Origin of the sequence: Massilia sp. ST3 (genome assembly GCF_018119405.1) — a bacterium.
Taxonomy (GTDB): Bacteria; Pseudomonadota; Gammaproteobacteria; order Burkholderiales; family Burkholderiaceae_D; genus Telluria.
The window spans coordinates 55,682-98,890 of the sequence record NZ_JAGPWC010000008.1 but is presented as its reverse complement, the minus strand read 5'-3'; the positions used below and the strand labels follow the sequence as shown (position 1 = coordinate 98,890).

33 protein-coding genes and 2 pseudogenes (1 of these 35 running past the window's edge) are annotated in these 43,209 nt (G+C 68.5%); 20 read left to right on the top strand and 15 right to left on the bottom strand.

Features of this window, described 5'->3' with window-relative positions; all coding sequences use genetic code 11:
- Positions 1-278, bottom strand: a pseudogene (locus tag KBW98_RS04585) (formylglycine-generating enzyme family protein); the annotation flags it as partial.
- 120 nt (positions 279-398) lie between these two features.
- On the opposite strand from KBW98_RS04585, the gene KBW98_RS04580 reads away from it, so the two are divergent.
- From KBW98_RS04580 to KBW98_RS04555, 6 genes are read left to right on the top strand one after another with little or no spacing between them, the layout of a single operon-like run.
- Positions 399-860 (top strand): DUF4399 domain-containing protein, encoded by a 462-nt coding sequence (locus tag KBW98_RS04580; RefSeq protein ID WP_373888901.1) that lies wholly within the window; start codon positions 399-401, stop codon positions 858-860.
- A gap of 48 nt (positions 861-908) precedes the next feature.
- Positions 909-1,346, top strand: a complete 438-nt coding sequence (locus tag KBW98_RS04575) for a DUF4399 domain-containing protein (protein WP_211518943.1) — start codon at positions 909-911, stop codon at positions 1,344-1,346.
- A gap of 30 nt (positions 1,347-1,376) precedes the next feature.
- Entirely contained in the window at positions 1,377-3,320 is a 1,944-nt protein-coding gene (locus tag KBW98_RS04570; RefSeq protein WP_229428978.1) for an HD domain-containing phosphohydrolase, read from the top strand.
- Between the two features lie 16 nt (positions 3,321-3,336).
- The gene (locus tag KBW98_RS04565; protein WP_211518942.1) at positions 3,337-4,758 is read left to right on the top strand and encodes an efflux transporter outer membrane subunit; all 1,422 of its coding nucleotides are present in this window, start codon (positions 3,337-3,339) and stop codon (positions 4,756-4,758) included.
- 24 nt (positions 4,759-4,782) lie between these two features.
- Positions 4,783-6,363 carry an FHA domain-containing protein gene (locus tag KBW98_RS04560; RefSeq protein WP_211518941.1) on the top strand — a complete coding sequence of 527 codons (1,581 nt, stop codon included), beginning with the start codon at positions 4,783-4,785 and terminating at the stop codon, positions 6,361-6,363.
- Complete coding sequence (locus KBW98_RS04555; protein WP_211518940.1) at positions 6,360-7,730, top strand: HlyD family efflux transporter periplasmic adaptor subunit; 1,371 nt, start codon at positions 6,360-6,362, stop codon at positions 7,728-7,730. The genes KBW98_RS04560 and KBW98_RS04555 overlap by 4 nt, the downstream gene beginning before the upstream one ends.
- Before the next feature lie 22 nt (positions 7,731-7,752).
- On the opposite strand, the gene KBW98_RS23865 is transcribed toward KBW98_RS04555, so the two are convergent.
- Together KBW98_RS23865 and KBW98_RS24190 are read right to left on the bottom strand one after the other, a co-directional pair.
- Positions 7,753-8,034 (bottom strand): hypothetical protein, encoded by a 282-nt coding sequence (locus KBW98_RS23865; protein ID WP_229428977.1) that lies wholly within the window; start codon positions 8,032-8,034, stop codon positions 7,753-7,755.
- Positions 8,035-8,126: 92 nt separating this feature from the next.
- Positions 8,127-8,228: pseudogene (locus KBW98_RS24190) on the bottom strand (NAD-dependent epimerase/dehydratase family protein); the annotation flags it as partial.
- A 160-nt stretch (positions 8,229-8,388) separates the two neighbouring features.
- On the opposite strand from KBW98_RS24190, the gene KBW98_RS04545 reads away from it, so the two are divergent.
- Entirely contained in the window at positions 8,389-9,705 is a 1,317-nt protein-coding gene (locus tag KBW98_RS04545) for an MFS transporter (protein ID WP_211518938.1), read from the top strand.
- A 19-nt stretch (positions 9,706-9,724) separates the two neighbouring features.
- Here the strand turns inward: KBW98_RS04545 and KBW98_RS04540 are convergent, their stop codons facing one another.
- Positions 9,725-9,985: a hypothetical protein gene (locus KBW98_RS04540; RefSeq protein ID WP_211518937.1), complete on the bottom strand. Its 261-nt coding sequence runs from the start codon at positions 9,983-9,985 to the stop codon at positions 9,725-9,727.
- A 147-nt stretch (positions 9,986-10,132) separates the two neighbouring features.
- Between KBW98_RS04540 and KBW98_RS04535 the strand changes: the two genes are divergently transcribed.
- Both KBW98_RS04535 and KBW98_RS04530 read left to right on the top strand, forming a co-directional pair.
- Positions 10,133-10,558: a DoxX family protein gene (locus KBW98_RS04535; RefSeq protein WP_211518936.1), complete on the top strand. Its 426-nt coding sequence runs from the start codon at positions 10,133-10,135 to the stop codon at positions 10,556-10,558.
- A gap of 168 nt (positions 10,559-10,726) precedes the next feature.
- Positions 10,727-12,370, top strand: a complete 1,644-nt coding sequence (locus KBW98_RS04530; RefSeq protein ID WP_211518935.1) for a sensor domain-containing diguanylate cyclase — start codon at positions 10,727-10,729, stop codon at positions 12,368-12,370.
- 27 nt (positions 12,371-12,397) lie between these two features.
- On the opposite strand, the gene KBW98_RS04525 is transcribed toward KBW98_RS04530, so the two are convergent.
- Together KBW98_RS04525 and KBW98_RS04520 are read right to left on the bottom strand one after the other, a co-directional pair.
- The gene (locus KBW98_RS04525; RefSeq protein ID WP_211518934.1) at positions 12,398-13,033 is read right to left on the bottom strand and encodes a 4'-phosphopantetheinyl transferase; all 636 of its coding nucleotides are present in this window, start codon (positions 13,031-13,033) and stop codon (positions 12,398-12,400) included.
- A 216-nt stretch (positions 13,034-13,249) separates the two neighbouring features.
- Positions 13,250-13,903, bottom strand: a complete 654-nt coding sequence (locus tag KBW98_RS04520) for a trimeric intracellular cation channel family protein (RefSeq protein ID WP_229428976.1) — start codon at positions 13,901-13,903, stop codon at positions 13,250-13,252.
- Between the two features lie 246 nt (positions 13,904-14,149).
- On the opposite strand from KBW98_RS04520, the gene KBW98_RS04515 reads away from it, so the two are divergent.
- Positions 14,150-15,376, top strand: a complete 1,227-nt coding sequence (locus tag KBW98_RS04515) for a hypothetical protein (RefSeq protein WP_211518933.1) — start codon at positions 14,150-14,152, stop codon at positions 15,374-15,376.
- Here KBW98_RS04515 and KBW98_RS24185 read toward each other — a convergent pair.
- Entirely contained in the window at positions 15,330-16,001 is a 672-nt protein-coding gene (locus KBW98_RS24185; protein WP_211518932.1) for a response regulator transcription factor, read from the bottom strand. The genes KBW98_RS04515 and KBW98_RS24185 overlap by 47 nt on opposite strands.
- A 259-nt stretch (positions 16,002-16,260) precedes the next feature.
- Here KBW98_RS24185 and KBW98_RS23855 point away from each other — a divergent pair, with 259 nt between their 5' ends.
- Together KBW98_RS23855 and KBW98_RS04500 are read left to right on the top strand one after the other, a co-directional pair.
- The gene (locus KBW98_RS23855) at positions 16,261-19,350 is read left to right on the top strand and encodes a hypothetical protein (protein WP_229428975.1); all 3,090 of its coding nucleotides are present in this window, start codon (positions 16,261-16,263) and stop codon (positions 19,348-19,350) included.
- A gap of 226 nt (positions 19,351-19,576) precedes the next feature.
- Positions 19,577-21,763, top strand: a complete 2,187-nt coding sequence (locus KBW98_RS04500; protein ID WP_229428974.1) for a glycoside hydrolase family 3 C-terminal domain-containing protein — start codon at positions 19,577-19,579, stop codon at positions 21,761-21,763.
- A 15-nt stretch (positions 21,764-21,778) separates the two neighbouring features.
- Here KBW98_RS04500 and KBW98_RS04495 read toward each other — a convergent pair whose 3' ends face one another.
- Entirely contained in the window at positions 21,779-22,807 is a 1,029-nt protein-coding gene (locus KBW98_RS04495; protein ID WP_211518931.1) for a sugar kinase, read from the bottom strand.
- A 113-nt stretch (positions 22,808-22,920) separates the two neighbouring features.
- Between KBW98_RS04495 and KBW98_RS04490 the strand changes: the two genes are divergently transcribed.
- The gene (locus KBW98_RS04490; protein ID WP_211518930.1) at positions 22,921-23,853 is read left to right on the top strand and encodes an NAD(P)-dependent oxidoreductase; all 933 of its coding nucleotides are present in this window, start codon (positions 22,921-22,923) and stop codon (positions 23,851-23,853) included.
- 246 nt (positions 23,854-24,099) lie between these two features.
- Here the strand turns inward: KBW98_RS04490 and KBW98_RS04485 are convergent, their stop codons facing one another.
- Positions 24,100-25,212, bottom strand: a complete 1,113-nt coding sequence (locus KBW98_RS04485; RefSeq protein WP_229428973.1) for an alpha/beta hydrolase — start codon at positions 25,210-25,212, stop codon at positions 24,100-24,102.
- Between the two features lie 155 nt (positions 25,213-25,367).
- On the opposite strand from KBW98_RS04485, the gene KBW98_RS04480 reads away from it, so the two are divergent.
- The gene (locus KBW98_RS04480; protein ID WP_211518929.1) at positions 25,368-25,733 is read left to right on the top strand and encodes a DUF2784 domain-containing protein; all 366 of its coding nucleotides are present in this window, start codon (positions 25,368-25,370) and stop codon (positions 25,731-25,733) included.
- Here KBW98_RS04480 and KBW98_RS04475 read toward each other — a convergent pair.
- The 4 genes from KBW98_RS04475 to KBW98_RS04460 all read right to left on the bottom strand — a co-directional run bounded on the left by KBW98_RS04475 (position 25,684) and on the right by KBW98_RS04460 (position 31,262).
- Positions 25,684-26,679, bottom strand: coding sequence for an MBL fold metallo-hydrolase (locus KBW98_RS04475; protein ID WP_211518928.1), 996 nt, complete (start codon positions 26,677-26,679; stop codon positions 25,684-25,686). The genes KBW98_RS04480 and KBW98_RS04475 overlap by 50 nt on opposite strands.
- A 154-nt stretch (positions 26,680-26,833) precedes the next feature.
- On the bottom strand, positions 26,834-29,251 hold the full coding sequence (locus KBW98_RS04470) for an ABC transporter permease (protein ID WP_211518927.1): 2,418 nt from the start codon (positions 29,249-29,251) through the stop codon (positions 26,834-26,836).
- Positions 29,252-29,261: 10 nt separating this feature from the next.
- The gene (locus KBW98_RS04465) at positions 29,262-29,942 is read right to left on the bottom strand and encodes an ABC transporter ATP-binding protein (RefSeq protein WP_211518926.1); all 681 of its coding nucleotides are present in this window, start codon (positions 29,940-29,942) and stop codon (positions 29,262-29,264) included.
- 36 nt (positions 29,943-29,978) lie between these two features.
- The gene (locus KBW98_RS04460; RefSeq protein WP_229428972.1) at positions 29,979-31,262 is read right to left on the bottom strand and encodes an efflux RND transporter periplasmic adaptor subunit; all 1,284 of its coding nucleotides are present in this window, start codon (positions 31,260-31,262) and stop codon (positions 29,979-29,981) included.
- 211 nt (positions 31,263-31,473) lie between these two features.
- Here KBW98_RS04460 and KBW98_RS04455 point away from each other — a divergent pair, with 211 nt between their 5' ends.
- Complete coding sequence (locus tag KBW98_RS04455; RefSeq protein WP_211518925.1) at positions 31,474-32,814, top strand: sigma-54 dependent transcriptional regulator; 1,341 nt, start codon at positions 31,474-31,476, stop codon at positions 32,812-32,814.
- A complete protein-coding gene (locus KBW98_RS04450) occupies positions 32,804-34,033 on the top strand; it encodes a PAS domain-containing sensor histidine kinase (RefSeq protein WP_211518924.1) in 1,230 nt (409 codons plus the stop codon). The genes KBW98_RS04455 and KBW98_RS04450 overlap by 11 nt, the downstream gene beginning before the upstream one ends.
- Here the strand turns inward: KBW98_RS04450 and zwf are convergent, their stop codons facing one another.
- Entirely contained in the window at positions 34,034-35,500 is a 1,467-nt protein-coding gene (gene zwf / locus KBW98_RS04445) for a glucose-6-phosphate dehydrogenase (RefSeq protein ID WP_211518923.1), read from the bottom strand. It abuts the gene before it with no gap.
- A gap of 393 nt (positions 35,501-35,893) precedes the next feature.
- On the opposite strand from zwf, the gene KBW98_RS04440 reads away from it, so the two are divergent.
- From KBW98_RS04440 to KBW98_RS04425, 4 genes are all read left to right on the top strand, one after another.
- The gene (locus KBW98_RS04440) at positions 35,894-37,321 is read left to right on the top strand and encodes a glycoside hydrolase family 30 beta sandwich domain-containing protein (RefSeq protein WP_211518922.1); all 1,428 of its coding nucleotides are present in this window, start codon (positions 35,894-35,896) and stop codon (positions 37,319-37,321) included.
- A gap of 263 nt (positions 37,322-37,584) precedes the next feature.
- Positions 37,585-40,296, top strand: a complete 2,712-nt coding sequence (locus tag KBW98_RS04435; protein ID WP_211518921.1) for a TonB-dependent receptor — start codon at positions 37,585-37,587, stop codon at positions 40,294-40,296.
- 11 nt (positions 40,297-40,307) lie between these two features.
- The gene (locus KBW98_RS04430; RefSeq protein ID WP_229428971.1) at positions 40,308-41,753 is read left to right on the top strand and encodes a glycoside hydrolase family 30 beta sandwich domain-containing protein; all 1,446 of its coding nucleotides are present in this window, start codon (positions 40,308-40,310) and stop codon (positions 41,751-41,753) included.
- 31 nt (positions 41,754-41,784) lie between these two features.
- Positions 41,785-42,864, top strand: coding sequence for a LacI family DNA-binding transcriptional regulator (locus KBW98_RS04425; RefSeq protein ID WP_211518920.1), 1,080 nt, complete (start codon positions 41,785-41,787; stop codon positions 42,862-42,864).
- Here KBW98_RS04425 and KBW98_RS04420 read toward each other — a convergent pair.
- Positions 42,752-43,209: the 3' portion of a hypothetical protein gene (locus KBW98_RS04420; RefSeq protein WP_211518919.1), read on the bottom strand. It continues 277 nt past the right edge of the window; the window shows 458 of its 735 coding nt (coding positions 278-735); its start codon lies beyond the right edge, outside the window — the gene reads right to left on this strand; its stop codon occupies positions 42,752-42,754. The genes KBW98_RS04425 and KBW98_RS04420 overlap by 113 nt on opposite strands.

Below are 43,209 nucleotides of genomic sequence, written 5' to 3'. Positions count from 1 at the left end.
GACGGCGTTCCCGTGCCCTGGCCCGCGCGCAGCCGCGCGATCCTGGCCTGGGCCAGCGCGGCGAAGCGGCCCTTGGGGTAGGCCTTCAGGTAGGCCTCGTAGTCGCTGACGTGGGGGCTGTCCTTGATCGATTCCCAGAAGGCCAGCTCGAACTGCTCGGCGCTGTTCTTGGGAACCACACCCGCGAGCTGGAGGTCATGCCCGCGGTCCTGCGCGCTTGCGGCGCCCGCGAAGACCGGGCCTGCCAGTACGCACACCATCGAAAGTTTGTGCCACATGAGCGGCTCCTTTTTTCTCGCTGGGCGAGTGAGGAATTACCTTGCGATCTGAGTGAGAGTGTGCCAGATTTAAGAGTATAGATGCACACCTCAGTCTTCATTTGGCGGGAGGTCTCAATGATGCGCTCCATCCGCATTCTTCCGGCGCTGTGCGCGGCATGCCTGCTGCCGGGTGCGGCGCTGGCCCAGCAGGCCCAGCCCGCGAAGCCCGCCCAGGCATCGCAGCCCGCCGCGGCGCCCGCCAATGCCCAGGTGTACTTCATCTGGCCCCAGGACGGCATGGTGATCGAGGGCGGCAAGTTCTGGGTCAGGATGGGGCTGCGCAACATGGGTGTCGCGCCCAAGGGCACGGCGGTCGCCCACACCGGGCACCACCACCTGCTGATCGACACCGAACTGCCGCCGATGACCGAGGCGATCCCCAACGACCGCAACCACCTGCACTTCGGCGCGGGCGAAACCGAGGCGCGGGTCGAGCTGCCGCCAGGTAAGCACACCCTGCAGCTGCTGCTGGGAGACAAGGACCACGTGCCGCACAAGCCGCCGGTCCAATCGAAGAAGATCACCATCACGGTGCGCTAGGCCCCTTGCCGGGCGCGAAGGTCCATCACAAGAACAACGGAGACAAGCATGCGCAAACTGTTCGCCGCCGCCACCTTCGTGGCCGGGCTCGCCGGTTTCGCCCCGCTCGGCGCGCCGCCGGCGGCAGCCGCCGACGCGCCCGCCAACGCCTACTGCTACATCGGCTGGCCGCGCGACGGCGAGGTCCTTGCCGCCGGCAAACCCTTCCGCGTCTGGTTCGGGCTGCGCCACATGGGGGTGGCGCCGAAAGGCGTCGCCTTCGGCAATACAGGGCACCACCACCTCTTGATCGATACGGAACTTCCGCCTGCCGGACAGGTCATTCCATCGGACCGCAACCATTTGCATTTCGGCGCCGGCGAGACCGAAACCATGATCGAGCTGCCTCCCGGGAAGCACACGCTGCAGCTGCTGATGGGGGACGAAAACCACGTGCCCCACAAGCCGCCCGTGCATTCCAGGAAGATCACGATCACCGTCCGGTGAGCCAGGCCGGCCGTGCGCGGGGAATCTTCCATGGAACCGAACGCCACTTTCTCCGCCGCCACAGGACCCGTCAGCGCCTATATCGAATGGCTGGGCACGGAATCGGCCAAGCCCGCCGTGTTCCCCCTGCATGACGAAGCCGTGCTCGGACGCGGGCCGCAGGACGCCCTGGCCGACGACAAGAACGTCTGTATCCCGGAGCAGACCATCAGCCGCCGCCATGCGCGCATCCGGCGCCGCGGCGCCACCTATTTCATCGAAGACCTGCACTCGCGCAACGGCACCTTCGTCGATGGCGAGCGCCTGGCGCCCGGCAACTGGCACGCCTTGCGCGACGGCGAGGAACTCGCCCTGGCTTCGGCGCAACTGGTGTTCCACTCGCTGATGCTGCCGGAGCGCGGCAGCGCGCCGACGGTCATCACGCGCTCGGTCGATGCGACCCGCTTCGCGCCGGTGGTCGACACGCAGAACGCCGCCCGCAGCGAACTCGAGAACACGGTGCACCGGCTGCATGCGATGGCCCAGGTCAGTATCGCGCTCGGCGCGGTCACCGACCAGGACACCCTGATCGAGAAGATCATGAACCTGATCTTCGACCTGTTCCCCCTGGCCGAGCGCGCATTCATCATGCTGCGCGGGACGGAGCGCGATCCGCCGCGGCCGGTGGCGGCGCGGCGCCGCGGCGGCGCCGTCGAAGACCCGGCCCAGGTGCGCATCTCGCACACCATCGTCGACGAGGTGCTGGTGCGCAAGCGCGCCATCCTGTCGGTCGACACCCTGGCCGACCGCCATTTCGCGGCCCAGGAGTCGATCGTGGCCCAGGCCATTCTGAGCGTCATGTGCGTGCCGCTGATCCTGGGCGAGGAAGTGCTCGGCCTGATCCAGGTCGACACCTCGTCCGATCCCTATGCCTTCCAGGACGCCGATCTCGAGATCCTGAGCGGCGTGTGCGCGGAAACCGCGGTGGCCCTGAAGAATTTCCAGCTGTATTCGGACATCAAGGGCTTGCTCGACGGCTTCGTGTGCGCCTCGGTACAGGCGATCGAGGAGCGCGACCCGGTCACGGCGGGCCATTCGTTCCGGGTTGCCGGCTATGCCGAAGGGCTGGCGATGGCGATCGAGCACGCCGGCGACAGCAGCCTGCGCGCGGCCGCCTTCACCCCGGCCCAGCTGCGCGAGATCCGCTACGCCGCGCTGCTGCACGACTTCGGCAAGGTGGGCGTGCGCGAGCACGTGCTGCGCAAGGAAAAGAAGCTGCATCATGCCGACATGCGCCTCCTCGAGCAGCGTTTCCAGTACGCGCGCGCCTGCCTGGAACGGCACGCCTGGCGCAGCCTGGCCGAACGCCACCTGCACGGGGAACTCAGCATGACCGAATTCCGCCGCGAGCGCGACCGCATCGAGGCCGAACTGCGCGACGAGGGCGCTCGCCTGGACGAATTCCTCGAGCTGATCGTGCGCGCCAACGAGCCCTCGGTTTCGCATGCCGAGCCGCCGGCCGAGCTGGACGCCATCCGCTGCCATGCCTGTCCCGGCACCGACGACCCCGGTTTCCGCCTGCTCAGCGACGAGGAGTTCGCCGCGCTGAACATCGGCAAGGGCTGCCTGACGCCGGACGAACGGCGCCAGATCGAGGCCCATGTGGCCGATTCGTATTCCTTCCTGATCCTGATTCCCTGGACCCGCGAGCTGGCCGGGGTGCCGGCGATCGCCCACGGCCATCACGAGAAGCTGGACGGTTCCGGCTATCCAATGGGCCTGCGCGGCGGCCAGATCAGCCTGCAGACGCGGATCCTGACGATCAGCGACATCTACGACGCCCTGACGGCGCGCGACCGTCCCTACAAGCAGGCGGTACCGCCCGAGCGGGCGCTCGACCTGATGGCCGAGGAATGCCGCGCCGGCCACCTGGACGACCGCCTGTTCCAGGTATTCGTGGAATCGAAGGGCTGGGAAGCGCGCGCGCACGCTTAAGGGGCCGGAGGTCGACATGAACGCTGCAGCATATTCCAGGATCGGACGCCGGGCGCTGGCGGGGGCCATGCTCGCGCTGCTTTCCGGCTGCCCCGATGTCAGCATGAAGCCCTACCAGCGTCCGGAAACCCCGGTCAAGGCCGAGTGGTCGAGCCAGGCGGGACTGCCGGTGGCGCCCAGCGAAATGATCGCGCCGGACTGGTGGAAGCAGTTCCGCGATCCCTACCTCGACGGGCTGGTGGAGCGCGCCCTGGGCGCCAACTTCGACCTCAAGATCCTGGCCGCGCGCATTCGCGTGGCCGGCGCCGAGATCGACGAGGCGCGCGCCGGGGCCTTGCCGACCCTGGACGCCGGCGCCGGCGCCAGTTTCGAGAAGAGCACCGGCCAGAAATTCAGCAAGCAGTTCAACCTGGGCACCCAGGTGAACTGGGAGATCGATGTCTGGGGCAAGGTGGCGAAAGGGGTGGAAGCCCAGACCGCCGAGTTCAAGGCCACCGAGGCCGACTGGCGCGCGGGCTACCTGAGCCTGGTGTCCGAGGTGTCGACGACCTATTTCCAGATCATGCAGTTCGACGAGCAGGGCGCCCAGCAGCAGCGCACCCTGGAAAAAAACAAGGAAATCCTCGCCACCTACGAGGCCATGATGCAGCAGGGCCTGGTGCCGCAGACCAGGGTGATGCAGCAGCGCGCCGAGATCAACCGCATGAGCAAGGACTTGATCGAACTCAAACGCCTGAGGGCGCTGGCCGCGAACGCGCTGGCGACCCTGCTCGGCACGCCGGCCGGCCAGCTGCAGGTGCCGCCCGGCGCACTCCAGCAGCGCGTGCAGCTGCCGACGGTGCCCGAGGGCCTGCCGTCCCAGCTCCTCAAGCGCCGCCCGGACATCGTGGCCGCCGAATACCGGGTGCTGGTCGCCTACGACCTGGTGGGCCAGGCCAAGCTGGCCCAGCTGCCCTCGATCAGCCTGACGGGGCGCGGCGGCACCTCGAGTTTCGCGCTCGGCTCGCTGCTCAAGTCCTTCACCTTCGGCCTGCTCCCCAGCATCAATTTCCCGATCTTCGATCCGAGCGTGAAGGCGCGCCTGAAAACCAGCGAGGCGCGCACCGAGGTCGCCGAGCAGCAGTACCGCAGCGTGGTGATGGCCGCCTTCGAGGAGGTCGAGAACGCGCTGGTCAACCTCGACGCCCACCGCCGCCAGCGTGTCGAACTGCAGCAGCAGTCCGAGCAGCTGGGCACGGTCGCCACCCAGGTCGAGGCCCAGCTCAAGGAGGGCATGGTCTCGCAGCTCGAGGTGTTCGAGGCCCAGCGCAGCCTGCTCGCGGCCCAGCTGGCGCTGCTGGCCAACCACCAGCAGATCCTGTCCGATACGGTGACCCTGTACAAGGCCCTGGGCGGCGGCTGGCCGGCGGTGGAGGTGCGCAATGCGGCGCGCGAATGAGCGCCACGCCGGACAAGGCGCCGCGTGCAATGCGACGGGGAGGGCGCCGCCATGGCTGCCGAGGTGATGGCCGCGCCCATGCGCCGCGCACCCGGCGCCGCGTCGATGATCGTGCTCGAGCCGGTCTCGCATCCGGAGCTCGCCCCGATCCGGATCGACGACACCCTGTTCGCGATCGGCCGCAACGAGGCGCCTTTCGACACCTATCCCGCCGAGCTTGCCGGGGACCTGTCGCGCCGCCACGCCCGCATTTTCTGCGAGCACGGCGCCGTCTACCTGGCCGACCTGGGCAGCAAGAACGGCACCACGGTCAACGGCGCCGCTGTGCGGCAGTCGATCATGGCCCTGCGCAGCGGCGACCTGGTCGGCTTCGGCAAGCGCCTCAGCTACCGGGTGGAGCTGGAACGGGCGGCGCAGCAACCTGCGCGCGCGCGCCTGGCCAGCCTGACGCTCCAGCCCGAGGGGGGAGAGGGCTTGCAGCCCATCGTCGTGAGCCAGTTTCCCTTCCTGGTCAGCAAGGCCGACGAGACCTTCGCGCGCTACCGCGACGCCAGCGCGACCCAGGTGAACTACCTGTCGCGGCGCCACGCCCATCTCTTCCTCAAGGGCGGCGCGCTGTATGTCGAGGACCTGGGCAGCACCAACGGCACCTTTGTCAACGGCGCCAGGCTCGACGAGCATGCGCGGGCCCTGCAGGACGGCGATGTGCTCGCCTTCGGCGGCCGCCATTTCGTCTACCGGGTTGCACTGCAATGGGAGCCGCTGGAGGTCGACCCCACCGTGACCCGCATCGGCGTGGTGACGGCGGCGGCGCCGCTGGCGGATGCCGACCGGACCACCTTCGTGGGCGCCGCCGATTCTTTCCTCGAGATCTTTTGCATCGACCCCGGCCCCGGCCAGGACGAGACGCCGGAGGCCGCCGCCGCCTCCGATGCCGCACAGGAATCCGCGCCGGCCGGCGCCGGCGGCAAGTTCGGTCTGATGGCGGCCGGGCTGTACAAGGCCTTTGGCGGCAAGCGCCAGATCGAGGCGCGCCAGCTGCGCACCTGGGGCCTTGCCGCCGTCGGCCTGCTCGTGGTCCTGGTCTGGGCCCTGCGCAGCCTGGGCGGGCCGGAACGCGAGATCGAGGGTCTGCTGGCCGAGGGCGCCTACGCACAGGCCGCGACCGTGGCGGGCGCCGCGCTGGCGCGCGACCCGGGCAATGAGCGGCTGGCGTCGCTTGGCGCGGAAGCCCAGCTCAAGGCCGGGCTGCCCGCCTGGATGAATGCGTTGAAGGCGGGACGCTACCGGGACGCGTCGGCCAAGGTCGAGGCCATGCGGCGCCAGGGCGGCAACAACCCCGAACTGGCGCCTCTCCTGGCTGAGCTCGACTGGATCGCCGGCCTCAAAGCCTTCGTGGCCGCCAGGGGCGGGGCCCAGGCCGCCGTGCGCGACCCCGCCGACGGCGCGACGGTTGAAAGGGTGCTCAAGCAGTGGGAAGAGCAGAACGAGGCGCACCAGCGCGCCTTCGCCACGATCTCCGCCCACGTGCCGGCCTACCGCGACGCCTACGCCGATGCGCTCAGCGACCTGCGCAAGCTTTCCCTGGTTCGGGGCCAGCCATGAAGCCCCAGACCCTCACGCCATTGTCCGAAGCGCTGGAAGACCATAGCGCCGAAGGCATCGGTATCCTGACTTCCGATCCGTGGCGCTACACCCAGGCGCTGGTGTATTCCATGCTCGGCCTGGTGCTGACCGCACTGCTGTGGTCCTTCTTCGGCCACGCCGACGTGTTGGTGACGGCGAACGGCACCCTGGCGCCGGCCTCCGAGGTGCGGCGCCTGTACGCACCCATCGATGGGGAACTGAGCAATATCTACATCGCCGAGGGGCAGCCGGTGAACAAGGGCGACGTCGTGGCCCGGATCTACGCGCGCGGCGCGATCGAGGCGGCGCGCAATGCCCTCGAGGCGCGCCTGAAGCTGGAGGACGCCGAGCGCGAATGGCAGGAGTTCCCCGAGAAGAAAGCCCTCATGGAAAGACGCGCCGCCGCGCTGAAGGAAGCGGTGGCGCTCGAGGAACGCCAGCACCAGCGTCGCATCGGCGAGGGCAGCAGCAGCCTGTCGCTGGGACAGCAGGCGCAGTTGCAGGAAGCGCGCACCAACTTCGAGGATGCGCAACGCGCGCGCGACGCCGCCAAGGACGAAGCCGACAAGTATGCCCGCCTGTTCGCCTTGCCGGGCGGCGGCGGGGTGTCGCAGTTGCAGGTCGAGAGCAAGAAGAACGCGCTGCAGGCCGCGGAAAACGCCGTGCGGGTGGCGCAGTCGCGCATCAGCGAGCTGCGCGCGCGCCAGAGCCTGGAATCGAGCCAGGCCAGGACCGAGCTCGAGACCAGCGGCCAGGAAGTGACCAAGCTGCGCCTGCAGTCCGAGGCGGCCGACCGCGAGGTGGCCAATGCCGAGGACAAGATGCGGCTGCAGGTGCAGACGGCGCGCCTGGTGGCCGACGCCGCGGCGCGCATCCAGTTCGAGAACATCGACAAGGAGAACTTCCTGCGCATCGTCGCCCCGGTGGACGGCGTGATTACGGAGGTGACCTCGACCCAGCCCGGCGACAAGATCCAGGCCAACGCGCCCCTGGGCGGCATCGCCCCCAAGAACGCCAAGCCCGTCCTCAAGATCGAGATCGCCGAGCACGACCGCGCCTTCGTGCGCGAAGGCCAGGCGGTCCAGCTCAAGTTCAACGCCTTCCCCTACCAGCGCTACGGCGTGACGCGCGGCACCCTGCAGTTCATCTCGCCGGCGACCCGGCCCTCGGCGCAGACCAAGCAGCCGGTCTATGAAGGGCGCGTGACCCTCGAGCAGGATCATTACAAGGTCGGCGAGACCCGCTATCCGCTGCGCTACGGGATGACGGCAGTGGCCGAGATCGTGGTGCGCGAGCGGCGCCTGATCGACCTGGCGCTGGACCCGTTCCGGAACATCGGCGGCTGAGGGCGGCCAGCCGGCCCTCCAATCAGGGAAGCAGGCGCTCGGCGCGCAGCCGGGCGAACAGGTCGAAGAAGGACGCGTCGGTGGCCTGGTAGGCGGAGAAGCCCAGGCGACGGCTGTTCGCCATGTCCGTCATCACCTCCAGCGGCCGCCCGAGGTCGAAGTCGGTGTGCCAGGCCGAAGCCAGGCGGTCGAGGTCGGGTTCCGCCAGGCCATGGCGCTCGGCGATCGCGCGCCAGAGCGCGTGGTCGTGCGCCATCGCCTGCTCGAGGGGCTGGATCTGCCCGTTGAAACCGGCGGCCTGCACGCCGAACCATTCCGCCAGCTTCGGCCAAGGCCGGCCGGGTCGAGCAGGTCGGCCGCCACGTGCCGCACCGCGGGCAGGTCGCTGGGCGGGCGGCGCGACAGGCCGACGACCTCCCAGCCATTGGCGAGCAGCTCGCGCGCCACATGGTTGCCGCCGATGCCGGTAATGCCGGCGATCAATGCTGTCCGCTTCATGGGCTTCTCCTCTGGCCAGGGAAGACCATTCTACGTTGAGCGCCAAAGAGCCTGCGCACCTCGGCGGACCGGTTTTTGTGCCGCTGTGTTTTCCACTGCACTGTTCCCGCCAGCTAATCCCTGCACACTGGGATCAGAGTGAATTTTTGGGGAAAACACGATGTCGAGCGCAGCCACGACAGTGGAAGAAGCCATCCGGCTGGCCGGTGTGGGCAAATTCCAGTACCGCCTGTTCGTGATTTTCGGGCTGGTCTGGATGGCGGACGCCATGCAGGTGCTGTCGATCGGCTTCAGCGCGCCCTCGATCGCCAGGACGTTCGATCTGGCGCTGCCCCAGGCGCTGCAGACGGGCACCGCCTTCTTTATCGGCATGCTGCTTGGCGCCTTCGGCTTCGGGCGCCTGGCGGACCGGATCGGGCGCCGGCCGGTGCTGATGGCGGCCGTGGTGGTCGACGCCTGCTTCGGCGTCGCCTCGGCCTTCGCACAGGATTTCGGCTGGCTGCTGGCGCTGCGCTTCCTGACCGGCGTCGGCGTCGGCGGCACCTTGCCGGTCGATTACACCATGATGGCCGAGTTCCTGCCCAGCGACCGGCGCGGGCGCTGGCTGGTGCTGCTCGAATCCTTCTGGGCGGTCGGCACCATCCTGCTGGCGGTGCTGGCCCTGGCCGCCGTGGAATGGGGCGACGGCGCCTGGCGTGTAATCCTGTTCGTCACCGGCTTGCCGGCCCTGATTGGCGTGGTGCTGCGCTTCTACGTGCCGGAGTCGCCGCTCTACCTGCACCGGCGCGGCAAGTCGGAAGCGGCGCGCGCCGTGCTGCAGCGCGTCGCCGCGGTCAATGGAAGCCAGGTAACGATCCCGCCGCTGCGGCCCGAGGTGCCGGTGCGGCAGGGCCTGGCGGCGCTGTTCTCGCCCGCGCTGCGGCGCCGCAGCCTGTCGCTGTTCCTGGCCTGGGGATTGATCTCGATTTCCTACTATGGCGTGTTCGTCTACCTGCCGGTGAAGTTCGGCGCCGAAGGTTTCGGCTTCATGCGCGGGCAGGAATTCCTGATCCTGCTGGCGCTGGTCCAGCTGCCGGGCTTTGCGCTGTCGGCCTACGGGGTGGAGCGCTGGGGACGCAAGCCGACCCTGGTCGGCTTCCTGCTGCTGAGCGCGGCGGGCTGCATGCTGTACAGCGGCGGCAGCACGGCGCCGCTGGTGGTGGGGTCGACGCTCCTGATGAGCTTTGCACTGCTGGGCACCTGGGGCGCCCTGTACGCCTTCACGCCCGAGGTGTATCCGACCGCGCTGCGCGCCAGCGGCATGGGCGTGGCCGGGGCCGTGGCGCGCTTCGGCGGCCTGTTCGCGCCGGCCATCGTGGCGCCGGTGATGGCCACGCATTTCACGCTGGCGCTGGCGATGCTGGCGGCTTTCCTGCTGGCCGGCGCCGCGGCGATCGCCGGCGTCGGCGTGGAGTCGCGCAATCGCGCCCTGGAGTAAGCGCGCGGCCTACGGCCGGTCAGCGCAGCCAGGTCCGCAGCACCTCGGCGCTCCTGTCCATGCCGGTCTTGAGGCGCCGCTCGGCATGCGCCGAGCACTGCTCCAGGCTGCCGTTGCCTTGCTCCGCGGCCTTGGCGGCCAAGGCCTTGGCCGCGACCCCGAAGGCCGTGATCGCCTCGTCCCAGCTCAGGCCGGACGCTAGCGCGTGTTCGACGACGTGGGCGGCAAGGGCGCCAAGCTTGTCGATGCGGGGATCGGTCGTAATTCCTAGTTTCAACATTTTTCCTCCTGGCGCGACGCTGCATGCATGGACCTCGTTTGTAGCACGGCCGGCCGGCACGTTCCGTTCGCCAGGCGGCGTAGCCGGAGCAGCGAATGCCTGTAAGATACTGAACAGTGAATCACATGCTCGCGCAGGGAGAACGGTATGGCGGAAGCGAAGGGGAAGGGTAACGCACGCGAGGATGCGGGCAAGCTGGTGCTGCGGGTGGCGCTGGGACTGCTGATCCTGCTGCACGGGATTGCCAAGCTGCGCGGCGGTGTCGGATTCATTTCCGGAATGCTGGCCCAGCAGGGATTGCCGGGCGCGCTGGCCTATGGCGTCTACGTGGGAGAGGTGCTGGCGCCGCTGCTGATCCTGGCGGGCGTGTGGACGCGGCTGGCAGCGGCCGTCGTTGCGGTCAACATGGTGGTGGCGGTGGCCCTGGTCCACATGGGCGAGCTGTGGTCGCTATCCAAGACCGGCGGCTGGGAACTGGAACTCCAGGGGATGTTCCTGGCGGCCAGCGTGGCCTTGGCCCTGCTCGGCGCGGGGCGCTACAGCGTGGGCGGGGCGCGCGGACGCTTCAATTGAGGCGCCGCATAGCCGGCCCGCCCAGACTGCGGCGGGCCACGGTATTCAACATGCATCATTGCATTACGGTAAAATATATTTCGTGCAATAAAATAAAGCCGCATGCTTTCCCTGTCCGGCATACTACAGGGCCTCGATTCCTCGCCGGATAGTCTTACCCGAACCAGATTGAAGATCCTTTCCACACTCGCCTCCCTGCGTGGCCGTCTCACCTTCATCCTCATCATGCTGGTGCTGTCGGCATGTGCGCTGGTGGCCGGCATCGCCTTGTCGGTGGTGGAGCAGGAGGGCCGCGCCAGCATCGGCGCCCAGCAGTTCTCGCTGCTGTCCGCGGCCGCCGAGCACCTTGCGGCCGACATCGACAACAAGCAGATCCTGCTGGGCATGCTGGCCGAGAGCATGGCCGGCGCCGACAAGCCGGACGGGGCCCGCATGCAAGGCATGCTGGAAAGGCACGGCGCCCTGCGCACGGAATTCGACAGCATCATCGTGCTCGACCGCGCAGGCAGGCTGGCTGCCGGTGTACTGAGAGAGGGCAGGCCGGTCTTCGGCGACCAGCGCTTCGACGACCGGCACTACTTCAAGGCCACGCTCGCGCAGCGCAAGAGCATCGTCTCGGAGCCCGTGATCAGCAAGGTGTCGGGCAAGCCGCTGATCCTGATCACCGCGCCGGTGCTCGGCGCCGGCGGCGAGGTCCTGTACGTCCTGGGCGGCAGCATCCGTCTCGACCACTCCAGCTTCTTCGCCAAGATCCGCAACCTGAATCCGGGCGACAGCGGCTACCTGTTCGCGCTGACCGCGGACGGCATGATCCTGCACCATCCGAATACCACGCGCCTCCTGCGCAATGTCCGCAGCGAGGCCGGCGCCCCGGTGCCGTCGACGCTCAAGGCCCTGGGCGGCTGGGAAGGCTGGACCCTGGGCAGCTCCAAGAACGGCACCCGCGCCGTCCTGACCTACAAGCGCATGCGCGGCACCGGCTGGATCCTGGGTTCGGTCTATCCGTCCGCGGAGGCTTTCCGCGGCATCCACATCGCGCGCGAGACCGCCTGGGTCGACGCCGCCGTGGTGGCGCTGCTCGTCGGACTGGCCGGCTGGTACCTGCTGCGCCTGGTCCTCAATCCGCTGCACCTCCTGCGCCAGGCGGTAGAAGAGGTGGAGCTGGGCCAGCGCGACATCGACGCCTTCGATCTCAAGCGCAGCGACGAAATCGGCGCGCTGTCGCGCGCCTTCCATTCGCTCTCGCTCAAGCGCCGCGCCGCCGAGGCCCAGCTGGCCCGCATGGCGCTGACCGACGCCCTGACGGGCTTGCGCAACCGGCGCAGCCTGGACGAGGCGCTGCGCGCGGCCTACGAGCGGGTCAAGCGCACCCGCGGCACCCTGTCGGTGGCCTTCCTCGACATCGACCATTTCAAGCGCATCAACGACACCTGGGGCCACGAGGCGGGCGATATGGTGCTGCAGGAGTTCGCGCGCAGGCTGCTGAAGTCGGTGCGCGCCACCGACGCCGTGTTCCGGCTGGCGGGCGACGAATTCGTGATCATCTTCGAGTTCGCGGACCCGGCCCATGGCCTGGACGTTGCGGCCGCCAAGGTGGTGCAGGCGATGCAGGCGCCGTTCGAGATCGGCGGGCGGTCGCTGTCCGCGACCACCTCGATGGGGGTGGCGGCTGCCCATTGGAGCGAAGCCGATCCCAAGCGGATCATGCTCGCCGCCGACGAAGCCTTGTACGCGGCCAAGCGGGCGGGCCGGAACCGCTACCATCTCGCCTCGCCGGACGTCCTCGTGCCGGAGCCTGCCGCACGGCGCTGAGCGGTGATGGCGGGTGCGTGGCGCGGACTACCGGGCAAAGGCGGTCAGGACCGCACCATCCGCGAGCAGGCGAAGATGCGCGCGTCCCTTGGCCCCGCTGCCATACTCGGGGCACAGGTCCTCGGCGACAGCGAAATCGATGTGTCCGCGCTCCGGATCGATGGCGAGGATGCGCATCGCTTCGAAGCCGAAGAAACGGCGCACGGCGCCGTGCAATCCCTTGTAGAAACTTTCCTTGGCCGAAAAGGCCAGCGCCACGAGCGTCTCCTGGTCGATCGACGGAGCGCCGGCGGCGAGCGCTTCCAGCTCTTGCCGTGCAAGCGCGGTAGCGATCACGCTGGCCCGGGCATCAGGCGGAAGCGGCATCTCGATGTCGATGCCGAGGCCGCGCCGGCGCGTTGCAGGCACAACGGCGGCGCACCAGGGAGCGGCATGCGTGATGCTGCCGATGACGCCGGGCGGCCACACCGGCTCGCGCTGCATGCCGGTTTTCACCATCTCGGCGCCCAGGCCATGCGGTTCGAGAGCCAGCCGTGCGGCGAGGCGCCCAAAAAAATATTCCGCCTGCCGCTTCGGCACGCTGCGCGCGATATGCACGGGCAGGTGCAGCCCTGCCGCTGCAAAGGCGCTGGGATCGAAACGCTGGGGCGCGTACTCGACCATCGGAAGAACCTGATCGAGGCCGTCGATCGTTCAGTGGAGAAGCTCGAGGCGCTGCAGGCCGAACTGGCCGAGGGAGTGGGGCAACACGATGAAATCGGAAAAAGTGGCTATTTTGCCGAAGATCGCGTCGCCGCAAACACAATTTTTCTGCCGGACACGATGACAAGCCTGCATGAAGGATCCGCCCAGGTGGGAGTGCCGACGGCGCGGGCGCCGTTAGCGTTCCTGGTTGCCGGCGCCGTCGTTGCCGTCCTGCGCATCGGGCGTGCGCGCGGTCGGCAGGTGCCAGCCGTAGCGGATCGCGGCCAGGCGCAGGCCGAAGCACAGCGCCGCGCCGGCGCAGGCGGCCGGGGTGGTTGGCAATTGGAGCGCGTCGCCGATCACCACGACGCTGGCGCCGGCGAGGGCGGCAACGGCATAGATATCGGAGCGGAACACGGCGGGCACGTTCGACAGGAGCACGTCGCGCGCGACGCCGCCGCCGATGCCGGTCAACATGCCGAGCAGCGCCGCCATCACCGGCTCGAGGCCGAACACCAGCGCCTTCTGGGCGCCGGCCACGCAGAATAGCGCCAGCCCGGCGGCGTCGAACAGCGAGACCGCATTGCGCATGCGGTTGATGACCGGGTACCAGAAGAAGATCAGGACCCCGGCCAGCATCGACACCGCCAGGTAGCGCCAGTCGCTGATCGCCGCCGGCGGCGTGGCCCCGATCAGGACGTCGCGCACGATGCCGCCCGAGTTCGCGGCCACGAAGGACAGCACCAGCACGCCGAAGATGTCGAGCCGGCGCCGCGCTCCGGCGGTGGCGCCGCTCAGGGCGAAGACGAAGGTGCCGACCAGGTCGAGGGTGAGGACCAGGGTTTTCATGGCGGCGCCCATGTCAAGGGAGAGTACTGCGAACACGTTTGCTTGCCTTATCAAGTGGGGATCGACGGTCGGGCGCGAGGGCGCGGGCGGCCGGTCGCATGCGGGCCAGGATCGCCGGCCTGGGATGCACCGCGGACCGGCCAAGCTGCGATAGTATCGTGCCGACGCGGGAATTGGAAAGGGCGCCGGCGGCGCCCGCCTCTTTCCCGCACCGGAGCGAGTCGACTGCCACCAGTGGAGCGGACCATGGGCCTACCCGGATTCAAGCGGCGCCGCGAGCGTCCGCCGGCATTTCCTGTCTTCCCATTCGACAAAGACCTGCTTGCTCTCAGCACAGGCATCTCCAGCGTGCTCGCGGTCAGTTACCTGTGGGTTTACCTGGGCTATATCGGCCGCCCGGACCTTCTGCTCCCTTCCCTGGGCAACGCGGGCGCGCTGCTGGTGCTGTTCGCGATGTCGATGTTCTACTTTCCGCTGATGGCCTTGCTGGTGGCGCTGCCGGCGATCCTGATGGTCACGGCTGATCGATGGGCGCGGCGCCTGGATCCGGGCGGGCGCATCACGCCGCCCTGGCTTGCCGCGGGCGCGTTGTCGGCGCTCGGTGTGAGCGCCGCGCTGCATCTGGTACACAAGGGACTGGCCGATCCACCCGCCTATTGGCGCGGCGCCTGGCTGGAACTCCTGGCCCCGGCGCCGTTCCTGGTCTGGTTCGGCCTGCGCAGGCTGGGCGGCGCAGGCGCCTGCCAGGCCGGGCGCCCGTCAACGGCATGGTTCAGGGCGGGCATGGCCGGACTGCTCGCCTGGCTGCTCGCGCTGGCGCTCGGTGTTCCCGCCAGCCAGGCCTTGAAGGGCGACGAGCCGCCCGCCCTCAGGCTCGCGCGTGCGCTTGCACTGGCGGCGTGCGCGCTGGTCGCCGGCTTGCTGTTCATGCGCTGGCGCCGTGTAGAACTGTCCCGTGCAAGGATGATCACGCGTCTGACGCTGGTCAGTGCGCTGCTGGTCGTGGCAAGCCTCTGCCTGTCTCCGCGCCTGTTCGAGCGGACGATGAAAAAGGTCGCGTACTCGACGGGCATGCGCGACAAGAGCGTAGGCCTGTTCCTGGTCAATGCGCCGTTTCCGGCTTCTTCCTTCGATGCCAATTGGGGAGCCTGCGCCACGCAGGAGGAGGGCAAGGTCCTGGTGTGGGGCCGCAAGATGTTCGCGTTCGGCGACACGCTCTTGATCTGCCCCGGCAATTATGAAGGGCCGACGTCGAAAGCGATGCGGCGCTGCGCGGCGGAGGAATGCATGGCGCTGTCGGCGAAGGATGCGGCCCGATGGATCGCGCCGCGGCCAGGCGTGTGTCCGCCCATGCCGGTCCTGCCCGACAAGGTCGACGGATGCCGCGATTACAGGGTTGCAGGCCCCGGCGCGGCGCCGGCGCCGTTCAGTGCAAGGCAGGTTGCGGCGCCAGGACCGCGGGCTGGACGCTGATGCCCAGGCGCGCCGCCGCCATCGCGGCCTCGGTGCGGTTCTGCACGCCGAGCATCCTGAATGCCGCGGACAAATGCGCCTTGACCGTGCCTTCGGCCATGTGGAGCTCGCGTGCAATGACCTTGTTGGCCTTTCCCTGCACCGCCTGGAGCAGTACTGCCAGCTGGCGCTGCGACAGTCCGCCCGGATCGCGCGCAGGCGGCGGGGGCGCGGCATCGCCATCCGGCAGCTCCAGCAGCACCCCGGGAGGAAGATAGATTCCTCCCGCCAGCACCAGGCGCAAGGCCGCCACCAGCACCGAGGGGCTGCTCGACATGGGCAGGTAGCCAGCGGCGCCCGCAGCGAATGCCCGCTTGATGACGCGATAGTCGTCGTCGCCCGGCAGCACCACCACCGCCGAAGGGCGGAAGGCGTTGCGCACCATGGCGAAGTCGGCTTCCCAGTCCAGGCCGCCGGCGGCGTGCAGGTCCATCAGGACGAGATCCATGTGCGAGCTGGAGGCGCAGGCGAGGGCCGTTGCGCAATGCGACGCCTCGATGAAGTCGATGCCCGGCGCCAGGTCGGCCAGCAAGAGCTTGAGTCCCTGCCGGAACAGTTGGCGATTGTCGATCAGTAAGATTCGCACAGGTCCCCCTGATGCGTGAGGTGAGCCAAGCCAAATGGCCTAGGCATTGGTCTAGATTAGCACATTGTTAATGCTCAAGGAATGACCGATCGCTTAACCAAGAGTTGGATTTTCGCGACACCGTACTGTTTCTATACTCTCTACACGAACGGGATCGGGCAGACCCACGGCGAAAACGCATTCTGCCCGCTGAAGTCTGCGAGGCCGGGCGAGCGCGACAAGGAGACCTGGAACGGCAGGCGAACTGGGGAGAGGGAACATGGATTCCGAAATAGGCTTGTCCGTCGGCCTCGAGGCGAACCTGAGACGCAAGCTCCAGAACCTGAACTACGACTGCAGCAAGGGACTCGCGTCGGCGTGCGCGTTGTTCATGAAAGACCATGAGCTGAAGGACACGGGCGAGCTCTGGGCCAAGCTGACGGAGCTGGGCGGCGTGATGTTCAGCGAGGCCTTCCAGTACGAGCTCGATGCGTTCGACGGCCTGGACCCGAAGGGGCCGCGGGAAGCCGAGCTCGCTAGCGTGAACGCGCGTGCCCACGACAGCCGGCTGGCCGGACTCGCGTTCTCGGGAGGCGGAATCCGCAGCGCGACCTTCAACCTGGGCGTGCTGCAGGCCTTGGCCGAGATGAAGCTGCTGCGCGGTTTCGATTACCTCTCCACCGTGTCGGGCGGCGGCTATATCGGCGGCTGGCTGACGAAATGGATCAGCGAGTGCCGCGGCGAGGTCCGGGCAGTCGAGGACGGACTGGTCGCGGCCAAGGTGGCGGAGTGTCCGCGGACCGAACCATGGCCTGTCCAGTTCCTGCGGCGCTACAGCAACTACCTGACGCCACGTGTGGGCCTGTTCAGCGCGGATACCTGGACCCTGATCTGCACCTACGCGCGCAACACCTCGCTGAACATGGCGATGCTGTTCGCCATCCTTGGGGCGGTGTTCCTGTTGCCGCGCTTCGCCATGCTCGGCGTCGAACAATCGGACCTGGCGCGTAGTGGCCAATGGTGGACCATCGCGGCGATCGCGCTGTTCCTGTGGAGCGTGTTCAGGATCGCCTTGAGCATCTCGCGCAAGGGCAGGCATCCCCTCGACGGCCCGCTGGCGGAACACCAGGGCGTCGTGCTGCGCTATATCTGCCTGCCGCTCGTCCTGGCCGGGTTCGCCGGCAGCGTGGCCGCCTGGGCCAACCGGAGAACGCTGGCGGGGTACTGGGACGCCCTATGGGATCCCCTCAGCAACCTGCCTTTCCTGGTGATTCCCGGCGCCTGCTACTTCGGCGCCTGGGCGCTGGGCTGGAGCGCCGCGCAACTCCTGAACCGCCCCGCCCAAATCATGGAGAACCCGTTCGGCTTCCTGCGCAGTACCGCGATACAGGGTATCGGCCACGCGCTGAGCGCGGCGGTCGCGCTGGCCGTGGGCAGCGTCCTGCTGCTGAAAGGGGCATCGCTGATCGAGGCGAATGCGTGGGGACCGCTGGATTCCGTGCAGCGCGTGAGCTTCGGCATGCCCTTGATGATGGCGCTGTTTGGCTTGACGATCACGCTGATGATCGGCCTGGTCGGCCGCATGTATGGGGACCAGAGCCGGGAGTGGTGGGCCCGCCAGGGCGGGTGGACAGTGATCCTTGCGGTGTCCTGGCTCGCCGTGTTCGCCAGTGCCTTCTATTTGCCGCCCTTGCTCGACTGGGCGTGGCATGCATGGCTGAAGACGACCGCAACCGGCACCGTGCTGACGAGTATCGCCATGCTCGTCGGCCTGAAGTCCGGCAGCGACAAGGACACCGGCAAGGAAGGCAGCGCACGCTGGAAGGAGCTGGTCGCGCAAGCCGCACCCTACGCCTTCACCTTGTTGACGATCGCTGCGTTGACGACGGTACTGCAGTGGCTGGTCGCGCCCGAGCCGGTGATTCCGAAAGGGAGCGAAAAGAACCTGGCGGCCTATTTCGAGGCCTATGCGGCGGCAAGCGAGAGCACCTCGCTGCTGATCCCGGGAGCCCAGCCCGAAACGCCGCCGTTTGGCCTGGCCGCGCTGTGGGCCGGCCTGGTGGCTGTCGCCGCGGTCCTGAACTGGCGGGTGGACGTCAACAAGTTCTCGCTCTACATGATGTATCGCCTGCGGCTGGTGCGGGCTTATTTCGGCGCATCATCCGGCGCGCGCGAACCCCATCCCTTCACGGGCTTCGATCCCTGCGACGACCCGTCCCTTGCCGCCATGCGCATGAAAACGGATGCCGACGGCGTTCCAACCGCCGAAGTGCAGCGTCCATTCCACCTGATCAATGCGGCCGTCAATATCGTCGGCGGCAAGGAACTGGCCTGGCAGACCCGCAAAGCCGGCAATTTCTGTTTCTCGCCGGCGTACTGCGGCTTCGAATTGCCCCAGCTGCCTGCCGACGGCCGGCGCCAGGCCTCCCCACGCGGGGCATTCCGCCAGACCGCCGATTACGCCTCCAAGGCCGGACCGTTCAAGGACGAAGACAGCGGCGTGAAGCTCGGCATGGCGATTGCCGTGTCCGGCGCCGCGGCGAGTCCGAACATGGGCTATCACAGCTCGCCACCCCTCAGCTTCCTGATGACCCTGTTCAATTTGCGCCTGGGCCGGTGGTCGCCCAATCCCGTCCGCGAGAAGGTGTGGAAGCAGGCGTCGCCGCACTCCGGTATGGCAAGCATCCTGCTCGAGCTGCTCGGCCTGACCGACACCAGCGCCGACTTCCTCTACCTGTCGGACGGCGGGCATTTCGAGAATCTCGGCATCTACGAGCTGGTGAGGCGGCGCTGCCATCTCATCGTGGTGGTGGACGCCAGCTGCGACCGGGAGAATGCCTTTGGGGATCTCGGCAATGCGGTTCGCAAGTGCCTGACGGACTTCAATATCCCGATCGAGCTGGACGCCGGGCGGATCAAGCCGCTCAGCGCGACCACCACCCAGGGCGTCACTGCCGTCACCGGCACGATTCGCTACAGCCAGGCCGACGGCAACAAGGTGTGCGATGGGGTGCTGCTGTACATTAAACCGACCTTGATCGGCGGCGAAAACGCCGACGTCCTCAACTACAGCAAGATGCATCCCGAATTTCCCCACCAGAGCACCGGCGACCAGTGGTTCGACGAGGACCAGTTCGAAAGCTACCGGACTCTCGGCTACCGCGCGGTGCGCAGCGCGCTGCGCGGGATTGCGGACGATCCGAGCCGCATCCGCACCGTAGCTACCGATCCGGTGCGCGAGGGAAAAGAGCGCATCGAGGCGATCTCCCGCCTGCTGCTGCGCCGCAAGGAGCAGCGGTCGGATAACGTGACGCCGCTACGCCGGCACAACGCACGCACGCATTCCGTATGGCGCGAGAAACACGCCTGAGCCTGGTGCGCGGGGGGCGGCGCCGGAGCCCGATGCCCTGCGCCGCCGCCGATTGCGGCGCCAGGACTTGTTTTCGCGGCGGGACTACCTGTCGGGTCCAGGACGGCACAGCAATCCGGCGCGGCCGCAGAATGGTACCTAAATGTTATAGCAAACATATAAAAGTTAGCGTTATCATCCATAGCCGCCTGCTGTCGCGTTGGCGGTCCATTGGAGGAGATAACGCATGCAGAACAAGAGAACAATTTCAGGAATGGGCGCGCTCGCACTATGCGCCGTACTTGGAGGCAGCAATGCGTCCGGCGCCACCTACTCATTCCAGGATCCGGCGCAGCCGGTCGAGGCGCGCATTGCCAATATGCTGTCCCTGATGACGGCGGACGAGAAGATCGAGGCGCTGTCGACCAACTCGGGTGTGCCGCGCCTGGGCATTCCGAACTTCGGCAGCACCGAGGGCATCCACGGCATCGTGCGCCGGGGCGACGCCAAGAAAGGCCGCCAGGCCATCACCACCACCCAGTTCCCCCAGCCGCCCGGCATGGGCGCGAGCTGGAACCCGGAGCTGGTGCGCCGGGCAGCCCAGGTGCAGTCGGTCGAGGCGCGCTACATCACCCAGAGCGCGGCCTACGGCCAGCCGATGCTGATGCAATGGGGGCCGCAAGCCGACCTGGCGCGCGATCCGCGCTGGGGCCGCAGCGAAGAGGTGTACAGCGAAGACCCCTACCTGGCGGGCAGCATGGCGGCCGCCTTTACCCGCGGCCTGCAGGGCGAGCATCCGCGCTACTGGCGCGGAGCGGCCCTGCTCAAGCACTTCCTGGCCAACAGCAACGAGAACGGGCGCGCGAATTCGTCCTCGGACTTCGACGAGCGCCTGTTCTGGGAATACTATGCCGTCCCGTTCCGCATGAGCTTCGAGGAAGCGGGCGCGCGCGGCGTGATGGCGGCCTACAACGCCTGGAACGGCACGCCGATGCACCTGCATCCGGTGCTCAGGGACACCGTGATCGGCAAGTGGGGCGTGGACGTGGTGTCGAGCGATGGCGGCGCCGTCGGCAACCTGGTCAAGTGGTACAAGATTTTCCCAAGCCAGAAGGAAGCCGCGGTGGCGGTCCTGAAAAGCGGCATCAACCAGTACCTGGACACCTACAAGGACGAACTGCGCGCCGCACTCAAGGACGGGACGGTCGCCGAGTCCGAGCTCGACGAGGCGCTGGCGCGCAAGTTCCGCGTGACGATTCGCCTTGGCCTGGTCGATCCTCCAGAGGGCAATCCCTATGCCGCGATCAAGGACGGGCCGGCGCCCTGGCTGGGCGAGGACCACCAGGCGGTGTCGCTGCGCATGGCGCTCGAATCCATCGTCCTGATGAAGAACGCGCAGCGCACCTTGCCGCTGGCCAAAGGGCGCATCAAGCGCATCGCGGTGATCGGGCCGCACGCCGACAGCGTGCATTGGGACTGGTATGGCGGCATCCCGCCGCACAAGGTGACGGCGCTGGACGGCATCCGGGCCGCCCTCGGGCCAGGCGTCACAGTGCACCATGCCGCCGACAACACGGGCGGGGCGGCGGCCAAGGCCGCGCGCGAATCGGACGTGGCCGTGGTCTTCGTCGGCAACGACCCGACCTGCGGCCCGAACATGGCGACCGACTGGACCGACAACGGCACCAAGCCCTGTGCCGATCCGGGCGACGGCCGTGAAGGGCGCGACCGCGAAACCCTGGCGCTGGCCCAGGAGGAACTGGTGAAGCAGGTGCTGGCCGCGAACCCGCGCACCGTGATGGTCCTGATGTCGAGCTTCCCCTACACGATCAACTGGTCGAAGCAGCACGTCCCGGCGATCCTGCAAATGGCGCATTCCTCGCAGGACCAGGGCACGGCGCTGGCGAAGGTGCTGTTCGGCGACTACAACCCCGGCGGCAAGCTGGTCGCCACCTGGCCGGCGTCGATGGCGCAGCTGCCGCCGATGATGGACTACGACATCCGCAAGGGCCGCACCTACCTGTACGCCAGGGACAAGCCGCTGTTCGCCTTCGGCCATGGCCTGAGCTACACCAGCTTCCGGTACACGAAGCTGCGCGTGGAAGCGGACAGCCTGAAGCCGGACGGCGCGGTGGGCGTGGACGTGGAGGTCGCCAATACCGGCAAGCTGGCTGGCGACAGCGTGGTGCAGCTGTATGCCTCGTGGCCGGAGTCCGCGGTGGCGAGGCCGCGGCAGGCCCTGGTCGGATTCCAGCGCGTCAGCCTGCGGCCCGGCGAGAAGCGCACCGTGCGCATTCCCCTCGAAGCGAAGCGCCTGGCCTACTGGAACGCGCAGCGCAAGGCGCTCGAAGTCGAACCTGGGCCGGTCAAGCTCATGGTGGGCGAAGCCTCCGACGCGATCCGCCTCAGTACCGCGATCGAGGTGCGTCCCTAGTCCCTGGCCCTCTGACTAGCGGCGCACCGACAGCGCACCAGCGGCAACCATGGCGATCTGCTCGCGCGACGCCAGGTTGAAGTCGCCGGCGATCGAGTGCTTGGCCACCGCGGCCGCCAGGCCGAAACCGGCGACGGCGGCCGGGCCCTCTCCGCGCAGCAGGCCGTCGAGGATGCCGGCCGCGAATGCGTCGCCGGTGCCGATGCGGTCCACGATCTCGTGCAGATGGTAGGGGCCGGCCTCGGCGGCCCCGCCTGACGCGTCGCGCGTGCGCAGGCAGGCGCGCAGCTCGTGCTGCTGCACGCTCAGTTCGCGGCGCCGGGTGAAGGCGATGTGGCCCAGATGGGGAAAGGCGGCGAAGGCGGCGGCCACCGCTTCGTCTTCGCGTTCCGGCTGCGCGAGTTCCGGCCGGCCCAGCAGCAGGGCGAAGTCGCGGCCGTTGGCGAAGGCGAGATCCGCCCGCGCCATCAGGGCGCGCAGGACGCCGGCGCCGTCCTCGCCGCGCGCGGCCCAGAGCGAAGCGCGGTAGTTGCCGTCGAAGGACACGCGCACACCCAGCGCACGCGCGCTGCGCATCGCCTCCGCTACCGCCCGGGCCGGCGCTGCGCCGACCGCGGGCGAGATGCCGGACACGTGCAGCCAGGCGGCGCCCGCCAGCAGCGCGTTCCAGTCGTAGCCGGCCGGATCGGCGCAGGCGAAGCTCGATCCGGCGCGGTCGTAGACGATCTCGGAGGGACGCAGCACCGCGCCAGGCGTCAGGAAGTACAGGCCCATGCGGCCGGGTTCGCGCCGCACGCCGCCCACGTCGACCCCGTGCGTGCGCAGCGCGTCGACGGCGATCTGTCCGGGCGCGCTGTCCGGCAGCGTCGTTACCATCGCCGTGGCGTGGCCGAGGCGGGCGAGCGAGACGGCGACGTTGGCCTCGGCGCCGCCGGTGCACAGGTCCAGGGTGGAGGCTTGGGCCAGCAGGCGTCCCGCGGGCGGCGACAGGCGCAGCAGCATTTCGCCGAAGCAGACGATGCGACCGGGTAGAGGTGCGGACATGGAACTCCAGGTGGATGCGGTGCCGGCCAGTATAGTCGAGGGCGGCCTGCGGCGGCTCCTCCCATCTGGCATACTCGGCCTACGACAACGACCGGCGCAGCGCGCCCGACGAGATGAAACCGGAGATCCTTGTCCTCGGCAGCGTATGGCCCGCCGAGGTGCTCAACCTGCTCGAGCAGCACTTCCACTGCCATTTCCATGCCCAGCTGGGCGAACAGGAACTGGACGCCTGCGCGGACCGGCTGCGCGCCGTGCTGACCACCGGCGGCATCGGCCTGCCCGCCGCGCTGCTGGCGCGCCTGCCGGCGCTGGAGCTGGTGTCCGTGCATGGCGCGGGTGTGGACGCGGTGCCCCTGGCCGCCCTGGCCGCGCGTGGCGTCCATCTCACGAATACGCCCGACGTGCTCACCGACGACGTGGCCGACCTGGCGGTGCTGCTGCTGTTGGCGGCGGTGCGCAGGCTGCCCCAGCTGGACCGCTACGTGCGCGCAGGCGCCTGGCCCGGTAAAGCGCCGCTGCCGCAGGCGCGCAGCCTGAAGGGCAAGGTGGCGGGTATCGTGGGCTTCGGCCGCATCGGGCAGGCCGTGGCCGCACGCCTGGAAGCCTTCGGGCTGCAGATCCGCTACCACCAGCGCAGCGCCGGACCCAGGCCGGACAGGCGCAGCGACTCCCTGCTGGCGCTGGCGCAGGAAAGCGACATGCTGGTGCTGTGCACACCGGGCGGCGCCGAGACCATGCGCATGGTCGACGCGGCCGTACTCGACGCGCTCGGGCCGGAAGGCACCCTGGTGAACATCGCGCGCGGTTCGGTGGTCGACGAGGCCGCGCTGGTGGCGGCCCTGCGGGAAGGACGCCTGGGCGCGGCGGGACTGGACGTGTTCGAACACGAGCCCGAGGTACCGGACGCATTGCGCACGCTCGACCAGGTGGTGCTGACGCCGCACGTGGGCAGCTTCACCGTCGAGGCGCGCCGCGCGATGGGGCGGCTGGCGGTGGACAACCTGGTGGCCCATTTCGACGGAAGGCCGTTGCTAACCCCGGTCTAGGGTGGTTTGCAGAGGATATTTGCATGGGAAGCGCTTCGTGCAAATATCGTTTGCCGCTCACTTTCACCTAGCCGCAAAACCGTCATTCCCGCGAAGGCGGGAATCCAAGTTCGTTGCGGGCAGTCAGCGCCCATTGTGGCTACTCACGCAAACTTGGGTTCCCGCCTACGCGGGAATGACGATTTAGAGGCAGGTGAGAGTATCGGAGACTGCAATGGGCAAAGGCCGGGACCTAAAGTCCCAAGTTCAGCCCGTCACCGCATTCGCATCCAGCCACGCAAAAATCCGCGGCCAGATCCGCGCATGCGCATTCGCCCCCACCAGCACCCCCACGTGCTGCAGGTTGACGCCCACATCCCCCTCGTAGTGCAGCATCAGCTTGCGTTCGCTGCCCGCCGCCGCGTGGAAGGGCGCCATGGCCTCCAGCGGGATCAGCTTGCTGCGCGGGTCGGCCACGCAGGCGAGCGGCGCGCGCAGGTCGCCCGGGCCGATGCGCCGTCCGCCGATCTCGAGGCGGCCCTGCATGAGGGCGTCATGGCGATAGATCTCCTCGACGATTTCCGTAAACAGCCGGCCCGGCAGCGCGAACTCGTCGTGGGTCCAGCGTTCCACCCGCATGTGGTTGGCCAGCGCAGCGGGATTCGCCAGCGACAGGAAGCGGTCCAGCATCCGTTCGTACTGGAAGGCCTGCGGCTCGGCCATGGCGCTCATCATGTTGAGGAAGACGCCCGGCACCTGGCCAAAGGTGTCGGCGATCTGGCGCGCGTGCGGCGTGGCGCGGACCAGGGGATTGAAGCAGCAGGACTTCGCCTCGACGTGCAGCGGCGACTCCAGCAGGACGGTGGCGCTCAGGTGGTCGGGATGCAGGCCGCTGTAGATCGCGGCCAGGATGCCGCCCAGCGAATGCCCCGCGATCGCCATGCGTTCCTCGCCGCTGTCGGCGGCGATGTGCGCGCGGCACACGCCCAGCAGGCGGTCGCCGTAGTCGTCGAGTCCGAAGTGGCGATGCTCGTCGGATACTGGCAGCCACTGCGCCAGGTAGACCCGGTAGCCGTGCTCCAGCCAGCGCCGCACGACGCTGACCTGGGGCGCCAGGTCCCAGATGTAGGAGCGCTTGATCGGCGCCGGCACCAGCAGCACCGCCGGTCCCGTCGGCCCGTCCTTGCGTTCGCCGTAGCGCAGCAGGCTGAGGCCCGGCTCGCTGTGGAGAACGATGGACGGCGTTTCCTGTGGGCCGTAGCCGGCGCGGTCCAGCATCTTGCCGCGCGCCTGCCGCGTGCGGTCCATCTGCTTGAAGGCCTGGGCCCCGAACAGGCTCAGGGCGTTCCAGTTGCTGCTAGTCCACTCGTTCATGTGCATGGCGGCCTCGTCGGGTTCAGAACCACATGACTTTACGCCAACCGGCCCGCGCTTCCAACCGTGCGCGTATCGAACGATTGCGCTGCGCCAAACGGGCGGGGCGGCCCGGAACGCGCTAGCATGGGAAGCACGGCGCCTCCCATCCCATTGCAGCCATGTTTTACCGTATCCTGGCCGACGCAGTCCTGCTGCTGCACCTCGGCTTCATCCTGTTCGTCGTGTTCGGCGCCCTGCTGGTGGCGCGCCGCCGCGGCCTGATGCCCGCGCACCTGCTGGCCGCGGTATGGGGTTTCGGCATCGAGGCGACGGGCGCGGTGTGCCCGCTCACCTACCTGGAAATCGCGCTGCGCCGCCTGGCCGGAGAGGCCGGCTACAGCGGCGGCTTTATCGAGCACTACCTGCTGTCACTCATCTATCCCGCCGGACTCGGGCGCGGCACGCAGTATGTCCTCGCAGCGGCGGTGCTCGGGATCAATATTGGGCTGTATGCCTGGATCCTGCGGCGGGGCCGGGCTCGCTGAGCGCGCGGGCAGGCGCACGGCCTGGGCCACCGGCATCATCCTGAGCGCGACACCCGGCGTGGCGGCGGCCTGGCTGCAGTTCTTCCAGGGCGCTGTCGACCCGGTCGATGGGCCAGGGGAAGGGCCGCGGCGGCCGGTCGAGGGGGCGGGTGAAATTGTCCCAGTGGACAGGAATGACCAGGAAGGCCCCTCTGTCCCTGACCGCCTCGCGCCAGAATTCCCCGATCTCCGCGGGACTGCGCTTGCCGAGCTGCGCGATGCTCAGGAACACGATGTCGGCCCGCACGTCCCTGAACATGCCCATTTTGGTGGCGGCGCTGGGAACGACCAGGATGGAACCGAGCGGATGGCGCACCAGGAAAGAGAAATTGTCGCCGAGCCGGTAGTGATAGATGCGCGAGCGCCGCGCGAAGGGGGACGCGACTTCGCCGTCGAGCAAGGTGGCGATGTGCGGCGTGGCGATGATCCTGATGTCGAACTTGCCGACCCGGATCCAGTCGCCGCCCTCGACCTGGCACACCCGTCTCGCACCCAGGCCGGCTCCCTGGGCGATCGCTGCGGTCGAGGCCGAGCCGACCAGCACGGCGCCGGTCGCGGACGCCACGAAAGGTGCGTCCAGGGCATGGTCGTAATGGGAGTGCGCCACCAGCAGCGCGTCGACCTTGCGCAGGCCGTGGGCGTGCAGGGTGGTCCTGACCAGCTCCTCATCGGTCTTCAGGGGCAGCAGCGCGGCCGGCAGCCAGTGCGGACGCGACAGGAAGCCGTCGATCAGGATCGTGGTCTCGCCGTCGCCCAGGTGCAAGGTGCTGACGCCGAACCACTGTGCAGTGATGCCCGGTGCGGCGGGCGCCGCCGGGTCGTGCTGGAGTGCCGGCACCGGGGAATGCCAGCCGTCCTGCATGAGGCCGCAGCCGGCGAGGCAGAGGGCGGCGAAGCTCAGTTTCAAGGACCTGGATCTTATTACTACCGGCATGGCGTCGTCTCCGCAAAACGCGACCGGCGCACAAGCGCCGGCCCTGGGACAGCTTCCGCGATCAACGGAACTGCCGGCAACCATACTGCTCCCGTTTGATTGCCGACGCAACCGGCGTCAACCCTCCTTACTCGCGCAAGGCCAGCGCCGGCCGGATACGCATCGCCGCCAGCGCGTGGCGCGCGGTGGAGCCCAGGGCCACCAGGCAGGCGACCAGCAGCGCCGCGGCGACGGTCCAGGCGCCGATCGGCGCGCGCTCGGTGAAGCCGGCCAGGTAGCGTTCGATCGCGAGCCAGGCGGCAGGGAGGCCGATCAGGGCGCCCACGCCCAGCAGGGCCGCGAACTCCCTGCCGACCAGGCCGGCGACCGCGCCCTTGCCGGCGCCGTACAGCTTGCGCAGCACGATCTCGCGCGCCTTGCGCTGCACGCTGTAGGCGGCCAGCACATAGATGCCGAAGGCGGCAATGGCGGTCGCGATCACGCTCGAGGCGCCCAGCAGCTTGGCCAGGCGCAGGTCGTCCGCGTAGTTGAGGGCGAACATGCCGGCGGCGCGCTGGACCTCCAGCACGTCGTTCGGGAAATGGCGCGGCCACAACTCCTCGATGGCGCGCTTGACGTCTTCCTGGCGCGCACCCCCGTCCTCGGTGCGTACGCTGAACACCGGGGTGCGGGTTTCGAGGAAGTAGACCGTGGCCTGCATCGCTTCGCGCGCCGAGCGGTGGCGGATGTCGGGCGCCACGCCGATCACCTGCATCGGCGTGCCCGAGCCGTCCGGCTGGCGCACGTACTTGCCGACCGCGTCCTGGGCGCTGGCGAAGCCGAAGCGGCGCGCCCCGGCCTCGTTGATCACGATCTTGTCCTCGTCCTCGGCCTTGTCGCGTCCCGGGTCGTAGAGCCGGCCCGCGACCCGCTTCAGGCCGTAGACGTCGAAGAACTCGGGGCTTACGTAGAGGGTGCTGATCTCGACCGCCTCGCCGCCGTCGCGGCGCAGCGCGGTGCTGTTGCGGTTGACGGTGACCGGGGCGTCGCTCTCGGCCACGCCGGTGACGCCGGGAACGCGCAGCAGGGCGTCGCGGAAAGCGCGCACCTTGGCGTCGCGCATGTCCTCGGATGCCGTCAGGACCAGCAGCGGCGCCGGATCGAAGCCCGGATCGAGGCTGGAAGCGTAGCGCGTCTGCCAGGCCACGGCCAGGGTCATGCCGGTCAGGCCCATGGCGGTGGCGAACTGCAGCACCGTCAGCACGCGGCGCAGGCGTAGGCCGCCCACGGTCTCGCTATTGCCGCGCCCCTGCAGGGCGGCGGTCGGCAGCACCTTGAGCGCGGAGAAGGTCGGGTAGGCGCCGGCCAGCACGCCCAGCAGCACGCCGGTCGCCAGGCTCAGGCCGACCGAGAGCGGCGTGAACATGCGGTCCAGCTCGCGCTGCACCAGGTCGGCGAACACCGGCAGCAGCAGCCAGGCCAGCAGCAGGCCGATCGCGGTGGCGATCAGGCACACCAGCACCGACTCGGCCAGGAACTGGCGGCTGACGGCGCCGGCGCCCGCGCCCAGTACCTTGCGCACCGCGATCTCGCGCTGGCGGCGCAGGGTGCGCACGGTGGCCAGGTTGACGTAGTTGGTGGCGGCCAGCACCAGGATCAGCAGGGCCACCGCGGCCAGGCCGAAGATGGTCTTGCGGTTCCCGTGGCGCTTGCCGCCGTCTTCCACGCTCGGGTCGAGGTAGGCATCGGGCAGTGGCCCCAGGCGGAAGCTGATCATGTCCTGGCCGTTCAGGGCCGCGATCTGGTCGGGCGTCTGGCGCTGGTAGAAGCTGGAGGCCAGCATGGCGCGGCGCACCGAATCGAGCACCGGCGCGGCGTCGGCGCCGGTCGGCAGCTTGACGTAGACCGGGCCGTGCGAGGAGCCCCAGTTGGTGGTGACCAGGCGCCGGTATTCCTCGTTCCAGACCGCGGTGCGGATGCCGGCCAGGGCCGCGTAGGGCAGGGTGGTGGCGGCCGGCTGGTCCTCGAGCACGGCGGCGATGCGGTAGGGCCGCCCCGCCACCTGCACCGTCTTGCCGACCGCGTCCTCGCTGCCGAACAGCTTGACGGCGGTCTCGCGGGTAAGGGCGAAGGTGTCCGGCCGGGCCAGCGCGTCGGCCAGCTTGCCGGCGACGACAGGCGGCTTGAAGATCTGCTCGAAGGCCGGGTCGACCACGGTCAGGCTGATGGTCTGCACCTGGTTCCCCACGCGCACGTCGATATTGCGCTCGATGAAGGTGGAGGCCAGGACCGGCACGCCACTCTGGACGACCGCGTCGCGCGCCGGCAGGCTGCTGGAATTGCTCCAGTGGCTGCTGGAGGCGGTCGGGTGGTTCCAGTGCTGCATCAGGCGGTAGATCTGGCCGCGTTCCGGGATGTGGCGGTCGTAGGACAGCGAATGGGCCACGTAGCCGAGCAGCAGGAAGCAGGCGGCGAAGCCCACGGCCAGGCCCAGGATCACCACCGCGGAATAGGCCGGTTCCTTGACCAGCAGGCGCCAGCCGATGCGGAAATCACGCAGGTTCATGCGGCTCTCCTCAGGCGGCCTGCAGCGCGTCGACCACCACGCGGCCGTCGAGCAGGTGCAGGGTGCGCGAGGCCTGGGCCGCGTGCGCCGGTGAGTGGGTGACCATGACCACGGTCGTGCCCTCGGCGTTGATGGACCGCAGCAGGCGCATCACTTCGTCGCCGTGGGCGGTATCCAGGTTGCCGGTCGGCTCGTCAGCCAGCAGCATGGCCGGCCGCGCCACCAGGGCGCGCGCGATCGCCACCCGCTGCTGCTGGCCGCCCGAGAGCTGCGACGGCCGGTGCGCCGCGCGGTGGGCCACGCCCAGGCGCTCCAGCATTGCGCTCACGCGCTGGCGCCGTTCGGCGGCCGGGGTGCCGGTGTACTCCAGGGCCAGCTCGACGTTCTCGAAGACGCTCAGCTCCTCGATCAGGTTAAAGCTCTGGAAGATGAAGCCCACGCGGCCACGCCGCAATTCATTGAGTTTCGACTCGCTCCAGCCGGCCACGTTCTGGCCCTCGAACCAGTAGGCGCCCTCGGTCGGCACGTCGAGCAGGCCGAGCACGCTCAGCAGGGTGGACTTGCCGCAGCCCGAAGGGCCGGTGATGGCGACGTATTCGCCGGCGGCGATGTCGAGGTCGATGCGGTCCAGGGCGGTGGTCTGGACCTCGCCCGCGACGTGGATCTTGCTGACGCCTGAAAGTTTGAGCATGGTGCTTCCTTTGTCTTCTTGGGTTGGCGATGTTGTTTAGGGATTCAATTCCAGCAGCTCGGCCTTGCCGAAGGCCGCATAGCTCGAGGTGATGACCTGGTCGCCTGCCTTCAGGCCGGACAGCACCTCGACCTGGCTGTTGTTGCGGCGGCCCAGGCGCAGCGGCTGGCGCCTGGCCTCGCCGCCGCCAGGGGCGAGCACGAAGGCCCAGGCGCCGCCGCTGTCGCCCAGCCAGGCGCCGGTCGGCAGCATCAGGGCCGGGGCGGGCTGGCCCAGGGTCAGGCGCGCGTCCAGGCTCTGGCCCGGGCTGATCACCTCCGGCTGGGCGCCGGTGAACACCAGTTCGGCGGTGAAGCGGCCTTCGCGGATCTGCGGGAAGACGGTGCGCACCTTGATCGGATAGGAGGTTTCTCCCTGGCTGACGCTGCCCTGGAGCCCGGCCGACACCCGGCTCAGGTAGAACTCGTCGATCAGCACGGTGAGCTTGAAGCGCTTGGGATCGTCGATGCGGCCGATGTGCTGGTCGGGGCGCACGGTCTCGCCCACCTGCAGGCGGAAGTCGGTCAGCACGCCGTCGCTGGGCGCGCGCACGGCCAGCGCGTCGACCGTGGCGTCCACCAGCTGCAGGCCAGACTGCAGGCCGCGGATCGCGGTCTCCATCTGCTGCAGCCCTTGCTGGCGGACGCGCTCCTCGGTGGCGATGCTGTCGCGTTCGACCTGAAGGGCGCGCTGCTGCTGGGCCAGCTTGTCGCTCGACTCCTCCAGCGCGACCGAGGAGATGAAACCCTGGGCGGCCAGGCGGCTGTTGCGGGCGTACTGCTTGCGGGCCTGATCCAGCGCGAACTCGAGGTCGGCGATGCGGCGCTGGTGGTCGGTGCGCCCGGCCTCGTGGGCTACGCGCAAGGTGGCCAGGTTGGAGATCTGTTGCGCATGCTCGGCCTGGCGCTCCAGCAGTTCCAGGTTGCGCTGCGGATTGGACAGGCGGAACAGCAACTGGCCCTTCTTCACCGGGTGGCCGTCCTGGACGAAGACTTCCTCGACCCGCCCCGACTCGACCGAGTCGAGGATGATGGAGTTGAGCGGCTCGGCGGTGGCGCGCACGACGATGTCGTCGCGGTAGACGCCACTGACGGCGCGGGCGATGCGCAGGTCCTGGCGCGCCACCTGCAGTCCGTGCGGCATCAGCTGCCAGGCGGCCCAGGCAAGCACGGCGAGTGCTGCGGCCATGAGGCCGATGCGCAGGGCCAGTCGGCCGCGGCGCCTGGGCACGACGGTGTCCATGGCGGCGCCGGTGACTGCGTGTGGGGGAATGCGGTCCATGCTGGCTCTCGAAACGAAATGCCTTTGTATCTGCAAGCTCCGTGCCAGTGCCTTTTCGGCCATGTTTTCGCGTTTTCCCGTACTGGGCACAGCTAAAGTGTCCGGATCCGGACAGGTGGAGGTGTGCGCTTCCGGACAGGCGTCCGCCGCCTGTCCCCGGCGCGCCGGGGCGCTGCTAGAATGGCAATCCCGTTCCCGCACTCTCAGCCAGATGGCCGATTCCACCGCCCACATCCTGATCCTCGACGACGACCACGACGTCGCCTGCGCGGCGCAGATGCTGCTGCGCCGCCGCCACGGCGCGGTCGAGACCCTGGACGACCCGGCCGGGCTGGAGGCGCTGCTGGGGACGCGCACGCCGGACGTGGTGCTGCTCGACCTGAACTTCACCCCGGGCCGCATCGACGGCGCCGAGGGCCTGAGCGTGCTGGATCGCCTGCGTGCGCTGCCGCGCCCTCCCGCCGTGATCGCCCTGACCGCCTACGCGGACGTGCCGCTGGCGGTGGAAGCCCTGAAGCGCGGCGCCAGCGACTTCATTACCAAGCCCTGGGACAACGCGCGCCTGGTGGCCGCCGTCGACGGCGCCCTGGCGCGGCGCGCGGCGAGCAGCGCGCCCGGCGCCTCCAGCCTGATGGGCGACTCGGCCGCCATGCGCGAGGTGAAGGCCATGATCGCCAGCGTCGCGCCGACCGAGGCCAACGTGATGGTGCTGGGCGAGAACGGCGTCGGCAAGGAACTGGTCGCGCGCGCCATCCACCAGGCCTCGCGCCGCGCCGGCGCCACCTTCCTGGCGGTGGACATGGGCGCGCTGCCGGAATCGACCTTCGAGAGCGAGTTGTTCGGTCACAGGCGCGGTTCCTTCACCGACGCCAAGGCCGACCGCGCCGGACGCTTCCAGGCTGCGCGCGGCGGCAGCCTGTTCCTCGACGAGATCGGCAACATGCCCTTGCCGGCCCAGGCCAAGCTCCTGACGGCCCTCGAGCGGCGCGAAGTGACCCCAGTCGGCGCCGACCGCGCCGAGGCGATCGACGTGCGCATCGTCAGCGCCACCAACCTGGACGAGGCGCGCCTGTTCGACCCGGCGGTGTTCCGGCCCGACCTGCTGTTCCGCCTGAACACCATCGTGATCCGCGTGCCGCCGCTGCGCGAGCGGCGCGACGACATTCCCGGCCTGCTGCATCACTACCTGTCGCTGTACGAGACCCAGTACCAGCGCCCGGTGCGCGAGCTGGCGCCGAATGCGATGGAGCGCCTGTGCGCCTGGTCCTGGCCCGGCAATGTGCGCGCCTTGCGCCATGCCTGCGAGCGCGCCGTGATCCTGGCCGGCCAGCCGGAATACCGTTTCGAGGACTTCGGCCTGGCCGTACCTGCTCCGATTGCCCTTGCCGCCACGGAGCCGGCGCCGGACGACAGCTTCAAGCTGGGCGCCCTGGAGCGCGACACCATCGCCGCGGCCCTGGACAAGGCCAACGGCAACATCAGCCTGGCGGCGCGCATGCTGGGCCTGAGCCGGGCGGCGCTCTACCGCAAGCTGGGCAAGCATGGCATCTAGGCGCCTGCGGGCGGGCGTCCTGCTTGCGGTCGCCGGCGTGGGCCTGCTGACCTGGAGCGCCGGTGTCTTGCGCGATTCGGCGCGCCTCGCGGTCCTGTGCCTGCTCGGCGTGCTGCCCTGCCTGATGCTGCTGTGGGGCTGTTTGCGCCGCCTCGAAGCTCCGCGCGTGGCCGACACGGTCACCGGCTACGGCGCCCTGAACATCGAGCAGCAAAGCCTGGTCGACAACGCCCTGGCGCTAGAAGCGCGCCTGGAGTTCGCGCCTATCGCGCTGTTCCGCATCGAGGGAGCGGCGGGTGCGGGCGCCGTGGCGCCGCTGAATGCGATGGCGCGCAAGCTGGTGGCGCCGGGGCGCGCCACCGATCCGGCCGGGCTGTATGCGGAGCTGGCGGCCCAGCCCACCGAAAGGCGCGCCACCCTGCAGTTCGAGACCGAGCGCGGCGGCGAGCGCGCCCTGGTCGCGCTGGCCTCGGTGGCCCTGCAGGGCAAGCCGCAGCGCCTGGCGGCCCTGATGCCGGTGGAAAGCGAGCTGGAAGCCGAAGCGCTGAACGCCTGGCGCCAGCTGGTCCACGTGCTGACCCACGAGATCATGAATTCGCTGACGCCGGTGGCCTCGCTCTCGCACACCGCCTATGAGCTGGTGCGCGAAGCCGAAGGACTCGACCCGGACACCAGCGCCGACCTGGGCACGGCCCTGGATGCGATCCGGCGCCGCGCCGACAGCCTGGTGGCTTTCGTGGCGAGCTACCGCAGCCTGTCCAACGTGCCGGAGGCGCATCCCGAGCGCATCCGCATCGCGGAGATGTTCGAGCGGGTGGCGGCCCTGGTGAATCCGCTGTGGCGGGCGCGCGGCGGCGAGGTGGTGTTTTCGGTGGAGCCGGGCTCGATGGAGCTGGTGGCCGACCCCGGCCAGCTGGAGCAGGCCTTGATCAACCTGCTGAAGAACGCCTTCGAGGCGACCGCCGGTATCGACAAGGCGGGCGCGCGGGTGAGCGCGCGCCTGGTGCGCGGCGCGCGCTTGCGGATCGAGGTGGCGGATGACGGGCCGGGTGTGCCCGGAGACGTGGCCGCCCACATCTTCACGCCCTTCTTCACCACCAAGAAGCAGGGCGGCGGCATCGGCCTGGCGATGGTCCGCCACCTGGTGCACGCCAACGGCGGCACCGTGCGCTACGCCCGGCCGGTCGGCAAGGGCGCGCGTTTCGTCATTAGCTTCTAGTTATTCCACCCAGGCGAAGCCGTCGCGCGCCAGCAGCGCGAAGGATTCCGCCGGCCCCCAGGAACCGGCCGCGTACGGATGCGGCTTCTCGCCCAGGGTGCCCCAGCCTTCGATGATCGGATCGGCCCAGGACCAGGCGGCTTCCAGCTCGTCGCGGCGCATGAAGTGGGTCAGGCGGCCGCGCACCACGTCGATCAGGAGGCGCTCGTAGGCTTCGGCGCGGCGCTGCTGGAAGGCCGACTGCAGGTCGAGGTTGAGCGTGACCTGCTGCATCTGCATGCCGCTGCCCGGCTGCTTGGCCATGATCTGCAGCTTGATCGCTTCCTCTGGCTGGAGCTCGATGACGAGGCGGTTGGCGACGCCGCCCGGCGCGTCCGGGAATAGCGGGAAGGGCGGGTTGGCGAACTCGACCACGATCTTGGACGAGCGGCGCTGCATGCGCTTGCCGGTGCGCAGGTAGAAGGGCACCTTGGACCAGCGCCAGGTGTCGATGTGGGCGCGCAGGGCGACGAAGGTCTCGGTCTTGCTGTCCGCCGGGACGTTCTTTTCTTCGTGGTAGCCAGGCACCTCCTGGTTGCCGCTGACGCCGTGGCTGTACTGGCCGCGCACGGTGTCGCGGGCGATGTCGGCCAGGGTCAGGCGGCGCAGCGAGCGCAGCACCTTCAGCTTTTCGTCGCGCACCGCGTCGGCGTTGAGCGAGGTGGGCGGCTCCATGGCCACGATGCACAGCAGCTGCAACAGGTGATTCTGCAGCATGTCGCGCATGGCGCCGGTGCCGTCGTAGAAGCCAGCGCGGCTGCCCACGCCGATTTCCTCGGCCACCGTGATCTGCACGCTCGAGATGTTCGGTGCGCGCCACAGCGGTTCCAGGATCGAGTTCCCGAAGCGCAGCACCATCAGGTTCTGCACGGTCTCCTTGCCCAGGTAGTGATCGATGCGATAGATCTGCGATTCGGCGAAGTGCTTGCCGACCGCTTCGTTGATCTCGATCGCCGAGGGCAGGTCGTGGCCGAGCGGCTTTTCCAGCACCACGCGCGACTGCCCGTCGACCAGGCCGGCGGCGGCGAGCTTGTCGCAGATGGTGGTGAACAGCGAGGGCGCGGTCGACAGGTAGAACACGCGCTGGGCGCCGGCGCGCGAGGCCTGGGCCAGGACGCCGAAGTCCGGCGCCGCCTGCACGTCCAGGCGCACGTACTCGAGCAGCTTGAGGAAGCCGTCCCAGGTCTTCTCGTTGAAATTGTTCTCGCTGATGAAGGAACGCGAATGCTCCCCGACGTGGGCGAGGTAGGTCTCGCGGTCGAAGTCCTGGCGGCCGGTGGACAGGATGCGGGTCGTGGCCGGCAGGTTGCCATGAAGGTAGGCCATGTAGAGCGCGGGCAGCAGCTTGCGCATCGCCAGGTCGCCCATGCCGCCGAAGATCACCATGTCGAGGGGGAGGCCGTTTTCAATCTCAGTCGAGGGATTCATTTCGTGTGTGCAGTAAAGAGTTAAATGGTCGCCCGCCGCGCAGGGCGCAAGAAGCGCCGCGCCGCCGGGCCGGCGGAGCCGGATGTCATCCCCTGCGGCGTCCTGCACACGGTAGCAGGAAGGCAGTGGCGAGCGCGCTCGTGGCAAGGGGCTTGTGGCCGGCCGGAGGCGCAGGGAAGGGGTAGCAGGTCAATCTGCCCGGATGTGCTCATGTCCGCAGTCAGCTTTCAACCTAATCAATCATTCGTAAATGATAACCGTTGTAGCCGATTGGTGTGCGGGAGGGGAAAGGAAGCTTTTTCGGTCATGCCGTGTTTTCGTGCCAGGGAGCATGGTATATTGAATTGGCAACGTTTCCAACTTCATTCATCCCACCAAAAGGAGACACCGACGATGCAAACCACAAGGGCAGTACTGCGCCGCGCCGTGCTGGCGACGCTGCTGGGCGGCTGGCTTTCCCACGCCGCGGCCGAGGGTGCGGTCCAGGCCTGGGTCACCACCGGGGACCAAAGCAAGCTGCTGGCGCGGGACGCGGATGCACGCCTTGGCAAGGTGAGCGCCGCCGGGACCGTGATCGAGATCGACCCATCCAGGCGCTACCAGGAGATCCAGGGTTTCGGCGCCTCGATCACGGACGCCTCGGCCTGGCTGATCCAGCAGCGCATGAACCCGGCGCAGCGCGAAGCCCTGCTGCGCGAGCTGTTCGGGCGCGATCCTGGCCTCGGCCTGTCGTTGACGCGCCTGACCATCGGCGCATCGGACTTTTCGCAGAGCCACTACAGCTTCGACGACATGCCTCCGGGCGAGCAGGATCCGGAACTCAAGCGTTTCTCGATCGATCCCCAGCGCGCCACCGTGCTGCCGACCGTGCAGCGGGCGCTGGCGATCAATCCGCAACTGAAGGTGATGGCCTCGCCCTGGAGCGCGCCTGGCTGGATGAAGACCAGCGACAGCCTGGTCAAGGGGGCGCTGAAGCCCCAAGCCTACGGCGCCTTCGCCCGCTACCTGGGCCGCTACCTCAAGGCGATGCAGGCGGAGGGCGTGCCCATCTTCGCACTGACCCTGCAGAACGAGCCGCACTTCGAACCGGACAACTACCCCGGCATGCGTGTCGATCCGCCCAGCCGCGCGGCCTTCATCGGGGGGCACCTGGGCCCGCTGCTGGCGCGCGAGCACCCCGGGACCACGGTGTTCGACTGGGACCATAACTGGGACGAGCCGGATTCGCCCAGCGCCGTGCTGGGCGACGCGGCGGCGGCGAAGTACGTGAGCGGCGTGGCCTGGCACTGCTACGCGGGCAACGTGGCCGTACAGGCCCAGGTGCATGCGAAGTTCCCGGACAAGGACACCTGGTTCACCGAGTGTTCGGGCGGCCGCTGGTCGCCGGACTGGGCGAAGAACCTGATGTTCTTTACCCGCACCCTGGTGATCGACACGACGCGCGGCTGGGCGCGCGGCGTGCTGCTGTGGAACCTGGCCCTGGACGAGAAGGACGGCCCGCACCTGGGCGGCTGCAACGACTGCCGCGGCGTGGTGACCATCGATTCGCGCACCGGTGAGGTGACGCGCAACGTCGAGTACTACGCACTGGCCCACGCCAGCCGCTTCGTCAAGCCGGGCGCGCACCGCGTTGCTTCGAGCGAGGCGGCGGGGGAGTTGGCCAACGTCGCCTTCCGCAACCGCGACGGGTCGATGGCGCTGATCGTCACCAACGGCGGCAAGGAGGCGCGCGACTTCTCGGTCCGCGTGGGCAAGCAGGGCTTCCGCTATATGCTGCCGGCCAACAGTGTCGCCACCTTCAGCTGGAACGGCAAGCGATAAGGACGGGGCGGCGTATTCACAATTGGATTGACAATGCATTTACAGCAAGACCATAATGTGACCGCATGTTTGGCAACGTTTCCAATCCTCTGTCCTAAATTGGCAACGTTTCCAATGTCAACGGAACCGTCGGCCGTTTCATGAGGACGGCAAGTAGTTGGCAACGCTCCTGCCGCACTCTGGCTGGAGCCGTTGCCAATTATTTTGGCCGCAGATTGGCAACGTTTCCAAATTCTTTTATTATAAAAACACTGGAGACCGATATGACTCGTTTTGGCAAGACCGGCGCATTCGCCGTCACCCCCATCGCTGCCGCCTGCGCGCTGCTGTTGTGGAGCGCGGCGGTGCAGGCCCAGGAGCAGGCGCAGCGGGGAGAAGAGACCCCCGCCCAAGTCGTCGTGACCGGCATCCGCGGCAGTATCGAAAGCTCGATCGCGATCAAGAAGGAATCCGATTCCATCGTCGAGGCCATCACCGCCGAGGACATCGGCAAGCTGCCGGACGTCTCGATCGCCGAATCGATCGCGCGCCTGCCGGGACTGACCGCGCAACGCGTGGCCGGCCGCGCCCAGGTGATCTCGCTGCGCGGCCTGGCGCCGGACTTCGGCGTCACCCTGCTCAACGGCCGCGAGCAGACCAGCACCAGCAACGACCGCAGCGCCGAATTCGACCAGTACCCGTCCGAGCTGCTCAGCGGCGTGACCGTCTACAAGACGCCGGACGCCAACATGACCGCGGCCGGCCTGTCCGGCACCATCGACCTGCGCACCGTGCGTCCGCTCGACCGCAAGGGACGCACCATCGCCTTCAATGTGCGCGGCGAGCATAACGGCAACGGAGAACTGAACAGCGGCTGGTCGATCAGGGGCAAGCGCCTGTCGGTCTCCTACATCGACCAGTATTTGAACAATACGCTGGGCCTGGCCATCGGCTACGCCCACCTCGATTCGCCGGGCCAGCAGAAGGAATACAAGTCCTGGTGGTGGGGCGACCAGAACAACCTGCCGGCCGGGAACGAGGACGTGGTGGCGCTCAAGGGCGCGGAAGTGACCTCGACCTCGCGCAAGCAGGTGCGCGACGGCCTGATGGCCGTGATCGACTGGAAGCCGGGCCGCGACGTGCGCTCGACCCTGGACCTGTACTATTCGCAGTTCGACCAGGAAGAGATCATGCGCGGCATGATGTGGAACTCGCACCAGTGGAGTGCCGTCACCTACCGCAACCCGCAGATCGAAACCATCGGCGGCGTGCGCTTGCTGACGGGCGGCAGCCTGGTCAACCTCGAGCCCATCGTGCGCAACGACTACAACGAGCGGCGCGACGAGATGGCCGCCGCCGGCTGGAACACCAAGGTGCGTCTCAACCCGCGCTGGACGGCGGACGGCGACCTGTCCTGGTCCTCGGCCAAGCGCCGCGAGACCACCTCCGAGACCTACGCCGGCCTGGGCCCGGCCGGCTCTGGCGTCACCGACAACGACTTCCAGTTCCGCATTCCGGTCGGCGCCGGCCTGCCGCAGTTCACCCCCAGCATCGATTTCACCAACCCCGGCATCGTCAAGCTGACCGATGTCGGCGGCTGGGGCCACGACGCCACCATGCACCACCCGCGCGTGGAAGACCGCCTGGGCGCGGCCAAGGTGAACCTGCGCGGCGAACTCGATGGTTTCTTCCGCGACCTGCAGGCGGGCCTGAGCTATTCCAAGCGCGACAAGTCGCACGAGGATGTGTCCCAGACCTACTGGCTGAAGAACAACCGTGCTCTCACCACCGTCCCGGCCAACATCATCCAGCCGATTACTTCGCTGTCCTGGGCCGGGATCCCGGGTGTGCTGAGCTTCGACCCGCGCGCCGCGCTCGACCAGTTTTACGACAAGCGCCCGGTCGACACCGACGTCGCCCAGCAGGACTGGGCGGTGACCGAGAAGCAGAGCATCGGTTACCTGCGCCTGGGCATCGACACCGACCTGGGCCCCGTGCCGCTGCGCGGCAACCTGGGCGTGCAGTACGTGCACGTGGACCAGCAGGCCGAGGGCAAGGCGGTCAGCGGCAACGTGATCACGCCCCTGCGCGACGGCCACAGTTACCACGACGTGCTCCCCAGCTTGAACCTGAACTTCGACCTCGGCAACTACCTGCACGATACCTACCTGCGCCTGGGCGCGGCCAAGACCGTGGCGCGGCCGCGCATGTCGGACATGCGCGCCGGCGTGTCGGCGGGCGTGGACGCGACCACCCGCATGTGGAACGGCAATGGCGGCAACCCGCAGCTCGAACCCTGGCGCGCGAATTCCTTCGATCTGTCGCTCGAGCACTACCTGGGAAAGGGCAGCTACCTCTCGGCCGCCTACTTCTTCAAGGACCTGAAGAGCTACATCTACAACCAGCAGCGTCCCTTCGATTTCACCGGCTTCCCGAATTCCAGCGCCGTGGTGCCGCTGACGAACATCGGCACGATCAACCAGCCGGCCAACGGCCAGGGCGGCTTCGTGCGCGGCATCGAGCTGACCGCGGCCCTGCAGTTCGGCATGCTGTGGGAGCGCCTGGATGGCTTCGGCGTGCAGGCCAGCGCCTCGGGCACCGAGAGTTCGATCAGCCCCAACGGTCCCGGCACCACCGAGAAGCTGCCCGGCCTGTCGGGCGTGGTCGCCAACCTGACCGTGTTCTACGAGAAGCACGGTTTCTCGGCGCGCGTGGCCCAGCGCTACCGCTCGGCCTTCCGCGGCGAGGTCACCGGCCTGTTCGCCCAGCGCGCCTTCAGCGAGATCCTGGCGGAGAAGCAGGTCGACGTCCAGCTGGGCTACGAATTCCAGGACGGCCCGTACAAGAACCTGTCCTTCCTGCTGCAGGTGAACAACCTGGGCAACGAGCCTTACCAGACCAAGCAGGGCAGCGCCTTCGCCAGCGGCGCCTACGCCCCAGAACGCTACACGACCTACGGCCGCCAGGTGCTGTTCGGCGTCAACTACAAACTGTAACAGGAGACCGGATGACGACGAAACGACAGACGATGCGCATGGTGTGTGGCGCCGCACTGATGACGGTACTGGGCGCCCAGGCGGCGCCCGGCGCCACCTGGCATGTGGTGACGACGGCGCAGGGAAGCGGCCAGCGGTTCGCCGCGCAGTCCCTGGGCGCGGCGCGCCCGGCCGGGCAGCCGCTGGAAACCGAGACCGCGGTCTTCGTCGACACGCGCCAGCGCTTCCAGGAGGTGTTCGGCTTCGGCGGCGCGGTGACCGACGCGGTGGCCGAGGTGTACGCCAAGCTGACACCCGCGGCCCAGCGCGAATACCTCAAGGCCTATTTCGACCCGCGCGAAGGCCTGGGCTACAACGTGCTGCGCACCACCATCCACAGCTCGGACTTCAGCAGCGGCAGCTATACCTATGTGAAGGATGGCGACCGTTCGCTGGCCTCGTTCAGCATCGAGCACGACGAGCGCCACCGCCTGCCGCTGCTGCGCCAGTCGCTGGCCGCCGCCAAGGGCCATGGCACCGACATGCGCGTGTTCGCCAGTCCCTGGAGCGCGCCGGCCTGGATGAAGTCCAACAACAACATGCTGCAGGGCGGCAGCCTGCTGCCTGAAAACCGCGACCTGTGGGCCGGCTACATCGTGCGCTTCGTCCAGGCCTACGAAAAGGCGGGCATCCCGCTGTGGGGGCTCTCGGTGCAGAACGAGCCGATGGCCAAGCAGACCTGGGAGTCGATGATCTACACCGCCGAGGAGGAAACCCGCTTCCTCGGCGACCATCTCGGCCCGGCGCTGGCGCGCGCGGGCCTGAAGGACAAGAAGATCATCGTCTGGGACCACAACCGCGACCTGCTGCCCCAGCGCGCGGCCCACATCCTGAACGACCCCAAGGCGCGCCCCTATGTGTGGGGCATCGGCTTCCACTGGTACGAGACCTGGGCCAAGGGCCAGCCGATGCACCGCAACGTGGCGGCCGTGCACGCCGCCTACCCGGACGTGCCCCTGTTGATGACCGAGGCCACGGTGGAGCGCTTCGATCCGGCGCGCCTGCAGGACTGGGCCAACGGCGAGCGCTACGGCAGCGAGATCATGGCCGACCTGAACGCCGGCGCGGCCGGCTGGATCGACTGGAACATGCTGCTCGACGGCCGGGGCGGCCCCAACCACGTGGGCAACTTCTGCTTCGCGCTGCTGCATGCGAGCGAGGACGGCAAGCTGGTGTACACACCGAGCTATGCCTACATGGGCCACTTCACGCGCTACATCAAGCCGAAGGCGCGCCGCGTCAACGCCACCGCCAGCCGCAGCACGCTCGACACCGTGGCCTTCCGCAACCCGGACGGCTCGCTCGCCATCGTCGTTATGAACAGGACGGCCCAGGCGCAGCGCTACCGGCTGATGGTCGACGGAATGGAAACGGCGGTCGAGATTCCGGCCCGCGCGATCCAGACTGTGTTACGTTAATCACAACGCAATCCATGGACGAGGAAGGCCTGTGCCGACGATCAAGGACGTAGCCCGCCTGGCCGGGGTGGGACTGGGAACCGCCTCGCGCGTGGTGCGCGGCAAGGGCTCGGTGTCGGCCGCCAAGCTGGAACGGGTCAAGCAGGCTGTCGAGGCGCTGGGCTACCGGCCTTCGCATGCCGCGCGCTCGCTGCTGTACGGGAGTTCGCGCATGATCGGCGTGTATATTCCCATGCTCTCGGGGACCTTCTACACGGCGATCCTCAAGATCGTCGACGCCGAGCTGCGCGCTGCCGGCCTGCACATGATGATCGCCTTCGGCGCGGGCAAGGGCGAAGCCCGGCAGGAGGCGATCGATGGCGTGAGCCTGCTGGTCGAGCGCGGCTGCGACGGCGTGCTCGTGCTGACCAGCCCCCTGCGCGAAGAAGACCTGGCCCTGTTCGGCGCAATCCGTGAACGCATGGTCGCCCTCAACTACGCCTTCGACAGCATCCCGGACCAGTGCTTCACGGTCGACCACGTGCTGGGCGGGCGCCTGGCGGCGCGCGCGCTGCTCGAGCAGGGGCACCGCGAGTTCGCGGTCATCGCCGGCCCCTGGAAGGTGCAGGACAACGTCGACCGTATCGAGGGCTTCATGCGCGAGCTGGAAGACGCAGGTATCGGGACGGCCGGCATGTGGGTGGCCGAGCGCGACTTCTCGGCAGCCGGCGGCTGGTCGGCGGCGCACGAGCTGCTGGCCTCGAACACGCGCTTCACCGCGCTGTTCTGCGCCAACGACGAGATGGCGCTGGGCGCCATGTCCTGCTTCCATGAAGTGGGCATCCACGTCCCGCGCGACGTGTCGGTGATCGGCTACGACGACGCGCCCAGCGCGGCGTTCTCGGCGCCGCGCCTGACGTCGGTGCGCATTCCCTGGCGCGAGATGACCCACAACGGCGTGGCCGCGCTGCTCAACCTGTGCGACGGCGGCCGGCGGCAGGTAGCGCGCAGCTTCCCGGTCAGTGTGACGGTGCGGGCATCCCTCGGCCCGCTGGGCGCGGGCGTGCCCAGCCCAGCAGAAGCAGCCCGCCCGCCAGCATCGCCCAGGCGGAAGGCTCGGGCACCGGGCTGACCGAAAACGCGTAGCCCGCCAGCTCGGTGTAGTAGTGGAAGGTGGCTTCGGTGTCGAGCGGGTTGATCGCCGAAATGAAGTACTGGCTGGACGCGTCCGCAGCCCGCAGCTCGTAGCGCTCGCCGAAGGCGCCTTCGGTGGCGGCGACCAGCGCCTGCTCGAAGCTGATGCGGTTTTCCTCGGCGCCGTCGTTGCGCACCGTGGCCCAGGCGGCGATGGTGAGCACGGAGTTGGCGGGCAGGGTAACGCTGCCGTAGCTGCCCCAGGCGAACTCGCTGCTGACCCAGTCCACCGAAGGCTCCGCGAAGGTGGCGACGCCGCGCGCCCCGCCAAGGGTGCCCTCGA

Coding starts and splice junctions, on each gene's coding strand:
- KBW98_RS04480 (WP_211518929.1), top strand. CDS start 25,368: ATGTTTTACCGTATCCTGGCCGACGCAGTCCTGCTGCTGCACCTCGGC.
- KBW98_RS04440 (WP_211518922.1), top strand. CDS start 35,894: ATGCAAACCACAAGGGCAGTACTGCGCCGCGCCGTGCTGGCGACGCTG.
- KBW98_RS04515 (WP_211518933.1), top strand. CDS start 14,150: ATGGGCCTACCCGGATTCAAGCGGCGCCGCGAGCGTCCGCCGGCATTT.
- KBW98_RS04490 (WP_211518930.1), top strand. CDS start 22,921: ATGAAACCGGAGATCCTTGTCCTCGGCAGCGTATGGCCCGCCGAGGTG.
- KBW98_RS04485 (WP_229428973.1), bottom strand. CDS start 25,212: ATGCACATGAACGAGTGGACTAGCAGCAACTGGAACGCCCTGAGCCTG.
- KBW98_RS04565 (WP_211518942.1), top strand. CDS start 3,337: ATGAACGCTGCAGCATATTCCAGGATCGGACGCCGGGCGCTGGCGGGG.
- KBW98_RS04535 (WP_211518936.1), top strand. CDS start 10,133: ATGGCGGAAGCGAAGGGGAAGGGTAACGCACGCGAGGATGCGGGCAAG.
- KBW98_RS04540 (WP_211518937.1), bottom strand. CDS start 9,985: ATGTTGAAACTAGGAATTACGACCGATCCCCGCATCGACAAGCTTGGC.
- KBW98_RS04495 (WP_211518931.1), bottom strand. CDS start 22,807: ATGTCCGCACCTCTACCCGGTCGCATCGTCTGCTTCGGCGAAATGCTG.
- KBW98_RS04555 (WP_211518940.1), top strand. CDS start 6,360: ATGAAGCCCCAGACCCTCACGCCATTGTCCGAAGCGCTGGAAGACCAT.
- KBW98_RS04465 (WP_211518926.1), bottom strand. CDS start 29,942: ATGCTCAAACTTTCAGGCGTCAGCAAGATCCACGTCGCGGGCGAGGTC.
- KBW98_RS04570 (WP_229428978.1), top strand. CDS start 1,377: ATGGAACCGAACGCCACTTTCTCCGCCGCCACAGGACCCGTCAGCGCC.
- KBW98_RS04435 (WP_211518921.1), top strand. CDS start 37,585: ATGACTCGTTTTGGCAAGACCGGCGCATTCGCCGTCACCCCCATCGCT.
- KBW98_RS04460 (WP_229428972.1), bottom strand. CDS start 31,262: ATGGACCGCATTCCCCCACACGCAGTCACCGGCGCCGCCATGGACACC.
- KBW98_RS04455 (WP_211518925.1), top strand. CDS start 31,474: ATGGCCGATTCCACCGCCCACATCCTGATCCTCGACGACGACCACGAC.
- KBW98_RS04430 (WP_229428971.1), top strand. CDS start 40,308: ATGACGACGAAACGACAGACGATGCGCATGGTGTGTGGCGCCGCACTG.
- zwf (WP_211518923.1), bottom strand. CDS start 35,500: ATGAATCCCTCGACTGAGATTGAAAACGGCCTCCCCCTCGACATGGTG.
- KBW98_RS23855 (WP_229428975.1), top strand. CDS start 16,261: ATGGATTCCGAAATAGGCTTGTCCGTCGGCCTCGAGGCGAACCTGAGA.
- KBW98_RS04545 (WP_211518938.1), top strand. CDS start 8,389: ATGTCGAGCGCAGCCACGACAGTGGAAGAAGCCATCCGGCTGGCCGGT.
- KBW98_RS04520 (WP_229428976.1), bottom strand. CDS start 13,903: ATGAAAACCCTGGTCCTCACCCTCGACCTGGTCGGCACCTTCGTCTTC.
- KBW98_RS04470 (WP_211518927.1), bottom strand. CDS start 29,251: ATGAACCTGCGTGATTTCCGCATCGGCTGGCGCCTGCTGGTCAAGGAA.
- KBW98_RS04500 (WP_229428974.1), top strand. CDS start 19,577: ATGCAGAACAAGAGAACAATTTCAGGAATGGGCGCGCTCGCACTATGC.
- KBW98_RS04580 (WP_373888901.1), top strand. CDS start 399: ATGCGCTCCATCCGCATTCTTCCGGCGCTGTGCGCGGCATGCCTGCTG.
- KBW98_RS04525 (WP_211518934.1), bottom strand. CDS start 13,033: ATGGTCGAGTACGCGCCCCAGCGTTTCGATCCCAGCGCCTTTGCAGCG.
- KBW98_RS04450 (WP_211518924.1), top strand. CDS start 32,804: ATGGCATCTAGGCGCCTGCGGGCGGGCGTCCTGCTTGCGGTCGCCGGC.
- KBW98_RS04575 (WP_211518943.1), top strand. CDS start 909: ATGCGCAAACTGTTCGCCGCCGCCACCTTCGTGGCCGGGCTCGCCGGT.